This is a genomic window from Paraburkholderia sp. GAS199 (assembly GCF_050436585.1).
Classification (GTDB): domain Bacteria; phylum Pseudomonadota; class Gammaproteobacteria; order Burkholderiales; family Burkholderiaceae; genus Paraburkholderia.
In genome coordinates, this window is sequence record NZ_JBNDMM010000006.1 from 402,757 (window position 1) to 459,609 (window position 56,853).

General features: G+C 63.8%; 53 protein-coding genes (1 of these 53 only partly in view). 26 read left to right on the top strand and 27 right to left on the bottom strand.

Going from position 1 to position 56,853, the window contains the following annotated elements:
- From hpnI to P3T18_RS23800, 5 genes are all read left to right on the top strand, one after another.
- Positions 1–609: the end of a bacteriohopanetetrol glucosamine biosynthesis glycosyltransferase HpnI gene (hpnI, locus tag P3T18_RS23780; RefSeq protein WP_429302409.1), read on the top strand. It extends 633 nt beyond the left edge of the window; the window shows 609 of its 1,242 coding nt (coding positions 634–1,242); its start codon lies beyond the left edge, outside the window; its stop codon occupies positions 607–609.
- Positions 599–1,462: a hopanoid biosynthesis-associated protein HpnK gene (hpnK, locus tag P3T18_RS23785; protein WP_429302410.1), complete on the top strand. Its 864-nt coding sequence runs from the start codon at positions 599–601 to the stop codon at positions 1,460–1,462. Before hpnI ends, hpnK begins: the two co-directional genes overlap by 11 nt.
- Before the next feature lie 136 nt (positions 1,463–1,598).
- Positions 1,599–2,048, top strand: a complete 450-nt coding sequence (locus tag P3T18_RS23790) for a Fur family transcriptional regulator (protein ID WP_429302411.1) — start codon at positions 1,599–1,601, stop codon at positions 2,046–2,048.
- 162 nt (positions 2,049–2,210) lie between these two features.
- Positions 2,211–3,002, top strand: coding sequence for a COG4705 family protein (locus tag P3T18_RS23795; protein WP_429302412.1), 792 nt, complete (start codon positions 2,211–2,213; stop codon positions 3,000–3,002).
- A 70-nt stretch (positions 3,003–3,072) separates the two neighbouring features.
- Complete coding sequence (locus P3T18_RS23800; protein ID WP_429302413.1) at positions 3,073–3,495, top strand: histidine kinase; 423 nt, start codon at positions 3,073–3,075, stop codon at positions 3,493–3,495.
- Positions 3,496–3,576: 81 nt separating this feature from the next.
- Here P3T18_RS23800 and P3T18_RS23805 read toward each other — a convergent pair whose 3' ends face one another.
- A complete protein-coding gene (locus P3T18_RS23805) occupies positions 3,577–4,089 on the bottom strand; it encodes a DUF6622 family protein (protein ID WP_429302414.1) in 513 nt (170 codons plus the stop codon).
- A 260-nt stretch (positions 4,090–4,349) separates the two neighbouring features.
- Here P3T18_RS23805 and P3T18_RS23810 point away from each other — a divergent pair, with 260 nt between their 5' ends.
- Positions 4,350–4,676 carry a hypothetical protein gene (locus P3T18_RS23810; protein ID WP_429302415.1) on the top strand — a complete coding sequence of 109 codons (327 nt, stop codon included), beginning with the start codon at positions 4,350–4,352 and terminating at the stop codon, positions 4,674–4,676.
- A gap of 316 nt (positions 4,677–4,992) precedes the next feature.
- Here the strand turns inward: P3T18_RS23810 and P3T18_RS23815 are convergent, their stop codons facing one another.
- The 4 genes from P3T18_RS23815 to P3T18_RS23830 all read right to left on the bottom strand — a co-directional run bounded on the left by P3T18_RS23815 (position 4,993) and on the right by P3T18_RS23830 (position 9,461).
- Positions 4,993–6,033, bottom strand: a complete 1,041-nt coding sequence (locus P3T18_RS23815; protein ID WP_429302416.1) for a porin — start codon at positions 6,031–6,033, stop codon at positions 4,993–4,995.
- Between the two features lie 164 nt (positions 6,034–6,197).
- On the bottom strand, positions 6,198–7,541 hold the full coding sequence (gene dctA, locus P3T18_RS23820; protein ID WP_429302417.1) for a C4-dicarboxylate transporter DctA: 1,344 nt from the start codon (positions 7,539–7,541) through the stop codon (positions 6,198–6,200).
- Positions 7,542–7,616: 75 nt separating this feature from the next.
- Entirely contained in the window at positions 7,617–8,528 is a 912-nt protein-coding gene (locus P3T18_RS23825) for a hypothetical protein (RefSeq protein WP_429302418.1), read from the bottom strand.
- An 81-nt stretch (positions 8,529–8,609) separates the two neighbouring features.
- A complete protein-coding gene (locus P3T18_RS23830) occupies positions 8,610–9,461 on the bottom strand; it encodes an amidohydrolase family protein (protein WP_429302419.1) in 852 nt (283 codons plus the stop codon).
- 144 nt (positions 9,462–9,605) lie between these two features.
- Here P3T18_RS23830 and P3T18_RS23835 point away from each other — a divergent pair, with 144 nt between their 5' ends.
- The gene (locus P3T18_RS23835; protein WP_429302420.1) at positions 9,606–10,841 is read left to right on the top strand and encodes a LysR substrate-binding domain-containing protein; all 1,236 of its coding nucleotides are present in this window, start codon (positions 9,606–9,608) and stop codon (positions 10,839–10,841) included.
- Positions 10,842–10,874: 33 nt separating this feature from the next.
- On the opposite strand, the gene P3T18_RS23840 is transcribed toward P3T18_RS23835, so the two are convergent.
- The 12 genes from P3T18_RS23840 to P3T18_RS23895 all read right to left on the bottom strand — a co-directional run bounded on the left by P3T18_RS23840 (position 10,875) and on the right by P3T18_RS23895 (position 23,266).
- Positions 10,875–11,423: a DUF2889 domain-containing protein gene (locus P3T18_RS23840; protein ID WP_429302421.1), complete on the bottom strand. Its 549-nt coding sequence runs from the start codon at positions 11,421–11,423 to the stop codon at positions 10,875–10,877.
- A gap of 29 nt (positions 11,424–11,452) precedes the next feature.
- A complete protein-coding gene (locus P3T18_RS23845; protein WP_429302422.1) occupies positions 11,453–12,262 on the bottom strand; it encodes an HpcH/HpaI aldolase/citrate lyase family protein in 810 nt (269 codons plus the stop codon).
- A 25-nt stretch (positions 12,263–12,287) separates the two neighbouring features.
- Complete coding sequence (locus P3T18_RS23850; RefSeq protein ID WP_429302423.1) at positions 12,288–13,037, bottom strand: GntR family transcriptional regulator; 750 nt, start codon at positions 13,035–13,037, stop codon at positions 12,288–12,290.
- A gap of 71 nt (positions 13,038–13,108) precedes the next feature.
- Complete coding sequence (locus tag P3T18_RS23855; RefSeq protein WP_429302424.1) at positions 13,109–14,299, bottom strand: CaiB/BaiF CoA transferase family protein; 1,191 nt, start codon at positions 14,297–14,299, stop codon at positions 13,109–13,111.
- Positions 14,296–15,480 (bottom strand): acyl-CoA dehydrogenase family protein, encoded by a 1,185-nt coding sequence (locus P3T18_RS23860; protein ID WP_429302425.1) that lies wholly within the window; start codon positions 15,478–15,480, stop codon positions 14,296–14,298. Before P3T18_RS23860 ends, P3T18_RS23855 begins: the two co-directional genes overlap by 4 nt.
- 37 nt (positions 15,481–15,517) lie before the next feature.
- Positions 15,518–16,927, bottom strand: coding sequence for an MmgE/PrpD family protein (locus P3T18_RS23865; RefSeq protein ID WP_429302426.1), 1,410 nt, complete (start codon positions 16,925–16,927; stop codon positions 15,518–15,520).
- Positions 16,924–18,270 (bottom strand): MFS transporter, encoded by a 1,347-nt coding sequence (locus P3T18_RS23870; RefSeq protein ID WP_429302551.1) that lies wholly within the window; start codon positions 18,268–18,270, stop codon positions 16,924–16,926. The genes P3T18_RS23865 and P3T18_RS23870 overlap by 4 nt, the downstream gene beginning before the upstream one ends.
- A gap of 149 nt (positions 18,271–18,419) precedes the next feature.
- Positions 18,420–18,923 carry a MaoC family dehydratase gene (locus P3T18_RS23875; RefSeq protein ID WP_429302427.1) on the bottom strand — a complete coding sequence of 168 codons (504 nt, stop codon included), beginning with the start codon at positions 18,921–18,923 and terminating at the stop codon, positions 18,420–18,422.
- Positions 18,924–19,064: 141 nt separating this feature from the next.
- The gene (locus P3T18_RS23880) at positions 19,065–21,005 is read right to left on the bottom strand and encodes a response regulator (protein ID WP_429302428.1); all 1,941 of its coding nucleotides are present in this window, start codon (positions 21,003–21,005) and stop codon (positions 19,065–19,067) included.
- Between the two features lie 81 nt (positions 21,006–21,086).
- Positions 21,087–21,383: a DUF4148 domain-containing protein gene (locus tag P3T18_RS23885; protein ID WP_429302429.1), complete on the bottom strand. Its 297-nt coding sequence runs from the start codon at positions 21,381–21,383 to the stop codon at positions 21,087–21,089.
- Positions 21,384–21,737: 354 nt separating this feature from the next.
- On the bottom strand, positions 21,738–22,199 hold the full coding sequence (locus tag P3T18_RS23890) for a PilZ domain-containing protein (protein WP_429302430.1): 462 nt from the start codon (positions 22,197–22,199) through the stop codon (positions 21,738–21,740).
- A gap of 176 nt (positions 22,200–22,375) precedes the next feature.
- A complete protein-coding gene (locus P3T18_RS23895; RefSeq protein WP_429302431.1) occupies positions 22,376–23,266 on the bottom strand; it encodes a LysR family transcriptional regulator in 891 nt (296 codons plus the stop codon).
- A gap of 282 nt (positions 23,267–23,548) precedes the next feature.
- Here P3T18_RS23895 and P3T18_RS23900 point away from each other — a divergent pair, with 282 nt between their 5' ends.
- The 4 genes from P3T18_RS23900 to P3T18_RS23915 all read left to right on the top strand — a co-directional run bounded on the left by P3T18_RS23900 (position 23,549) and on the right by P3T18_RS23915 (position 26,999).
- Positions 23,549–23,857, top strand: coding sequence for a non-heme iron oxygenase ferredoxin subunit (locus P3T18_RS23900; RefSeq protein WP_429302432.1), 309 nt, complete (start codon positions 23,549–23,551; stop codon positions 23,855–23,857).
- Between the two features lie 69 nt (positions 23,858–23,926).
- Positions 23,927–25,144: an NAD(P)/FAD-dependent oxidoreductase gene (locus P3T18_RS23905; protein WP_429302433.1), complete on the top strand. Its 1,218-nt coding sequence runs from the start codon at positions 23,927–23,929 to the stop codon at positions 25,142–25,144.
- 71 nt (positions 25,145–25,215) lie between these two features.
- Positions 25,216–26,502 (top strand): aromatic ring-hydroxylating dioxygenase subunit alpha, encoded by a 1,287-nt coding sequence (locus tag P3T18_RS23910; protein ID WP_429302434.1) that lies wholly within the window; start codon positions 25,216–25,218, stop codon positions 26,500–26,502.
- Positions 26,499–26,999 carry an aromatic-ring-hydroxylating dioxygenase subunit beta gene (locus P3T18_RS23915; protein ID WP_429302435.1) on the top strand — a complete coding sequence of 167 codons (501 nt, stop codon included), beginning with the start codon at positions 26,499–26,501 and terminating at the stop codon, positions 26,997–26,999. Before P3T18_RS23910 ends, P3T18_RS23915 begins: the two co-directional genes overlap by 4 nt.
- A 53-nt stretch (positions 27,000–27,052) precedes the next feature.
- Here the strand turns inward: P3T18_RS23915 and P3T18_RS23920 are convergent, their stop codons facing one another.
- From P3T18_RS23920 to P3T18_RS23940, 5 genes are all read right to left on the bottom strand, one after another.
- On the bottom strand, positions 27,053–28,144 hold the full coding sequence (locus P3T18_RS23920) for a porin (protein WP_429302436.1): 1,092 nt from the start codon (positions 28,142–28,144) through the stop codon (positions 27,053–27,055).
- 143 nt (positions 28,145–28,287) lie between these two features.
- Positions 28,288–29,331: a porin gene (locus P3T18_RS23925; protein WP_429302437.1), complete on the bottom strand. Its 1,044-nt coding sequence runs from the start codon at positions 29,329–29,331 to the stop codon at positions 28,288–28,290.
- A 224-nt stretch (positions 29,332–29,555) separates the two neighbouring features.
- Complete coding sequence (locus P3T18_RS23930; RefSeq protein ID WP_429302438.1) at positions 29,556–30,953, bottom strand: uracil-xanthine permease family protein; 1,398 nt, start codon at positions 30,951–30,953, stop codon at positions 29,556–29,558.
- A 145-nt stretch (positions 30,954–31,098) separates the two neighbouring features.
- Positions 31,099–32,397, bottom strand: coding sequence for an MFS transporter (locus P3T18_RS23935; RefSeq protein ID WP_429302439.1), 1,299 nt, complete (start codon positions 32,395–32,397; stop codon positions 31,099–31,101).
- A 329-nt stretch (positions 32,398–32,726) separates the two neighbouring features.
- Positions 32,727–33,416, bottom strand: coding sequence for a GntR family transcriptional regulator (locus P3T18_RS23940; protein ID WP_429302440.1), 690 nt, complete (start codon positions 33,414–33,416; stop codon positions 32,727–32,729).
- Positions 33,417–33,552: 136 nt separating this feature from the next.
- Here P3T18_RS23940 and P3T18_RS23945 point away from each other — a divergent pair, with 136 nt between their 5' ends.
- From P3T18_RS23945 to P3T18_RS24005, 13 genes are all read left to right on the top strand, one after another.
- On the top strand, positions 33,553–33,954 hold the full coding sequence (locus P3T18_RS23945) for a carboxymuconolactone decarboxylase family protein (protein WP_429302441.1): 402 nt from the start codon (positions 33,553–33,555) through the stop codon (positions 33,952–33,954).
- 188 nt (positions 33,955–34,142) lie between these two features.
- Positions 34,143–34,937, top strand: coding sequence for an alpha/beta fold hydrolase (locus tag P3T18_RS23950; RefSeq protein ID WP_429302442.1), 795 nt, complete (start codon positions 34,143–34,145; stop codon positions 34,935–34,937).
- A gap of 113 nt (positions 34,938–35,050) precedes the next feature.
- Positions 35,051–35,827, top strand: a complete 777-nt coding sequence (locus P3T18_RS23955) for an SRPBCC family protein (RefSeq protein ID WP_429302443.1) — start codon at positions 35,051–35,053, stop codon at positions 35,825–35,827.
- Positions 35,828–35,854: 27 nt separating this feature from the next.
- Positions 35,855–36,736: an FAD binding domain-containing protein gene (locus P3T18_RS23960; RefSeq protein WP_429302444.1), complete on the top strand. Its 882-nt coding sequence runs from the start codon at positions 35,855–35,857 to the stop codon at positions 36,734–36,736.
- Between the two features lie 19 nt (positions 36,737–36,755).
- Positions 36,756–37,268 (top strand): (2Fe-2S)-binding protein, encoded by a 513-nt coding sequence (locus P3T18_RS23965; RefSeq protein WP_429302445.1) that lies wholly within the window; start codon positions 36,756–36,758, stop codon positions 37,266–37,268.
- A 4-nt stretch (positions 37,269–37,272) separates the two neighbouring features.
- Positions 37,273–39,639, top strand: a complete 2,367-nt coding sequence (locus P3T18_RS23970) for a xanthine dehydrogenase family protein molybdopterin-binding subunit (RefSeq protein WP_429302446.1) — start codon at positions 37,273–37,275, stop codon at positions 39,637–39,639.
- A gap of 63 nt (positions 39,640–39,702) precedes the next feature.
- Positions 39,703–40,431: an enoyl-CoA hydratase/isomerase family protein gene (locus tag P3T18_RS23975; protein WP_429302447.1), complete on the top strand. Its 729-nt coding sequence runs from the start codon at positions 39,703–39,705 to the stop codon at positions 40,429–40,431.
- 131 nt (positions 40,432–40,562) lie between these two features.
- Positions 40,563–42,239 (top strand): UbiD family decarboxylase, encoded by a 1,677-nt coding sequence (locus P3T18_RS23980; RefSeq protein WP_429302448.1) that lies wholly within the window; start codon positions 40,563–40,565, stop codon positions 42,237–42,239.
- Positions 42,226–42,819: a UbiX family flavin prenyltransferase gene (locus P3T18_RS23985; protein ID WP_429302449.1), complete on the top strand. Its 594-nt coding sequence runs from the start codon at positions 42,226–42,228 to the stop codon at positions 42,817–42,819. Before P3T18_RS23980 ends, P3T18_RS23985 begins: the two co-directional genes overlap by 14 nt.
- Positions 42,820–42,908: 89 nt before the next feature.
- Positions 42,909–44,381, top strand: a complete 1,473-nt coding sequence (locus P3T18_RS23990) for an NAD-dependent succinate-semialdehyde dehydrogenase (protein WP_429302450.1) — start codon at positions 42,909–42,911, stop codon at positions 44,379–44,381.
- A 269-nt stretch (positions 44,382–44,650) separates the two neighbouring features.
- The gene (locus P3T18_RS23995) at positions 44,651–46,312 is read left to right on the top strand and encodes a UbiD family decarboxylase (RefSeq protein ID WP_429302451.1); all 1,662 of its coding nucleotides are present in this window, start codon (positions 44,651–44,653) and stop codon (positions 46,310–46,312) included.
- A gap of 124 nt (positions 46,313–46,436) precedes the next feature.
- A complete protein-coding gene (locus P3T18_RS24000; protein WP_429302452.1) occupies positions 46,437–47,795 on the top strand; it encodes an MFS transporter in 1,359 nt (452 codons plus the stop codon).
- Positions 47,796–47,821: 26 nt separating this feature from the next.
- Positions 47,822–48,871, top strand: coding sequence for an XdhC family protein (locus P3T18_RS24005; RefSeq protein WP_429302453.1), 1,050 nt, complete (start codon positions 47,822–47,824; stop codon positions 48,869–48,871).
- 30 nt (positions 48,872–48,901) lie between these two features.
- Here the strand turns inward: P3T18_RS24005 and P3T18_RS24010 are convergent, their stop codons facing one another.
- From P3T18_RS24010 to P3T18_RS24025, 4 genes are all read right to left on the bottom strand, one after another.
- Positions 48,902–50,053, bottom strand: a complete 1,152-nt coding sequence (locus tag P3T18_RS24010; RefSeq protein WP_429302454.1) for a porin — start codon at positions 50,051–50,053, stop codon at positions 48,902–48,904.
- 124 nt (positions 50,054–50,177) lie between these two features.
- Entirely contained in the window at positions 50,178–50,990 is an 813-nt protein-coding gene (locus P3T18_RS24015) for an ABC transporter ATP-binding protein (protein ID WP_429302455.1), read from the bottom strand.
- On the bottom strand, positions 50,987–52,057 hold the full coding sequence (locus P3T18_RS24020) for a FecCD family ABC transporter permease (RefSeq protein WP_429302456.1): 1,071 nt from the start codon (positions 52,055–52,057) through the stop codon (positions 50,987–50,989). Before P3T18_RS24020 ends, P3T18_RS24015 begins: the two co-directional genes overlap by 4 nt.
- Positions 52,058–52,069: 12 nt before the next feature.
- A complete protein-coding gene (locus tag P3T18_RS24025) occupies positions 52,070–53,302 on the bottom strand; it encodes an ABC transporter substrate-binding protein (RefSeq protein WP_429302457.1) in 1,233 nt (410 codons plus the stop codon).
- Positions 53,303–53,521: 219 nt separating this feature from the next.
- On the opposite strand from P3T18_RS24025, the gene P3T18_RS24030 reads away from it, so the two are divergent.
- Both P3T18_RS24030 and P3T18_RS24035 read left to right on the top strand, forming a co-directional pair.
- Positions 53,522–54,235 carry a response regulator gene (locus tag P3T18_RS24030; protein ID WP_429302458.1) on the top strand — a complete coding sequence of 238 codons (714 nt, stop codon included), beginning with the start codon at positions 53,522–53,524 and terminating at the stop codon, positions 54,233–54,235.
- Positions 54,225–55,664, top strand: a complete 1,440-nt coding sequence (locus tag P3T18_RS24035) for an ATP-binding protein (protein WP_429302459.1) — start codon at positions 54,225–54,227, stop codon at positions 55,662–55,664. Before P3T18_RS24030 ends, P3T18_RS24035 begins: the two co-directional genes overlap by 11 nt.
- A gap of 84 nt (positions 55,665–55,748) precedes the next feature.
- Here P3T18_RS24035 and P3T18_RS24040 read toward each other — a convergent pair whose 3' ends face one another.
- Positions 55,749–56,669 (bottom strand): LysR family transcriptional regulator, encoded by a 921-nt coding sequence (locus P3T18_RS24040; RefSeq protein WP_429302460.1) that lies wholly within the window; start codon positions 56,667–56,669, stop codon positions 55,749–55,751.
- Positions 56,670–56,853: the final 184 nt, after the last annotated feature.

Below are 56,853 nucleotides of genomic sequence, written 5' to 3' on the forward strand. Positions count from 1 at the left end.
GGTTTCGGCGCGACGCTGGCCTTGCGCCGCGCCACGCTCGCGAGTATCGGCGGTTTCGATGCGCTCAAAAATTGCCTCGCCGACGACTACTGGCTCGCCGAGCACGTGCGCGCGCTCGGACTGCGTACCGTGCTGTCGAACGTGATGGTCGCCACCGACGTCATCGAGCCCACGTTTGCCGCGCTATGGCAGCGCGAAACGCGCTGGCTGCGCACCATCCGTTCGGTGAATCCGCTCGGCTTCGCCTTTCTCTTCGTGACCTTTCCGACGCCGTGGGTGTTGATCGGTGCATGGCTGACGGGCGATCTTCTCGCACGCTCGGAAGATGCAGCGCATCTGTGCGCCGCGCTGGTCAGCGGCGCGAGCGTGGCGGCCGGCAGCGCGGCGCGTTTGCTGCTGCATCTGCGCGCCGCGCGTCACGAACATACGTTCTGGCGCGATCTGACGCTCGTGCCGTGCCGAGACGCGTTGCTCGCGCTGCAATGGCTCGCGGCTGCGTTCGGCTCGCACGTGATGTGGCGGGGCGCTCGGGTCCCGGTGGAGGCGGGCGTCGCGCCGGCCGCGCGGGATGCGTCGCTGAATGCGATGGAGCCGACCGATGGTGCCTAGCGCGCGTCTGCTGATCGTGACGGCCGACGATTTCGGCCTGCACGAACGCGTGAATATGGCGGTCGAACATGCGCACCGGCATGGCGTGCTCACGACCGCGAGTCTGATGATCGGCGCGCCCGCCGCGCAGGACGCCGTGGCGCGGGCACGCAAACTACCACATTTGCGGGTCGGCCTGCATCTGGTGCTGGCGGACGGCGACGCGGTCGCGCCGCGCGCTGAAATCAAGGCGCTGCTCGACGAGCGCGGCCGCTTCGGCAGCGACATGGCGCACGACGGCGTCCGTTTCTTTTTCCTGCCGCACGTTCGCAAGCAACTGGCGCGCGAGATTCGCGCGCAATTCGAAGCGTTTGCCCGCACCGGCCTCTCGCTCGATCACGTCAATACGCACAAGCATTTCCATCTGCATCCCACGGTGCTCGATCTCATCCTCGAAATCGGGCGAGATTATGGGCTGCGCGCGATGCGTCTGCCGTACGAGGTCGGCGCGCCGGTCTGGCTCAAACCCTGGCTGTGGATCGTGCGCAGAAAGTTGACGCGCGCCAATATCGCGCACAACGATTTCGTCGTGGGAATTGCACGCAGTGGTCAGATGGATGAAGCCGCATGGCTGGCGGCTTTGCAGAACCTGCCGCATGGCGTGGTCGAGATTTATTGTCATCCGGCTTTGGCGGGCGATTTTCCGTTGACGGCGTCGATGCAGTTCTATCGTCATGCTGACGAATTGCAGGCGCTGACCTCGGCGCGCGTGGCTGCCGCGATCCGCGCGTCGTCGCTTCGGCTCGGCGGCTTCGTCGACGTGCCCGTCGCACCGGACCACGCCGCGCGCACGACCCGAAGCACCCGCACTTAAGGTTCTCTTAAGGAGCGCGATTTCATACTTCGCGGACTTCCGGGTTGCTCCATCGAGCGCACGTTCGTGCTGTCCAATCGGCACGGGATACGACGCGCCGCGCGACCCGCGTCCCGATTCCACAACGATCGAGTCCATGCATACTCACAAAATACTGGAGCGGGTCGGACTGCGTCCCACGTCTCCGCGTGCCACGGTTCTGGAGTTCTTCAGCGCGCACGCGCACGAACACTACAGCGCGGAGCAGGTCTACAAACTTCTCAACGGCGACAGCCGCAGCATCAGCATGGCGACGGTTTATCGCGTGCTGGGACAACTCGTCGACGCGCATCTCGTCTCCGCCGTGACCTTCGGCGACGGCCGCACGGTCTATGAACTGGACGACGGCGTGCCGCACGACCATATCGTTTGCACGGCGTGCGGCGAGATCGACGAGTTCTTCGACGCGCAGATCGAAGCTCGCCAGAAAGCGATTGTCGACGCCCGCGACTTCACCGTGTCGGGACGGCAACTCGTGCTGTTCGGTATCTGCTCCGCCTGCAAAAAAGCCGGTGTGCTGTCCCGAACGGTCTACCGCGGCGACTGACATAACCAGGTTTCTCTGCGGGAAAACCACGGTTCGGCATTCTGCTGTTTCGATTTACTTTCCGTAAGGATTCCATAAGGCTCGCCGTTGCATAGTCGATGCAAAGAGGCACACGCGAAACCGCGCGGTGCCGCACTCGATGCAATCGACAGGAGAGCCGCCGTGACAGTCACTTCGAATTATCGCGTTGCCCATGTGCCGGTAACGAACAAGGTACCGGAGGCGACCCTCGTCTTCTGGGCTATCAAGATCATGGCGACCACGGTCGGCGAAACCGGCGCCGATTATCTGGCGGTGCATGTCGGTCTCGGCACGGCCATTACGGGCAGCATCATGACGGCGCTGCTGATTGCCGCGCTGACCGCGCAATTGCGCATGCGCCGTTACGTACCGTGGATCTACTGGCTGACCGTCGTGCTGGTGAGCGTGGTGGGCACACAGATTACCGACGCGCTGACCGACAAACTCAATGTCCCGCTGGAATTCAGCACGATAGCGTTTGCTCTCGCGCTGGCGGCGACGTTCGCATTCTGGTATCGCAGCGAGCGAACGCTATCGATCCACACCATCTTTACCCGACGCCGGGAGCTTTTCTACTGGGCGGCAATTCTGTTTACCTTCGCGCTCGGCACCGCGGCGGGCGACCTCGCCACGGAAGCGCTCGGACTCGGCTTCATGATCGGCACCATAATCTTCGCCGCCGCGATCGCGCTGGTGGCTGCTTCATATTATGCGGGCGCCAATGCCGTGCTCACGTTCTGGATTGCCTACATCCTCACGCGGCCGCTCGGCGCGTCGTTCGGCGATCTGCTGTCTCAGGCGCGCGGCTACGGCGGACTCGGACTCGGCACGATCAACACCAGCCTGATTTTTCTCAGCGCGATCGTCGTGATGGTGATGTTCTCGAGTGTCGCGAGAACACGGTCCGCGCGCGCCGCCACGTCGGGCGAATAGCGAACGGTTTGCAGGCGCAGCACGCTTTTTTTAACACGCTTTGTTCATCATCGACCTGACGGAAAACATCATGAATCAACGCATTCTTCGTAACGCCGTGACCGCTTCGTTTATTGCCGTGTGTGCGATCAGCCTGGGGCAGCCGGAATCGGGCGGCATCGGCATGGCATCCGCGCAAGCCGCGGAGCAGGGCAAGGCATCGAGACTCGGCGACCTCTCGCCATTCCGCAAGATTGCCGCCGATACGGCTGCTCTCGTCGATCAGGGCAATCTTGCGGGCGGCAAGACACGCATCAAGGATCTCGAAGTGGCATGGGACGACGCCGAAGCCTCGCTCAAGCCTCGCGCCGCAGCGGATTGGCACACCGTCGATAAGGCCATCGATCGCGCACTCAGCGCGTTGCGTGCCGGCAGTCCGAATGCGGCCGACTGCAAGCAGTCGCTCGCGGATCTGATCGCCACGATGGACAAAATGAGCGGCAAGATCATGTGAGTTGAAGTCGTGGCGCACGGCGCGCCACGACTTCGACAGAACTGTTTTTCGCTCGAATCAGTTTTTGCGCGATGCGTCGGGTCAGTGCAAATGCAGCGCCGGATGCTCGCTCGGCGCGCGCCAGTAGGTGAGAAAGCGCCCGGCAAACAGACCCGCGACGGCGCCGGACACGACCGCATCGATCAGGATGAAGGTGCCGAGCAGCGATGCATCGGTGACGGTCGCCATTTCGAAACCGAGCCAGAAGCGGCTGGCAAACGTGCCGACGATCAGCAGCAGGGGCAACACCGAGCCCGGCAACATGACGGTTCTCGCAACGGGATCGACGATGAATCGCGACTGGCTCGCGATAATGACGCCAGCCGCAACGCCGACGAACGCGCCGGTCATCCAGGCGAGCGCGGCGGTCCATCCCGCCAGCGGTTCGGAGATCAGATGCGCGATGCCCCAGGCCGCAAAAATCAGCGGCACGATGGCGAGTTTCGACAGCGGAACGGTCGCGCTTTTCAGCGCCTTGAATCCGCGCGATAGCAGAACTGCCAGTAGCACCCAGACCCACGCTGGCGTGCCGTGAACGATTGCGGTCAGTGACATGATGTTCTCCTTCAGATGCGTCCGGTTCGATGAGGCCATCATGAGGGGGAAAAATTAGCGGCGAATTAGCGCGGCTTTATCGACGTGCTGCCTGCTCGTGAACGCAGAATTACGGGAAGGGTGCGGACCTAATTGATTCATGCGATCCGGCATTTTCCCGTGCCAATGAGATAGCGCGGCACAGTGATTGCTCAATTCATTGTCAAGCAGATGCGAGTCGTCTGCGTCCACAATCCAGTTCGATCAAGGAGGAACGGATCATGAACAAGGCAATGAGCACATTGGTTGCGGCCGTCGCCGCTCTTGCGTTGTCAGGTGGCGCCTATGCCCAGACTGCAGGTGGCGCGAATGGGGGCGGGACGTCGGGCAGCACGGCAGGCCCGGCTAATCAGGCCAACCAGCCCAACGGTGCGATGAGCGGCTACGGCACGCCGGGCACCACTAATTCCGACAGCGGTATGTCCATGCGTGCACCGAATTCGGGTCTGCCGAACGGAACGAATAGCGACGCAACGACCAGCGCGCCGAAGAGCAACAATACGTTGGCGCGTCCGAGCGTGGTGTCGCCGGCGGCGGGTCAGCAGTAAGGCTCAGCAGTAAGGTTTTAGCAGGTTCGCCCGCTCTGAGCGGGTGAATGACGCGGGGCGCGAGTGATATTGCGCCTCGCCTTTTTTGTTTGCGGCGGTGGTGTGTAGGTTGATTGGGTCGATTAATGTGATTCGACAGTCCGCTTTTTTCAAACGCTTGTAAGTGTTTCGCGGAGTGCAATCATTACCATTTGGTAAATGTTCCCGATGCCTCGACTTTGGCGCTACAGCCGCGTCGATATACATCGACGCGACAACCGATACAAAGCCCCGCACATTCAACGCACCCACAGGCCTTCAAACCGCCGCCAACGCCCTAAAACAGCACGTCGATACCCACGGTCACCGCAGTCTGGCTGGAGGCGCCTGCCGGGTTCAGCGTGCTGACCACGGCATGCTTGTACGACGTGTAATCCACTTCGCTGTAGAGCGTGGTGCGCTTGGAAAGCAGGTAAGCAAGCGAAACGATCGAAAGGCCGCGGCGGCTGGCTTTGTCGTTGGATACGGTGGTCTGGTAGTAGCCGCCTGTAAAGATCAGCGCCGGCGTGATGGTCCATGCAAGGCCGCCGAATGCATTGTTGGTGGTCTGGTGCGGTGTGGCCGGATTTTGCAGGTCTTCCGACATGAAGCCGCCCGACACGCGCACCGGACCGATCGCGTAGCCCACGCCCGCCATGTAGTAGCTGTCGCCGACATAGGTCGTGCCGGTCAGGATATTGCGGTGTCCGTAGACGCCGCCGACATCGACCGGACCCGCGTGGTAGCTGAGGCCCACCGAACGCGTCGCGCCGCTGCTGATGTTGCCCGGCACGCCGCCGAACGAATTGTCCACCTCGAACAGCACGGGCCCGAAGTCGTTTTTATATTTGACGGCGTTGTTGTTGCGCGTGCCGTCCGACGCCGTGGTGAGCGGCAGGATCGGCGTGTAGTGAAAGCCGAACGGATCGTAGATGCTGATGATGTCGTGCGAAATCGTGTACTGGCGACCGAGATCGAGTGCGCCGTACTTCGTGTTGCCGATCCCCACGTAAGACTGCCGGTTAAAGAGCGTGCCGGTGGTGTTGTCGAACGCGCCGTTGCCGAGATTGAAGCCGTTTTCGAGGCGGAAGTGCGCATTCCAGCCGTCGCCCAGATCTTCCTTGCCGAGAAAGCCGAGCTTGTTGGAACTGTAGTAGCCATTCGAATTCATGGTCACCACGGTGCCGCCGCCCTTGGCCGCGTTGGTCTGATAACGCACGCCGCCGTCGGCGGTGCCGTAAATCTGCACGCTGGATTGCGCCTGCGCGGATACTGTGCCGAATGCGCCGGCCGCGACCGAAACGCCTACGCCGAGGGTTCTCCAAACCTTTTTGTTCATGCTGTGTCTCCGGTTTAATGTATTTCTGTTTTTATTGAAGCTGTACTGCGGCAGCGCGATTTCATACTATTCGTATGACTAACTAAATCGGTTGCTTTAAATTTTTTTATCGTGAGGGCGGCGGCATTCGAATCTGCGCGCGCCCTCGTAAAACAGGTTTGTGCCTAACTGCTCGTCTGATTGAGGCGCGCCTGCGGTGCTTCGATAGGTCGAAAGCCGGTCTTGAGTTCATTGCGAAGCGCCACGCGGTCCAGCGCTTTTTCCCAGTTCGCCACGACGATCGTCGCGACGCTGTTACCCACGATATTCGTGAACACGAAGCCGCTCGACATGGCTTTGTGAATGCCGAGAATCAGCGCAATCGATTCCACGGGGATCGTGTTCGACGCGGCCAATGTCGCGGCCAGCACGGCAATGGCTGCGCCCGAGACGCCCGCCGCTCCCTTGGATGTGAGCAGCAGCACGGCCAGCAGAACCAACTGGTCGTGCCAGTTCATCGGCGTGTTGGTGGCTTGCGCGAGGAACACGGCGGCAGCGGCGAAGTACAGGCAGGTGCCGTCGTGATTGAAGGTGTACGCCGTAGGCAGCACGAGGCCAACCACCGACTTCTCGCAGCCGAGCCGTTCGAGCTTGTCGATCAGTTGAGGAAACACGGTTTCGGACGAACTCGTGCCGATCACGAGCAGCAGTTCGGCGCCGATATAACGCATCAGACGCAGCAGACTGAAGCCGTTCAGTTTCGCGATCGGCCAGAGAATCAGCAAGATGAAAAGTGCGCAGGTCAGATAGAACTCCAGCACCAGCTTGCCCAGCGATATCAGCGTGCCGAAGCCGAACTTGCTGACCGTGAACGCAATTGCACCGAATGCGGCGAGCGGCGCGATCTTCATGGTCAGGCCGATGATCCAGAAGAGCGATCCCGACACGGCGTCGATCAGGTTCAGCGCCGGCCTGGCGCGTTCGCCGATCGCGGCAAGGCCGAAGGCGAACAGCACGGAGAAAAACAGCACTTGCAGCACGTCGCCACCGGCGAATGCGCTGATCGCCGTGTGGGGAATCACGTTGAGCAGAAACTCGCTGGTGGTGACCACGTGATGAGCCTGAGCCACGTAGGTATCGACGGCAGCGGAATGCACGCTGTGCATGTCCACGTTCATGCCGACGCCGGGTTTAAGCACGTTGATGACGACGAGGCCCAGCACCAGTGCAAGCGACGTCACCACTTCGAAATAGACGAGCGCCTTGATCGCCACGCGGCCCACTTTCTTGAAGTCGTTGACACCCGCAATGCCGCTGCACACGGTGCAGAAAATGATCGGCCCGATCAGCATCTGAATGATGCGGATAAACGCGTCGCCGACCGGTTGCAGGTTGATGCCGAACTTCGGAAAGAAATAGCCGGTGAGAATACCCAACGCCATGCCGGCGAGCACCTGAAACGAGAGGTCGCGATAGAACGGCTGACGTTCCCTGGGTTTAGATGCGGCTGACTGACGGGGCAAGCTCATGGTGTCTCCGTAACAAACTGCGGCGAACTCGGGTTCGCTCAGAAATCGTGAAGCGGGTGGAACGCGCTGACGTGCCTAGAAACCGGCCTCGCCGAGAATGCCGGCGCTGTCGGCGAAGATTTCGTCGACGCTCAGCTTGCGTGGCAACAGGCGCTGCTGCTCGCAGAACGCGAGGGTTTCTTCGAGCGGCTTGCGCAACGCGTCGTAGCCGAACAGCAGCTTGTCGGGCTTGCCCGCGTTCTGCGCGGCAACCGACGCCTTGCCGCGTTTGAGCAGATCGTAGACCGCGCGCACGGCTTGCGGTTGCGAGTCGGCCACTTCCTGACTGACCACGACGACGTGATTGATCGGCACGTACTGATGTTGGGCGTACCACGCCTTGTCCGCCGCGGCCGCGTTGTCGATCAACGGTTTGAATTCCGGGCCGTCCGGAAGGTCGTTGCCGAGAATCGCCGCGTCGAGTTCGCCGTCGCGCAGCATGGCCAGCAACTGCTTGCCCGGACCCACGCGCCGAACGAAAGGCGGATCGGTGTATTCATCCAGATGCGCGCCCTCGATCGTGACCCAGTCCACCTGATCGAGCGGCACATCATAGGTCCCGCCGAGAATCGCACGCACCCACATGCCGGTGGTTTGCGTGTAGGCGCGCACGCCGATTCTCTTGCCCGCGAGATCGGCAAGTTCGGGCTTGCCCTGTGCGGCATTATAAATAATGCAGCCTTGCTGGAAGCGCGCGGCCACGACGGCCGGCAGAAGCACGAGCGGCTTGCCGTAGGCCTTGGCCTGCAGATACGTGACGATCGCGAGTTCGCTGACGTCGTAGGCCTGCTGCCGCGCCATCGGCGCGAACGCGCGATGAATCGGTTCGATCTCTTCGAACACCAGCTCGACGGCGGGATCGGTCAGCTCACCGCTTTTCAGCGGCTGCGTATGCGGGTAAGTCTTCAGCGCGGTATTCAGGCGCGGCGGTGGGAGAGGCGTGCTCACGAGCGTTCTTCCTGTGTTTCGGTGTTGGGTTGTCCAGTGGCTTGCTACCGGATCGCGTGGACCCGACCGGACACTGCCGTCTTAACCAGCCAGCGACGGATAAACCGCACATGCAGTACGTCCGAAAATTGCTTCCTGCGCGTCGGCGGGCAGCATGGCGAGACTCTTGCGCGCGTCGTCGAGCAGTTGCGGCAGGGCGCCTTCGGCGGCCGGGAAATTCGAGCCCCAGGCGATGCGATGCGCGCCGAAAGCGTCGAGCACGCGCGGGAAAAATGCTTCGGGTGTCGAGGCGCCGCGGGCCGCCTCGGCAATCGTGCGGTTGGTCAGCTTCAGGAACACGCCCTCGTGCGACGCGAGACTGAAAAGCGGAGCGGCAGCTTCATACGGAGGACCGCCGGCGAGTTCGGGACGCGCGAGGTGATCGAGCAGCACGCGAATATCCGGGAAGCGCGCCAGCATGTTCAGCAGTGCGGGAATACCTTGCGCCGTCATCTGCAGGCAGATCGACACTTTGTTGCGCTGTGCGTAGTCCCACACCGGAAACGAGCGCTCGTCGTCGAGCCAGCCGGCCTGGCCGGGCATCGTGCTGCCGGTGGTGAACAGGCGCAGACCGGCGAGGCCCGCGTCGAGCCAGCGCTGCATCTGGGTCACGGCGTCGTCTGCCAGCACGTCGATCGAGAACACGCCCGCAAAGCGATCGCCATGCGCGCGAACCGCGTCGACCACATAACTATTGTCGTTACCGTACACCGTCGAAGCCTGCACGACCACGGCGCGGTCGATGCCGGCTTCGTCCATCGAGCGAAGCAGGCCCTCGAAACTGACCGGGCGTTTCGCCGACCATTCCGATTGATGGCCACCGACAGGTGCGAGCGGATAGCGCTGCGTATCCGCGGAAATGGCGTGAGTGTGGGTGTCGATCACGACGGACATGAAGTGGCTCCTGACGGAAAACTTTTTGAATGGAATGGACGTCACTGTAAGCGCGTTCGCCGCGAAGCCCTCAATATGAAGTACGGCCCAGCCCATAAATTTGCGTTAAGCTAAGGGTTTTCACATAGTCTTTTTGAGGATGTTATGGCGACTGCGGAGCGCACATCGGCAGACGACGATCAGGCGCGTCTGCGGCGTCTTTTCCTGTTCGACGCAGTGTGCGAAGCCGGCGGAATCGGGCAAGCCGCACTGCGCGCAGGGCGTACGCAGCCCGCGGTGAGCGTCGCCATCAGCAAGCTCGAAGCGAGTTTTGGCGGCCCATTGTTCGAGCGCGGTTTTGGCGGCAGCGAACTGACGAGCGAAGGCGTGATGCTTCAGCGGCGCGTGCGCCGCATGCTCGACCAGATGGAGCGCGCCGTGATGAACCTGACCGGCCAGTCCACGGCGGGCGCGGCGAAGATCTGCCGCCATCTGACCGATGCGCAGGTGCGCTGCCACCTCGCGATCGTCAACACGGGTTCCGCCGCGCAGGCCGCGCTGTCGCTCGGCATTTCGCAGCCGGCGGTGCATCGGGCCGCGCGTCAGATCGAAGAGAGTGTGGGCGTGTCGCTATACCGGCGGCGAGTGCATAGCGTGTCGGCGAATCCGGCGGGAATCGAGTTTGCGCGCTGTCTGAGTCTCGCGCTGTACGAGATCGCGCAGGCCAGTGAGGAACTCGCCTATGCACGCGGCCGGCTCACCGGCCGGATCGCGATCGGCGCGTTGCCGCTCATGCCGCCGCGGCTCGTCGCGCGTGCCGTGCAACGCTTGCGCGAGCAGTATCCCGCGGCACGCGTGACCGTGGAGGAGGGCTCGCACGCGCATCTGTTGCGGGAGCTGGGCAGTGCGTCGATCGACATCATCGTGGGCGGCTTGCGGGAACCTCGCCTCACGGGCGCGGTGCTGGAAGTCGAGTTGTTTCCCGACCCCTACGTGGTGGCCGTGCGCAAAGGCCACAAGCTGGCGCGCCGGAAATCCATCGACGTGCTCGACCTCGCGGATTACGACTGGGTCATGCCGCAACACAACGTGCCGCGGCGCGCGGTGATCGACTCGATTTTCGGACGTCTGCCGGTCAAGCCGCCGCTGGTACTGGAGACCACCTCGCTCGCCATGATGATCGCCATGCTCATGGAAAGCGATTGCATCACGCTGCTTTCCCGCGCGCAGATTCGCGACGCCTATCCGGGCAGCGAACTGGTCGCGCTGGAACTGGCCATGCCGGAAGCACACCGCGCGGTGGGTTATACGGTGCGGCTCGACTGGCTGGGCACCGCCGTGCAGCAGGCCTTCGTCGACCGGTTGCGCGAAGAATGCGAGGCGGAGCAGGCGTTCAGCTGAAGCCGCCTTGCGGCGTTCGTGCGGCAAGCGGGTTCACGCGTCATCCGTCGGTCGATACCACTTCGGATGAAATTCCCTGACGAGCGGACCATCCGTCTTGAGCGCGTGGCAGCCGTCGAGCTGGAACGGTTTCGTGGTGTTGCTCGCGTTGATCTCTTCGCTCATGGTCTGGAACGCCGCGGTGGCCACTGCACCGATCAGCTCGGTCAGGTGTGTGCAACCTTGAACGCCGCCAAAGAGCGCCTTGACCTGACGGGTGAAGCCGGGGGCGAGCTTCATGCCTTTGAGCTGTTCATAGGTGTGGGTGATGCTGTCGCAATGACCGGCGTAGGGCACCACGACGGATTCGGCGCGTGCGTCGCGAATGACCATGTCGCGCCCCACCGTCAGCCGCAGAATCATTTCGTGGACCGGTTCGCCCGCCTTCACGAACACGCCGTTCGAGGCGCGGTCGTAGGACTTCGTGTCGCGCAGATGACCTTCGATGTCGTAAAGTCCATCGGCGCGGCGATAGCCCTGCAGGGTGATCTGCCGCGTATGCAGCGGAACGCGGTCCGTTGGCGTCGTGCTGGCTGGTTTCACTGGTTTTCCGTTGCTCGCAGAAGAAAGCGTCACGCCGCCAGAATCCGTCTGGCCCGTTCGACAACCGGTTTGTCGACGAGCTTGCCGTCCACCGCGATGGCGCCGCGCGGATTCTCCGCCAGCGCGGCCAGCACACGTGTGGCCCAGGCGCGCTCGGCATCGCCCGGCGCAAAGCCGCGATTCACCGCGTCGACTTGCCGTGGATGAATGCACAGCTTGCCACCGAAACCGAAACGCCGCGCGTCGAGCACGTCGGCGCCGAGCGTGTCGGCGTCGTCGGTGGACAGCGTCACGCCGTCGAGCGGCGGCGGCAAATCCGCATAGCGCGACTCGATCACGAATTGCGAGCGCACGAAATCCAGTTCGCGCGTCATGCCTTCGATACCGGCGTCGACGGTGAAATCGAAAGAGCCGAAAGCGAGGCGCGCCACGTTTTCCGCTTGCGCCACCTCGCGCATCCGCACCACACCGGCCACGCTTTCGATCAACGCGATCAGCGCCACGTGGTCGACGCAGCGCGCGGCGATCTCGTCCAGTTGCGCGGCGTCCTCGGCTTTGGGCACCATCACGCGGCTCACGCCGGCCTCGCGCAGCATGGCGATATCGTCGCTATGCCAGGGCGTGCCGGACGCGTTCACGCGCACGACCAGGCGGCTGCGATCGGCTTCGGTCTGGCCGGCCCGCAACCACGCGGCAATGCCCGCGCGAGCGTCGGCTTTGGCCTCCGGGGCCACCGCGTCTTCGAGATCGATGACCACCTGATGCGCTGCCGTGGCGAATGCTTTCTGAAAACGCTCCGGGCGATCGCCCGGCACGAAAAGATAACTGCGTTCAATCATGAGCGACATCCTTGGCGGAAAATCTTCACGAGCCTGTCCAGCCCCGCTGGAAGGTTTCCGAGTAGCTGAAGCGTTCGGCGGGATGAATGCTGATCGCCACCTCGACAATCTCGCCGCGCCGGTTCAGATAGCGGCGGCAGAGCCACAGTGCGGGCGATTTCGCTTTGGCGTTGACGATGCCGGCAATCGAAGCGGGCAGGGCGACCGCGCGGATTTCCTGTTGCACCTGCGCGATCTGTTCGCCGAACTGCCGCTCGATCATGGTGTAGATCGGCGTGTGCGGTTCGTCGGCTACACCGGTGAGCGAGCGGAACGCGGGCTGGATGTAGACCTCGGTATGGCAGATCGGATCGGCGCTCTCGGGCGAACGGCGCACGCCTTCGAGCCGCAACCAGGTTTCGCCGGGCTTCGCCTGCAACATGGCGCAGAGCGCCGGATCGGCGAGTTCGACGGTTTCCTGCTTCAGCAACTGCAGCACCGTGTCCGCCGTGTAGCGGTGCAAGTCGCTCAATTGCTGCATGACCTGCCGGTAGCCGCCTTCCGCGCTGGATGCCTTCACGGTCGTGCCGACACCGGCCTGGCGCACCACCATACCCAGTTGCACGAGCTGCTTGACCGCTTCGCGCACGGTCGAGCGGCTCGCGCCGAACTGCTCGCACAGTTCGAATTCGGTGGGAATGGTGGAGCCGACCGGAAACCGGCCGCTCTGTATTTCGTTGATAAGCGTCTGCGCCAGCTGCATGTAGCGCGGTTGCTGACCGAGCACGTTGACCATATTTTTAACGCACGATGATGGATTGACGATAGGGCTCGCCGGTATCGTTTCATCGTATGTCGCCAATACGGTCATTGCACGACACCGCTCTCACGCAAGCCGGCGATTCGATCAGCATCGTAACCGAGTTCGGCCAGCAGTCTGGCGTTGTCTTGCCCCAGTTCCGGCGCGGCGCGCATCGGCAGCGGTTCGTCGACGCGCACCGGCGCCGCCACGCCGCGTATCTTGCCGAAGCGCGGGTGTTCGGCATTCACGACGTTTTGCCGTTCGGCGACGAACGGATTGTCGAGCGCTTCCTTGATGTCGTAGACCGGCGCGGCCGGCACGCGGCCACCCAGACGGGCAAGCCACTCGGCGGTGGTCGCCGTGGACAGCGCGGCGTCGAGTTCGCGCTCCACGAGGTCGCGATTGGCGAGCCGCGCCTTGAAATTGCAGAAGCGTTCGTCGTTGATCCACGAGGGTTTATCGAGAATTTCAGCCAGTACGCTCCAGAACTTTTCCTTGTTGCACATCAGGAAGATCCAGCCGTCCTTCGTTTTGTACAACTGGCTCGGCGTAAGCGATGGGTGGGCCGAGCGGCGATCGCGGCCGGTAACGACGTCGCCGTTCAGATACCACGTCGCCACGTAGGCGAGGTTGTGCAGCGCGACGTCGAAAAGGCTCGTGTCGATATCGCGACCGATGCCCGTTGCGCGTGCCTGCACGATGCCGGCGAGCAGGGCCATCGCCGCGGTGGTGCCGGTCATCAGGTCGATGATCGAGAGGCCGAAACGGGCCGGCGGCGAATCCGGCTCGCCGGTCACGGACAGATAACCGGCTTCGGCCTGCATCAGATAATCGTAGCCGGGCCACGACGCACGGCTGCCCGTGCGGCCATAGGCCGACAGATGCGCGCAGACGATGGCCGGATTCGCGTCCTTCATCTGCTCGTAGGTCAGGCCGAGCTTGACCGGCAGATCGCCGCGCAGATTGTTGAATACGGCGTCGGCGGTTTTCACGAGGTCCAGCAGCACCTCACGCGCTTCGGGCCGTTTCAGATCGAGCGTCAGGCTGCACTTGTTGCGATTGAAGGCTTCGAAGAAATGGCTGTCGCCCTCGCCGAAAAAATGCGGGCCCACGTTGCGGCCCACGTCGCCGCCTTCGCGGAAATTCTCGATCTTGATGATCTCCGCGCCGAGATCGGCGAGATGCTGCGTGGCGAACGGCCCCGCACCGTATTGTTCGATGGCGACGATACGCACGCCGGAAAGTGGCAAGCTCATGCGGGATTCCTCGCAATCAGCATCTTCGCGATGATGAGACGCTGCATTTCGTTGGTGCCTTCGCCGATGGTCAGCAGCGGCGCGTCGCGATACAGCCGCTCGACGTTGTATTCCTTCGAGTAACCGTACGCGCCGTGAATGCGCATCGCTTCCATGCTGTTTTCCACGGCGGCCTCGGTGGCGAAGTACTTCGCCATGCCGGCTTCCATATCGCAGCGTTGGCCCTTGTCGTAGGCACGCGCGGCCGAATCGGTCAGTAGACGCGCCGCTTCGACGCGGGTCGCCATTTCGCCGAGCTTCAGCGCAATGGCCTGATGCTCGCAGATGGGTTTGCCGAAGGTCTTGCGTTGCTGGGAATAAGCCACCGCTTCGTCGAGTGCGGCCTGCGCGACACCCACGCCACGCGCGGCCACGTTGATACGGCCCAGTTCGAGCCCGCTCAGAATCTGCTTGAGGCCGAGCCCTTCGACCCCGCCGATCACGCGCGACACCGGCACGCGAAAATCCGTGAACGTGAGTTCGCAGGTATCGATGCCCTTATAGCCGAGTTTTTCCAGCTGACGGCTCACCTCGAAGCCGGGGCCTTTTTCCACGATCAGCAGACTCATGCCTTTATGGCGAGGCTGCGCGTCCGGATCGGTTTTCACCAGCAGCGCGAGGATGTTGCCGTACTTGCTATTGGTGATCCACGTCTTGTTGCCGTTCACCACGTACACGTCGCCCTCGCGGCGCGCCACCGTGCGAATCGCCTGCAGGTCGGTGCCGCAATCCGGCTCCGTCAGCCCGATACCGCCGCGTAATTCACCGCTCGCCATACGCGGCAGAAACTCGCGCTTCTGTTCTTCGGTGCCGTTGCGCTGGATCGTCATCGCCATGATGAGATGCGAGTTGATGATGCCGCTCACCGACATCCACACCGCCGAAATGCGATCGACGATTTTGGCGTAGGTGGCTGTCGACAGGCCGAGTCCGCCGTATTCGGTTGCGATCAGGCAGCCGAACAGCCCCATGTCCTTCATTTTCTCGACGATCTCATGCGGGTATTCGTCCTTCGCGTCCAGATCGTGCACGTACGGCTTCACTTCGGTTTTGAGGAAGCGGTCCAGCATGTCGAGAATCAGCGTTTCGTTCTCGGCATAGTCGCTGGCGTCCGTTTGATGATCGATGTCGATCGTAGCCATCACTTCTCCTGGTATCACGTGTTCGGTGTGGGTCGAATCAGCGCGCGGCGCTCAAGGTGGCGGCGAGTGCCCGCGCGGGTTGACGGTCGAGCGAGAGCACGGCCTCGCAAATCCGCTCGGCCTGGTCGCGCGACACGCCGCGCTGCGCGTTGTCGAAAAACTTCGCGACGATGTCGTCGTTGCTGAGCGGTTTGTCGGCCGAGCCGCGATTGATCGCCTCGCGGTGCGCGAGACGCCGGCCGTCGCGCGTATGAACGATCACTTCGCCGCTGTAGTGGCGCGGATAAGTCGATTCGGGATCGGCCACGTGGACGACACGGGCCGCCAGCGCGCGAATCTGTTCGTCGGCGAGCGCGGCGGGTTCGAGGTCGTCGAGCACGAAACGTCCGCGCAGCAGACCCGTGGCGACGATGTACGGAATGCTGAATTGCGCGTCGTAGCTATTCGACGGCTTCTGCTTGTTTTCAACCGGCTCGCAGATAATCGGAATCGTCGCGCCCGGCACCAGCACTTCGACGCGTTCGATCTCGTCGGCGCGCAAGCCGTGCTGGCGATGCAAGGCAATCGCGGCGTCGGACGACGCGTGCGTGAAATGGCACGCGGGAATCGGCTTGAGCGCGACGCCGTCGATCTCCCACGTTTCGCCCAGTCCGCTGGTGGCGAGCGCGAGATTGGCCGCGTCGATCGGCGTTTTCAGATAGAGCGCGTAGAGGCCGAAGCGTCCCTCGTAAGGCGCGCCCGGACCGACGTAGCCGTGTTTGGCGAGCGTCGCCGCCGTGGTGCCGGCCACCGCCGCCCAGCCGGGATGCAGGCGTTTGGTCCACGCGCCGTCCTGCAGGAATTCGAGGCTGCCCGACGCCATTGACAATGCAATGCCTTGCGCGTGTTGCGCGGCCTGTTCGTCGAGGCCGAGCAGGCGCGCGGCCGCCAGCGAGCAGCCGAACGCGGCGGCGAGGCCGGTCGGATGAAAACCCGCGTTGTGAAAGCCACTGGCCGCCGCCGCGCCGACGCGCGTCGATACTTCCATGGCGCACAGGTAGGCGGTGAGCAGGTCCGCGCCGCTGGCGTTTTCCCGTTCGGCGAGGTTGAACGCGCAGGGCAGTGCGCTGGCCGTGGAGTGAATCACGCCGCGTGCGTGGGTGTCGTCGAAATCGAGGCTATGAATCAGGAGGCCGTTGAGCAGCATGGCGTCGCGCAAGGCGAGTGTCTGCCGGTGGCCGAACACCGTCGCTTCGCCGCTGCCGAGTTCCTGCATCGCGGCGAGAGTCGACGTGGCATAGGGCAGATCGAGCGTGGCGCAGGCGAGGCCGATGCTGTCGAGCATCAGGTGTTTGGCCCGCTCGCGTACGGACTGCGGCACGTCGTCGAGTTCGAGTGAGGTCGTGAACGCGGCGAGTTGCTGCGAGATCGTCCGGGTGTGCTGCTGGATATCGGTGCGGGCATTCATCGTGCGATTCCCTGTTGATTGAGCGACAAGTCGTTGGTCGCGACTTCTTCATCAGGCGAAATGTCTTCGAGTGAAAACTGGTTCGCGTCGACCCCGAGGCGCAACACCGCGACGATCAGCAGAAGCAGCACGCCCGACACCATCGCGAGCACGCCGAACAGGCCGAAATGCGCGAACAGCACCACGGCGGCATACGACGTCAGCATCGACGCGATACGTCCGCATACGCCCGCCACGCCGGTGCCGCGCAAACGCAGCGCCGTGGGGAAGAGTTCCGGCACATAGCCGAACAGACCGAGCGTGACGATGCCGAAAATGCAGCTGACGAGCGTGAAGCCGACCACCGCGATAGCCGCGTTGGCGGTCATCTGCGGATAGATGAAGCCGAGCAGGATGGCGAGTGCGCTGTACATCACGAGGCCCTTGGCGCGTCCCAGACGGTCGGCCGTCAGATAGCCGAGCACGGCGCCGAACGGCGCACCGAGCGACATCAGGGTCGTGAAGCCGAGCGAGGTCACGACGTCGCGGCCTTCGTGCACGAAGAAGGTGGGCAGCCATGCGACAAATCCGTACACCGAAACATTCACTGCGATGGCCGTGAGCGCGGCAGTCAGGGTGCGGCCCAGCATGCCGGGACGGAACAGAGCGCTGATCGGCACGCGCGGCACTTCGAGGTCTTGCGTGCGGGCGCATTCCGGCAACGGTCCTTTTTCGCGCGCCACTTCGGCCTCGATCGCGCTGACGGTTTCTTCGGCTTCCTGTGACCGGCCGACCGATTCCAGCCAGCGCGGCGATTCCGGCATACGGTGACGCAGAATCCACACGAGCAGGGCGCCGATGCCCGCGATGCCGAACATCCAGCGCCAGCCGAGATGCGGGATGACCACGTAGCCCACGCTCGTCGCAATCACGAGCCCCGAATTGACGATGAGACCCAGCAGCGACACCCAGCGTCCGCGATAACCGGGCGGAATGAATTCGCACAAGGTGCCGGCCGCGACCACGAGTTCCGCGCCGAGTCCGATGCCCATCAGAAAGCGTGCGCCGATCAGCCACTGGATCGTCGGCGCGAATGCGGCGACGAACGACATCACGCCGAACAGCGCGAGATTGAACTGATACGACGAGCGGCGTCCGAAGCGGTCGCCGAGATAGCCGGACAGTCCCGCGCCGATCACCATGCCGAAGAAACCCGACGAGACGAACAGGGCGTTGAGTTGCAGCGTCGAAAAGCCGGTTTTCAGCATGGCTGCCGCGACGCCGCCGGCGAGATAGATATCGAAGGCGTCGAGGCAGGCGCCGGCACTGATGAGTCCGAGGATCTTCCAGTGAAAACGCGACATCGGCAGCCGGTCGAGGCGAGCGCCTGAGCTTACGTAGTTACGCACAGTTGTCTCCGGTACTGTGGCAGTGGACGGATCGCCTGCCGCTCTGTCCGGCGGTTGTAGCGGCGATCCAGCATGAGACCGGCGCGCGGCCGGCCCGGTGGAACTCAGTCTTCGGCGGTGCCGTGTCCGCGTTTGGCGATCAGCGCCGAGCGGATGAAGTCCAGCACTGGCGTGCCGTCCTGCTTGAACGCGCGGGTGTGCACCGTGACGATGCCTTGCGTCGGGCGCGATTTCGATTCGCGCACTTCGAGCACTTCCGATTCCGCGTAGAGCGTGTCGCCCACGAAAACCGGACCCGTCAGGCGGATTTCCTTCCAGCCCAGATTGGCGATGGCTTTGCCGCTCACGTCGTTGACCGACATGCCGAGCACGATCGCGACCGTCAGCCCGCTGTTCACCAGCAACTGGCCGAACTCGCTCTTCGACGCGTGGTGCGCGTCGCAATGCATCGGATGGAAGTTCATCGTCAGCAGGGAGAACTGGATGTTGTCGGCTTCCGTGATGGTGCGGCCGGGGCGATGCTCGTAGATGTCGCCCAACGTGAAGTCTTCCAGATAGCGCCCGTAGCTGGCGCGGTAACGCTGCTTGCCCACTCTGTCCGAATGCATCGCAATCCCTCTGTCTTAAAGGTTTGTTTGTACGGACAAAGTATCGATCTGGGCTGGGGACGAGTCAAGCGTGAGGGGATCGGGTAAAACCCTTGGGGCGGGCATTGCGGGACCGGCAGCTGTCGGTCCCGCAACGTTGGCTTATTGCGGACGGAGCAGGGCGCGGGCGCGCGCCAGCAGGGACTCGATCGAAAACGGTTTGGTGAGCATGTGCATGCCCGGATCGAGGAAACCGTCCGACGCCGCTTCTTCGGCGTAGCCGGTCACGAACAGCACCGGCAGAGTGGGCCGGCCGACGCGTGCTGCTTCCGCCATCTGCCGGCCGTTGAGGCCCGGCAGTCGCACATCGGTAACGAGCAGATCGACGCGGGCGTCGGACTTCAGGATGGCCAGCCCGGCAGCCCCGTCTTGCGCGACGATTGCTTCGTATCCCGAACTTTCGAAAAGTTCTGTGAGGAGCTGGCGAATGGTTTCGTCGTCGTCGACCACCAGAACGGTTTCTCCACGCCCTTCGGCCAGCTCGCCGATCTGCGGATTCGCGTGACGCTGGGCGCGGTTCGCAATGGCCGTCTCCGGCAGGAACAGCGAGACCGTCGTGCCTTTGCCGACCGAGCTTTCTATCGTCACGAAGCCGCCGGACTGCCGCACGAAACCGTGAACCATCGACAGGCCGAGCCCGGTGCCGCGACCGAGCGGCTTGGTCGTGAAGAACGGTTCGAATACCTGGCTCGCAATCTCCGGCGCCATGCCGAAACCGCTGTCCGACACCGCGATCCTGACGTAGCGGCCGGCCTGTGCGCCGTCGTAAGACAGCGCCTCTTTTTCGCCAATCGATATCAGCGACGCCGCGACGGCGAGGGTGCCGCCGTCCGGCATGGCGTCGCAGGCGTTGATCGAAAGATTGAGCAACGCGCTCTCGAGCTGGTTCGTATCGCAGCGAACCATGCAGGCTTGCGTGTCGACGGAAAACGAAACCTGGACGTTCTTGCTGGCGGTCTGGCGGATCAGGTCTTCGATAGACGGCACGAGTTCGCGCACATCGACGGAGCGGGGCGCAAGCGGCTGCTTTCTGGAGAAGGCGAGCAGGCGGTGCGTGAGCGCCGCGGCACGACGCGCGGACGACACCGCCATGCCGATGAAGCGATCGACTTCGCCGGCCCGGCCGCGGGCCATGAGGTGCGGGATCAATTCCAGCGGGCCGATCACGCCTTGCAGCATGTTGTTGAAATCGTGCGCAATGCCGCCGGTCAGATGGCCGACCGCTTCCATCTTCTGGCTTTGCCGCAGTTGCTGCTCGAGTTCGCGCTGCGACGTCATGTCGATACCGACACCCGTTCGCCGCACCGGCACACCGTTTTCGTTGAAGTAGGTGTGGCCACGCGACAGCACGAAGCGCACCGAGCCGTCCGGATGGCAGATGCGATATTCGAGTTCAAGATCGCCGCTGTGCAGCAGACCGCCGGACATCGTGTTGCGCAGCGAGTCGCGGTCGTCCGGATGAACGTTCGCGAGGAACTGGTCGCGCCGGATGCCGTTGGCGGCCTGCGCGGCGTCGATCGCGTAAAGCTCCGAGATGGCTGCGTCGCAGAAGAACGAGTCGCTCGATACTTCGTAGGTCCATACGCCGACGCCGCTGACGGCGGACAACGCAAGGCGGGCGAAGTCGCGCGAGTCGTCGAGCGCCAGTTGACGCTGGCGTTCGTCGGTGATGTCGCGGGCCGCGCCGAACAGCTGTCCGCGCACGTGAGTCATCGACCAGCTCAGCAGGCGGTAGCTACCGTCGGATGCCAGAAAGGCAGCTTCGAAGTCGGCGCTTGCGCCAGCTTCGGTCAGCGTGGCCAGTGCCGCCTCGATCGACGCCGCGCCGGCCGCGTCGGCGAAAGCGGCCAGATGGGCGCCGATCGAGCGCGTGGCGTCGAAGCCGAGTGTGCGCGTCCAGGTCGGATTGACGTCCGTGACCACGCCTTGCCGGTCGACGATGGCGAGCAGGTCGCGACTGACGTACCACGCGACGCCGCGATCGGGATGGTCCGGGCGCGACTCAGGCGCGGCGCCGGCGGCGGATTGGCTTTGATCTGTCATCTGGAAGGCAAAAAACGGTAGCGGGGTGTTGATCCGGGCCGACGGCCGAGGCAGAAAGTTTCCGGATTTTAGACGCTTCGACTAATGGCAGTCGCTCTGGAACCAGAGATCGACCTGGCGCTGCGCCGCCTGCAGGTCCTCGGGATAGTGCGGGTCGAACCATCTCGACGGGTCGTAGCCCGCCTTGCGCAAGGCCGCGAGTTCGCTGCCGTTTCGTTGCGGCGTCGGCGGTGCGTTGTTTCTGAGCGCGGCCAGGTCCTGACATTGCGTCGGGCTCAGATGCGCCGCGCCCGGCGGCGAATCTGCTACGGCGCACGCGGCGAGCGTCAGCGCGACGGAGATCGAAAGCGCGGACCATTTCATCATGGAAGTCTTCATGCGATGCCTCGACGGAGTGATCCCGACTGAACCGGCCGATGTCCGCCCAAGACGCCGCTGACAGGCTGCGGCACGGCGTTCGCGAGAATTGCGCCGCCGACGAAGAAAGACACCAGTTGCAGCCGAGCCATTGTCGAAGCCTCCTTTATTGGGTGACGTCCATCATGATGCAGGAATGTGGGCGTGTGGTGATGGCGAGCGTTGCGGCGGATTGTGGCTACACATGGGATGCGGGCCGGTTTGGGCGTGCTGGAGCGGACTTTACAGCTTGGCCCAGTATAAACAAATTGGTGATAATTTATATTATGTCAAATGAGATATGCGGCTGCTTAAGCCATGAACGTCGCCATCCCACTACGGCGCCGCCTTCTCGATCAACCGTTGCAGTCCGCTCAACGAGCGTTCATCCAGCGGATGCATTTCACACCCCACGCGTGTCCATCCGCGCTGCCGGTCTTCGTCGATCCAGCGAACGTTGAACGTGACCGCCACCACCGTTTCGTCTTCGTCGATCAGCGCCGACTGCAGCCATCCGGCCACCGTCTCGCCGTGCGAGAAAACGCCGTTCCTCGCGTACAGCAACGCACCATGCGGACTCAGGTCGGCAACCCGGGCGAGCCCCTTGCCGTCCTTGTTCAGAAGCAACGGCGGGAACAACATCGGTGTTCGCACCTCCCGCCGCAAATCCATTCCGCTTGCCATGGTTGTTATCCCGTTTGCGATCGTTACTGTACGGATGTGCGCCCGCAGGCACCTCGCCGGTCGATGCGAAACCGCCGCGACGCTTGAAGCTGAGGATCGGAGCCGATCGTACATGAAGTGTTTAAATCGTAGCGCGAGTGTATCTGGCCCGCTGCTCGTTGACCACTCTCGGACGGCGTCCCGAAGGGTCGATTTGGGCGGGTCTGTGCGCTATGCAGCACGTTTTGGCAGTTTGTTCAGTCGGGGCTTAAATGCGCCCGGCACGAGCGACACGAGCGATACGAGCGTCGCTACCGCGCGGCGAGCGTCAGCGCGTCGAAAAGCTTGTAAGCGGGCGCGGCCAGGGTTTCCGGCGGACGCGAGACGAGTTTCAGCTCACGGCTGGACCATTGTTCGTCGAGTTCGACGACGGAAAACGGCAAGGTGGTGCGCAACCGGCGAGTGGTCGATTCGGGCACGATCGAAACGCCGACACCCGCGGCCACCATATGACAGACCGCTTCGAAGCTCTCGACCTGAGTGCGCAACTGGATGCTCTGGCCGAGCAGCAGCGCGGTTTTCGATACGTATTGCTGGTGCGACGAGCGCTCGTTCAGGCCGATGTAATTCCACTCCAGCACCTGATGGAAACGGATCGCGCGCTCACGCGAAAGCGGATGTTCGTCCGGAACGATCACGACGAAGCGGTCGTCGCGAAACGGTATTACCGCGAGTTTGCGTGTGTTCACGAGCCCCACGATGATGCCGAGATCGGCACTGCCCTCGTCCACCGCGCGCACGGTTTCCGGACTGGTGTGCTCCTGCACGTCGACGTTGATCCTCGGGTTGTCCGCGAGAAATCGCGCGAGCAACGCGGGCAGAAATTCGTGGATGGCATTCGTGTTGGCATAGAGCCGGATGTTGCCGCGCATGCCCTCGCCGAACTGCGAGAGGTCGTGACGCAGCTTCGTCGTTTCGCGCAGCATCGAGATCGTGTGCTGTAGAAACACCTCGCCGGCCGGTGTCAATTCGACGCCCCGGCTATGGCGCGACAATAGCGTGGCGCCGACGGATTCCTCCAGCGCGCGAATCCGCGCGCTCGCCGCTGCAACCGCGATCGGCACGCTCTCCGCCGCTTTGGTGATGTTCCCGTAAGCGGCGACCGCCGCAAAAAGCCTCAAATCGATCAGATCGAACCGCATCGTGTCTCCATCGTCATGCCGGCGGGTCTTCTTTTGCTTCTCTGGCTAGTGCTCGCGCAAGCCCGCATCGCGGCGACGTTAACACACGGCGCATGAGCGCATGATCGAAACGGGCACGCGCACCGACACGCAGGCGCCGCTGCTTCCAGCGTTCGCGAACGGCGAATGCTCACTCAACCAAATAGCGACGCGGCCCCCGATCATCGCGCGCAGAATAGCCTTCATCGTTTGAAGCAAAGTCCGTATCACGGGTTTCGAATCGACAATGAGGAGACTGATCTGATGGCATGGAAAACCATGGCACGTGTTGCCGATATGCCGACCGGCACCGTCAAGGCGTGCCGCATCGAAAATATTCCGGTTGCGCTGTACAACCTGGACGGCGAGTTCTTCGCCACTCACGATATCTGCACGCATGCTCATGCGTGTCTGTCCGACGGCTACTTCGAAGACGGCAAGATCGAATGTCCGCTGCATCAGGGCGTATTCGACGTGCGCACCGGCAAGGCCGTGTCGGGCCCCGTGGACGTCGATCTGCAGACGTTCGCCGTGCGCGTCGAAGGCGATGAGGTGCTCGTCGATGTCGAATGAGGCGAAGCGCGCCCTCCCCAGCCGGATTTCATGCTGTTGCAATCATGAGGTGACGACCGGGGTGACGATATGAGCCAACGAATCGTCATCGTCGGCGCCGGTCAGGCCGGCGCGCGAACGGCGGCCGCATTGCGTCGCCTGGACGACACCGCCGAGATCACCCTGCTCGGTGAGGAACAGGATCTGCCGTACGAGCGGCCGCCGTTGTCGAAAGACATACTCAATGGCGCCGCGCCGTCGAAGGCGACTATTTTTCCCCATGCATGGTACGAAGAACATCGGATCGCGCTGCGCTCCGGCGTGCGTGTCGCCGCCTTCGACTCGCGGACAAAGCGGCTCTCGCTCGGCGACGGCGAGTCCCTCCCCTATGACGACCTCGTGCTCGCCACAGGCGTGCGACCGCGTTTGCTCGACGTGCCGGGCGCGACGCTCGACGGCGTGCTGACGTTGCGCACGATCGGCGACAGCACGGCGCTCTCGGCGCGGCTGACGGCCGGCGCCAGAGTCGTCGTGATCGGTGGAGGTTTTCTCGGACTGGAAATCGCGGCGACCGCCGTCGCCAGACAGTGCGCCGTGACCGTGATCGAAAGCGGCAGTGAACTGTTGCCGCGTATTTTCGGCGGCTTCCTCGGCCGGTATCTGTCTGACCTGCATCGTGAAAACCGGGTCGATGTACGCACTGGTGCGACCGTTGCCGCGCTCGAAGGACACACCGCCGTCGAAGCTGTCCGGCTCGCCGACGGCAGCCTGCTCGCGGCCGACGTCGTCGTGGTAGCGATCGGTGCGGTCGCGAACGACGAACTGGCGCGCGCGGCGGGCGCCGAATGCGCGGACGGCGTGCTGGTCGATGCGCAGGCCCGCACGTCGCTGCCGTCGGTCTACGCGATCGGCGACGTTGCGCGTCAACGCGTGCATCGTCTGGGCGAATCGGTGCGCGTCGAGTCGTGGGAAAACGCGGAGCTGCAGGCTCAGATCGTCGCGAACACGATGACGGGTACCGCACCGGCCGCCGATGCCGCGCCGTGGTTCTGGACCGACCAGTACGACCGCAACATCCAGATGCTGGGCGGCCGTGAGGCCGACGACCTCATCGTGATGCGAGGCGAAGCCGGCGCGCCTTCATGGTGTGCGTTTTTCGTCGCCGACGGCGCGATTCGCGGCGCGGTGCTGGTGAACGCGGGCCGCGAGCGTCGCCATGTCAAACGGCTGATCGACACCCGGCAGCGCATCGACTGCGCGGAAATCGGCAACGCGCAACGGCCGCTTGCCAGTCTGACGGCTCACTGACACCACGACTGCATTCGCACGGCACGTACGGATGCGGTTCGTCCTACATTTCTGATAACTGGAGACGAAGCATGGAGACCGAAATCAAATGGGCCCGACGCGATGCGCCCACCGCCGACGCGAGCGATCGCACCAAACCCGATTATGTCTGGCCCGACGGCGGCTGCTCGCGCATTCCGTTCTGGGTCTACACGGACGACGAAATCTATCGACGCGAACAGGAGCGCATTTTTCGCGGGCCGAACTGGGCCTATGTCGCGCTCGAATGCGAGATTCCGAATCCGGGCGACTTCAAGCGCAGCTTCGTCGGCGATCTGCCGATCGTCGTAGTTCGCGACACCGACGGCAGCGTCAATGCCTTCAGCAATAGTTGCGCGCATCGCGGCGTGGCGTTCTGCCAGAGCGAGCACGGCAACACGAAATCGTTCACCTGCCCGTATCACCACTGGAGCTACGACCTGAAGGGCAACGTCACCGGCCTGCCCTTTCGCCGCGGCTACAAAGGCAAGGGCGGCATGCCGGCGGACTTCGATATCAGCCAGCATCGCGCGCAACCGCTCGCGGTCACGGTGCGTAACGGGGCGATTTTCGCTTCGTTCGATCAGAGCGTCGAACCGTTCGAAGCGTATCTCGGCCCGCGCATGCTCTCCTACTTCGACCGCGTGTTCGACGGACGCAAGCTCGAACTGCTCGGCTACATGCGGCAGCGGATCGACGGCAACTGGAAGTTCATGTTCGAAAACCTGAAGGACCCGTATCACGCCAGCCTTCTGCACGTCTTTTTCGTGACGTTCGGCCTCTTCCGGATGGATGCGGAGTCGGCGATCGAGATGGACGAAACCGGACGCCACGGCGCCATGATCAACCGGCGCGGCGGCAAACTCGACGAAGTGGCCGCGCACGAAATGCGGCAAACCTTGCGCAGCGATATGCAACTGAAGGACACGCGCGTGCTCGATCTGATCCGCGAATATCCCGGCGACGTCACCGCGGTGATGTGCACCTTCTGGCCTAATCTCATCATCCAGCAGCAATCGAACACGCTGGCAATGCGACACCTGGTTCCGCGCGGGCCTGGCAGCCACGATCTGCACTGGACGTTTTTCGGTTATTCGGACGACACCCCCGAGATGCGCGCCCATCGCATCCGCCAGGCCAATCTGATGGGTCCCGCGGGCTTCGTATCGGTCGACGACAGCGAGGTCATGGTGATGTCGCAGGAAGGCGTGACGCCCTACAACGACCGCGCGGGCGTGGCCGAGATGGCCGGACGCACGGTCGAAGATCACGACCATACGATTACCGAGGTGGCCGTGCGCGGCCTGTATCAACACTATCGCAAGGTGATGGGATTATGAGTACCTTGACGCAACAACGCGTGCCGGCCGTTTCAGCGGACGTACGCTTCGGCATCATGGACCTGTACGCCGAGAACAGCGCGGCGCTCGACGAGGGCCGCTACGAAGACTGGGCCAGTTGTTTTACCGCGCAAGCCGAGTATCGCCTCACGACTAGAGAGAACTACGATCGCGGATTGCCGATCGCCATCATTTACTGCGACGGCCGGGGCATGATCGACGATCGCGCATTCACGACGGCGCAAACGACGATCTCGCAGCCGCGCGCGCTGCGCCACATCGTCAGCGGCATGTCGGTGAAAGCGGATGGCGACAGCTATCGCGTAGGCGCGGATTTTTTGATCCTGCAAACCCTGTCCGACAGAATGACGGAAGTGGTGATGTCGGGGCGGTATATCGACCGTGTAGTGATCGAGGGCGAGCGGTTCATGTTCGCAAGCCGCATCTGCGTAACGGATACGCTGCTCTATCCGACTTCGGTCGTAGCACCCGTCTGATCGTGCAAAGGGGCGCATCGAGCGCCCCTTTTCTATCGCTGATGTAACGTGATTTAGAAGAAGTGGTTCATACCGAACGAAACACCTGTCTGCTTCTCATGCAATGACGGATTCAACGTTGCATTGGTCACGTAGCCGCCGGTGAAATGCGTGTAGTCGACGTCGGCATAAAGCTCGGTACTCTTCGAGAGCGAATAACTGATGCCGAGAATGGCGACATCTTTTCTGCCGTCCACACCGCTCGTCGAGTTCTTGTTGTCGTAATACGCGCCCGTCACGTTGAAGACCGAGGTCGCGTGGTAGCGAAAACCACCCCACATGTACTGATTGCGCGTCTCGCCGTGTACCGTCGACGGCACGGATTGTGTCGCCAGCGAATAGCCGCCCATGACTTCGACCGGACCAAGCGTGACTTCGCCGCCCGCCGTGTACTGGTTATTGGCGAAATACGTGTTCGAGGTAGCCGAAAAAGGATTCGAGCGGCGCGTATAGCCCGCGCCGAATTTGAAGAGTTTGGTGTGGTAGTTGAAGCCGCCCGCATACATGGTGCCGCTTTCGAGACTGCCGGCCACGCCGCCTGGTGCGTAGACCGCGCGCGCCGTCCACGGGCCGAAGTCGCCGTGATAGTGGATGGCGTTGTCGTCCCGGCCACTCGTGCCACCCGAGATCGCCGCCGCTTCGGTAATGCCCAGATAGTGCAGGTCGAACGGCTCGAAGTCCTTGATCAACCTGTGTTGCAAGGTGAACTGGTGGCCGACGTTGACCTGCCCGAACGGACCGCCCAGGCCGATGGTCGACGTACGCTGGAACAACTGGTTAGTGGTACTGCTGTTTGCGCCGGTCGAGAGAATGTAGCCTGCTTCCAGATTGAAGCGCACGTAGTAACCGCCGCCCAGATCCTCGACGCCGAGAAAGCCCCAGCGATTCGATTTATAGACGCCGTTGGACGCCATCGTCAAAGCTGCTCCACCCGCCTTCGTACCGTTCACGACATTGCGCAGACCGCCGTCCAGCGAGCCGTACAAGGTGACGCTGCTTTGCGCATGCGCTGCGCCGCTCGACAGCCCCACGACGGTCACCGCGGCCAACGAGCGCTTGAGACCGAACCTGCGCGTACCGCGACCTGCCTCTCCAAACTTGAACATATCTCCTCCATTGAAATAATTGAATGTGTTGCGCGCGGGATGCGCGTATGCCGCGCATCCCGCTGTCTGAGTTCGCGCGCTCGCCTCTGTCTGCCGCGGAGGTGATTCAGCAGGTCGCGCGCGCCGGCTGGCTCGACCGCCGGTCAGAATTGCGTGCGCAGGCCGCCGCCGATCGTGGTGCCGCTCGACATCCTGGTGGCGCGATCGGACAGCACCGCCGCGTAGACATCGGTGCGTTTGGACAGCGGGTAGTCATACGAGAGTGCCCACGTGTTGCGATAAACCGAGCTATGGCCGGAACTCTTCGAATACGCGTCCGAGCCGAGAATCCTGCCGACGCCGACCGGAATCGTGAAACCGATCTGGCCAGTGTCGACGCCCACGTCGCCGGTCGAGATCGAATCCCAGATGTGCTGGTACTGCCCGAAAAGCTTCACGTAGTTCAGGTCGTACGACACACCGAGGTTCGCCACCGACTGCGTGGTCAGGTTCGGCAGCACGGTGCCGAGGTCGCCGGCGTTCAGGCTGTACTTGATCTGCTGGTACACGAACGAGGTGGCAAAGCCGCCGTTGTTGTACGAAACCTGGCCGGTCCACTTGTTCTGGCCCAGATGGCCGGGATCGCCGCCGAACGAATACATGGCGCGCCCGACAAGGCCGTTGTACGACGGCGAGGCGTAGTACACCGAGTTCCACCACTCGCCCGCATTGCCGAATACACCCTGCCCGTTCACGCCCACGTAGCTGTGCAGCACGATCGGCGAAAACACGAACGAATTGAAGAACGGGTTGAACGTGATGGTCGAAAACCACAGCAAAGGCGGAATCAGACCGGCCGTTGCCGTGCCGTACGGGCCCGTCAAGCCCACGTAAGCGTTACGCGAGAACAGGCCGTCGTGCGGAAAACCGGTGCGTCCCATCGCGCCGGTCTGGATATTGAAGTAGCCCTCGAGGTCGAAAACGACCTTCGTGCCGCCGCCCAGGTCTTCCGTCCCACGCATGCCGAAATACGGCGCCGTCATACCGCCGTTGCCGGCAATGACCGTCGACTGGCCGTTCAACGGCTTCTTGTACGCGACGAATGCGTCGAGCAATCCGTAAAGCTGCACGCTGGACTGCGCGTGCGCCGCTTGTGCGAACAGCGCCGCGCCGATGGCGAGGGCTTTCAACCCCAATCTGATTTTCATCTTTGTCTCCTGCTTTTCCAGACCCGTGACGTGTGGCTGCGAAGCGGGTTATCGACGCAGATGCCAGCCTGTGCCGAATCATGCTCCGAGAGCTTTCTCTATTTATTGATACGGATAACGAAATAAATAGTCGGGAGAAAGTCGCTTTTTCGACGACCTTCCCGGATATTCAGATCAATTTCAAACAAGCGTGAGCGGGCAGCCCCCCGCTTCTTCGTTTGCGGCTACGCCCGTTTTTGCGCGTGCGACGGCGCGGCCGACGAGGTACTCGTCGGTGTCTGTTTCGAGCACAACAGCGAATGCAGTATCACCAGCGTGAGGCCGCCCGAAATCACCGGCTGCTGGAGTACGAGTTGGAGCATCAGCGGCATGGCATGAATCACTTCGGGCGTAATGAACAGTCCGCCGAGCCCGACAAGAAACGCGAGCCCCGACGCGATCAGACGGCGGTCGTCCCACTCCACCTGCGCGAGAATATGCACACCATGCATGAAGACGATCCCGAACAGCAGCGTCGCGGCCGCCGAAATCACGGGAATCGGCACCACGACGAGCAGCATGTCGAACTTCACGCAGCCGCCCAGCACGATCAGCAGAATGCCCGCCGCCAGCGTGACATAGCGTGAGCCGACGCGGGTTGCACGCAGAATGCCGATGTTGTCCGGATAAGCGATCGTGCTGAAACCACCCCACATGGCCGCGACCACCGAACCGAGCGCGACGCCGAACAGGCCCTCGGACATACGGCCCGGACTCAGCGACTCGTTACCCCATTCGGCGACCGTCTGATACAGAGCCATCGAACCCATGCCGGCCGGAATCAGGACCAGCAGAAACACGGCGACGAGATCGGGCCGCACGCCGAAGCCGAACGGAAAGACGTGGGGTTCGACGACGAGTGGCGCCGCGGCCACCGCCGCGAACGAAACCGGCTGGAACAGCGTGTAGGCGAGCGTGCCGAGCGCCAGGCCAACCAGGATCGCCACGCGGCGCAAGCGCCGGCCGCCCCACAACATCGCAAACACGATGCCGGCCACAGCGACCGCGCCCGAAAGCAGGTTCACGACCGGAAAACCGGGGCTTTTCGTGCCGCCGATCCAGGTCGGCAGCGCGACGCTCGCAATCTGCACGACGATCAGCATCACCATCATTCCGGAAATGATCGGCATGCGCAGATGCCGCGCGAACATGCCGGCTACGCTGCGTCCGCGAATCGGCACCGTGAGCAGACACCAGATCAGCGAAGCGGCAAAGAAGGAACCGAAGGCGGTGCCCAGCCCGCCCGCCTGCAGATGCCCGACCGTCAGCAACGCGCCGAAGCTGCCCGCGTACGGCCCTTGCACGACCGGCAGACGCAACAGGAGCACCGATTGCAGGATCGTGATGATCCCGCAAGCCATGAACGTCATTCCATACAGATAGGCGATTTGCGGATCGGACAGATGGAACGCGCGACCCAGGATGCCCGGGAACACGAACATGCCCGTCATGCCGAAAACGTTTTGCAGCGCCAGCACGGCGAGTTGCGCAAGCGGCAACCGTTCGTTGATTCCGACATCGAACACACGTGCCGGCGGATTGGCTCCGACGGCTTCGCGGTTTGAAGCGCCAGTTTTCGGCATGTCTGTGCTCAAGGTGTGATCCATTTGACCAGGTCGAAACGCTATCCGGTGACGCGAACCGTGCGCGTCACCCCTGCCTGCTTCATGCCCTGCCGCATGTAGTACGCTGCACGTCGCAGGAAATCCGCCGTTTGTTCAGTGATCCTCAGTTGTCGAGTGGAATGCCCTTTGTTTCCGGACCGAACCAGATCGACACCATCCCGACGATGAACAGCAGCGACACGGCCGCCGACGCAGCGGGAAACGAGCCGAACTTCGCGACGACCGCGTTGCCGGCGATCGGCCCGATACTGGTGAGCGCGCGAGCCATGTTCCAGCAGAAGCCCTGCCCTGTCGCACGAACGCGGGTGGGAAAGAGTTCGGGCAGATACGCGGCGAAGGTGCCGAATGCGCCGATGACGAAGTAGCCGTACACCGGCATCAGCCACAGGACGCCGCCGATGTCGTGCACCGTCATGAACAGCACGAGCGACACCACCAGCGAGCCCGCCGAGAAGATGAAGTAAGACATGCGCCGGCCGAGTGCGTCGAGCATCCAGATCAGCGTCAGATAGCCGAGCGTCGCGCCGATCATCATCAGAATGAAGGCGTAGCTGACCGTTTTGCCGACGTCGCGATGACTGTCTGCCACTGCCGACAGTTGATGGATCCAGCTCGGCAGAAACGTGAGGCCGCCCCAGCATCCGAGCATGGCCGCCGACGAGACGATCACGCCGATGATGGTCTTGCGGCGTAATCCCGGCGCGAAGATGGCGGTGAAAGTTTGCATGGCCGTTTCGGCGAGAACGCTGTCGCGCACCTGCACCCAGCGCTGCGGTTCGGGCACGAAACGGCGCACTACGATCGTCACGAGCGCGGGCGCGGCGCCCACGCCGAGTACGACGCGCCAGCCGAAGCTGCCGAGCAGCAGATTGTCGAGCGCGGCGGCCAGAAAGCCGAACGCGAACGCCATCTGCATGATCTGCATGGCGCGGGCACGTTGCCGCCCGGGCCACGATTCGGCGACGAGCGCGGCGCCCGCCGCCCATTCGCCGCCGATCCCGAAGCCCGCCATGGCCTGCGCGGCGGCAAGCTGGGGCCACGTTTTGGCGAATGCGCTCAGCAGCGTGAAAGCCGCGTAGATGAGGATGGTCCAGCCCATGACGCGCGAGCGGCCGAACCGGTCGGCTGCGACGCCGAACAGCACGCCGCCGATGCCCCAGGTGAGCAGCTTGCCCGCAATGATGTAGCTGCCGATCTTGCTGATTTCGGCTGCGTCCGTGCTGTGCAGCAACTGGCTGACGCTCGGCACCAGCACGAGCGTGAAGAGATTCAGGTCCATCGAATCGAACATCCAGCCGAGGAACGCTGAAATCAGCGCCAGCCACTGGTATCGCGACAACCTGAATGCCTGAGGTTCGGCCGAACTCACCGACGCCGCCTTGGCGCCCTGCGATGTGCCCATTGTTCCCGTCTCCTGTTTTCACCGCGTAAGCGAGCGACTTTGTGCGATACGGGTCATGTCGCCCGCTTTCGTCATTTGGCGCAGTATAGCGTAATGCAATTAGATTGCAATACAGATTATTGTATTACGGTCTGATGCGTAGCGGGAGATGACGACGCGCAGCGCCGAGGGAAAAGATCGGGTGAAGAAGCATAAGCGCCAGGCAGCGCTCACGCCGGAACGCTGGAACGCGCGCCTTGCGCGCCAATCGGCGCAGTGAAATGGGACACGCACCGTCGGCCTCGACGTCTTTATACAGATGACGGCGGCAGACGGCGCGTGCGCGGCGATCAGCTCAGTTGAGGTTCGCCCGCGAGTACTTCGACCGCCAGTTTCTCGGCCTGCTCGACATGCCGCTTGCATGCCGCGGCGGCAGCTTCGGCGTCGTTGCGCATGACGGCGTCGACGATCGTCGCGATTTCGTCGTAGCTCTGCACGAGCCGGCCTTTCTGCGACAGCGTCGTGGCGCGCAGCATCATCACGCGCGTGTGGACGAGGCGCAGCATCTCGGTCAGCACTGGATTGCCCGCGCCTTCGAGCATCACGTCGTAAAACTGGGCCTTCTGTTTCAGGAACAGCATCGTGCCCTCCTGACCTTCCGAGTCGCGCAGCAGGGCAAGCTGGTTCAGCGCCTGTTTCAGCGCAAGCCGCTGTTCCTGCGTCGCGCGCTCGGTGAACTGGCGGCCCGCCAAAGCTTCCAGCACCGCGCGCACTTCATAGAGACCGCGCGCTTCGTCGCCCGTCATGACGGAAACAATCGGACCTTTGTGCGGAATGATCTGCACGAGCCCTTCAGCCACCAGTTGGCTGAGCGCCTCGCGGACGAGCGTGCGGCTCACGCCGAGCATTTCGCACAGTTCGCGTTCGATCAGCCGGTCGCCCGGTTTGAAGGTGAGATCGCTGATACACGCACGCAATCCGTCGATCACCTGCTGGCGCAGCGTCGCCACAGGTCGCACTACCAGTCTGTTGGTATTCATTCCATCCCTTTGCCGTAAGAATTAAGGAGCCACGCCAAAACTTCGTAATACAATCATATTGACATTGTGTGGCGAAGCTCCGATACTGCCTCTCATTATACAATCCTACAACAGCTGGTTGAACCAAAGGATAGACATGGAAGACATCACGCTATCGGAACGCCGTGCCATCGGCGCAAAGATCCGCAAAGAGGTGCTCGGCGCGAGCCATACGCAGAGCAATGCCAGTCCCCACCTGTTCGATACCGTGTTCCTCGAGTACACGGAAGACGTCTGCTGGGGCAACGTCTGGAACCGCGAGGGCCTGACCCGCGCCACCCGCAGCATGCTGAATCTCGCCATGCTGGCCTCGCTCGGCCGCTGGCACGAGTTCGAGGTGCATACGCGCGGCGCAGTCAACAATGGTGTGACGGAAGAGGAAATCGCAGAAGTGGTGTTGCAGGCTGGGGTTTACGCGGGTATTCCGGTCGCCGCCGAAGGGCTGCGCCGTGCCAAAGCGGTCGTACTGGAACTGAAAGCAAAAGCCGCCGCGGCCTGACAGGGCTCGCGATTCGTCATCCTGATCCGGGCAAATATGCCTGGTGGTCCTGAGGGTCGCGGACGCTGCGCACTGCGGATCGTCAACCCGGCAACCGGTCCGTTCGCGGCCCGGCTGCCGGATGAACCGTCGATCCGTGCACATCGGTGCAAGGCGTCCGCCGGCCCCCGCGCAATACTGAATACGTCATGGCTCATTCAACTTTTTGTGAAATTCCGGCCGGCCGTATCGCCTACTCCCGACGCGGGATGGGGCAGCCGCTGGTCCTGCTGCATCCGATCGGCGTCGACCGGAGCTGGTGGGACGACTACGTGCAGCACTGGGCGGCATCGTTCGACGTCGTCGCGATCGATCTGCGCGGTCACGGCGACTCCAGCCTCGTCACCTCGCCGCTCACGCTCGCCGACCATGCGGGCGACGTCGCCGCCGTGTTGCGCAAGGAGAAGCTGGCCGGCGCCACGATGATCGGCGTGTCGATGGGCGGCATGATCGCGCAGCGCGTCGCGATCCAGTTTCCCGAGCTGGCCGGCGCGTTGATTCTTTGCGCCACGGCGGGTGGATTTCCCGACGAAATCCGCCCGCGCATCCTGGCGCGCGGCGACCTGAGCCGCCAGGGTTCGATGTCCGAAGTGATCGACGACACGATTGCACGCTGGTTCGCTGCCGACACGCCGCGCCCCGACCTCGTCCAGACGTGTCGCAAGCGTCTCGCCGCCGACGACTGGTTCAGCTGGAGCGCGAACTGGCAGGCAATCTCGCAGCTCGACAACCTCGGCGAACTGGCGCGCGTCAGCGTGCCGTCGCTGGTCGTCGCGGGCGACGCCGACGCCAGCATTCCGCCGGCGTTGTCGCAGAAAATCGCGGATGCGCTGCCCCACGGCCAGTTCGTCGTGGTGCCGGGCGCGGCGCACTTCGGCGCGTTCGATCGGCGCGAGGCATTCACGAAAGTATTCGACGATTTCCTCACGGCTCTCGCCCGTTGACGTGGCACGCAAGCCCGTGCTCGCGTGAAGACGGTTTCACGCGCCGCGCGGCTCGGGAGTAATCAGATAAGTGGAGCGACGCCCGCATGGGCCGATCGCCCCAAGGAGGCAGTATGGCAATCACAATCCGCTCGTCTTTCACCGTCGACGCTCCGTCGTCGGATGTCTGGACGACCATGATCGACATCGAACGGTCCGCACCGTGTTTTCCGGGCGCGGAACTCAAGGAACAGCAGCCCGACGGCAGCTATAAAGGCGGTTTCACCGTCAAACTCGGCCCGCTCACGCTGAAGTTCGCGGGCAAGTTCAAGATCGCCGAACAGAACGACGCCGACCGCACGGTCGTCGTGTCCGCCAGCGGCACCGACACGAAAGGCCGCGGCGGCGCCGACGCGCAGATCAACGCGGCCGTCACCGATGCCGGCGGCGGCAAGACGAAAGTCGACGTGGTCTCGGACGTGAATCTGTCGGGCACGGTGGCACAGTACGGACGCGGTGCCGGCATGATCGAGGCGCTCTCGCAACAGTTGCTCAATCAGTTCGCCAAAAATCTGACCGCGCTGATCGAGTCGGATACGGCGCACGCCGCCGAGCCTGCCGAAGTGACGGAAAGCGCCGCCACGGGAAACGCGGCAAGCAGCGCTGAAATCAACGCCGCCGGTTCGGCCACGCCGTCTGCCCAGGCGAGCGCGCCGAACGTCAGCCACGAATCGGCCACGCCGACCCCGCAAACTGAAACGGCGGCCGCACCGCGCCCCGCCACCCAGCCGCGCCGTCCGCCGCCCCCTCCGGTCGCGCCGCTCGATGCGGGCGCACTCATGCGCAAGGCCATGTGGCAGTCGATCCGCAATTACTTCGCGCGGCTCTTCGGACTCAAGCAGCACCACTGACCAGGCCGCCGCACTATCGGAGTACGCATGAAACCCAGTGAATTCCAGTATCACGCGCCGACCACCATCGACGAAGCCGCGCAACTGCTCGGCACGCTCGACGACGCGCGCGTGCTCGCGGGCGGCCAGTCGCTGATGCCGATGATGAACTTCCGGTATCTGATGACCAGTCATCTGATCGATCTGAACGGCGTCGAGGCGCTCACCCGTATCGAGGAACGCGACGGCCGTCTGCATATCGGCGCGATGGCACGCCAGCGCGATATCGAACTGTCGCCGCTCGTGACGAAGCGCGCGCCGCTGATCCGCGAGGCGTATCAGCTCGTCAGCCACAAACAGATCCGCAATCGCGGCACGCTCGGCGGCAGCCTGTGCCAGCTCGATCCGTCGTCGGAGCAGCCCTGCTTCACGGCCGCGCTCGACGGTGTGCTGTCGATCGCGCGTTACGAAGACGGCGCTGTGACCACCCGCGAGTTGCCGATGTCCGACTGGGCGATGATGTACATGACGCCCGCGCTCGAAGAAGGCGAGCTGCTCGCCGGCATCTCGCTCGACATCTGGCCCGAAGGCCACGGTTATGCATTCGAAGAGTTCGCACGGCGTCATGGCGATTACGCCATCGTCGGCGTCGCGGCGCTCTGCACGGCCGATCCGCAAGGACATCTCGATCGCGTGTCGCTGACTATCTGCGGTGTCGCGCCCGGCCCCGTGCGCATGCACGAAGTCGAGACCGCGTTGCGCGGCCGTCCGATGGACGACGCCGCGCTGCGGATCGCGAGCGACGCTGCCCGCGCACTCGACGTGATGACCGACGCGCACGTCAGCACCGACTATCGCCAGCATCTCGCCGGCGTTCTGACCGAAAGAGCGCTGAAGACCGCGTTCTCGCGCGTCGCAAGACCCTCATAAAGTGAGCAAGGAGAGAGACATGGAGACTCGTACTGTCAGAGTCGTCGTCAACGGCACCGCCTACGAGCGCGACGTGGAACCGCGCCGCATGCTGGGCGACTTCCTGCGTCACGACCTCGAACTCACCGGCACGCACTACGGCTGCGAGCACGGCGTATGCGGCGCCTGCACCGTGCTGATCGAAGGCCGCACGGCACGCGCCTGCCTGACGCTCGCGGCTCAGGTGAACGGCCGCTCGCTGACCACCGTCGAAGGACTCGCGCACGAGGACGGCACGCTCAACGAACTGCAGAAAGCCTTCAGCGAAACGCACGCCTTGCAGTGCGGGTTCTGTACGCCCGGCATGCTGATGACGCTGACCGAACTGCTGAACGAAACCGATTCGCCCAGCGAGGCCGAGATTCGCGAAGCGATCACCGGCAATCTGTGCCGCTGTACGGGCTACCAGCCGATCGTCGCCGCCGCCCTGCTCGCCGCGCAACGTATCCGCGACCAGCGCGCCACCGCACCGACGGCGCACGCGACGGAGTAACACGATGGAAATTTCCGACCTGAAAGGTGCCCCGACCGACCAGCGCTTCATCGGCAAGCGCATTGCTCGCACCGAAGACAAAAAGCTGCTGAAGGGCCAGGGCTCCTACGTGGACGACGTGCATCTGCCGAACATGCTGCAGGCTGCCGTACTGCGCAGTCCGCACGCGCACGCAAAAATCGTTTCGATCGACTGCAGCGCCGCACGCGAACTCAAGGGCGTGCACGCCGTCTACACGCACGCCGATCTGAACGGCCGCGCCCGTGGCCGCGCGCCTTCCATGCTGCCAAATCCGGCGATCCGCTTCGAGCGCACCCAGGAATTGCTCGCCTCGACGGAAGTGACCTTCGCGGGCGAAGCGGTGGCCTTCGTGGTCGCCGACAACCGCTACATCGCGGAAGACGCGTGCGGTCTGATCGAGATCGAATACGACACGCTGCCCGCCGTCGCCGACTGCCGCGCAGGTCTGCTTCCGGAGTCGCCGCTGTGCCACACCGAAGCGAAAGACAACGTCGTCGCGCACATCGACATGGGTTTCGGCGACATCGACGCCGCCTTCGCGAACGCGCCGCATGTCGTCGAGGCCACGTACTGGCAGAACCGCGGCTCCGCGCATCCGATGGAAACGCGCGGTTATCTTGCCGAATATCACGCCACCAACGACGAGTTGACGGTGTGGTCGTCAGGTCAGGCGCCGCACCACGAGAAAAAGAATCTCGTCGAACTGCTCGAATGGGACCCCGAGAAACTGCGCGTGCTGATGAACGACGTCGGCGGCGGTTTCGGTCCGAAGCTGCCGTTCTATCCGGAAGAAGCACTCGTCGCCATCGCGGCGGTGGCGCTCAAGCGTCCCGTCAAATGGATCGAAGACCGCCGCGAGCATTTTCTGGCGGTCACGCAGGAGCGCGACCAGTGGTGGACCGTGCGCATGGCGCTGGAGAACAACGGCAAGATTCGCGGCGTGAAGCTGGAGATGGTGCACGACAACGGCGCGTTCCTGCCGTGGGGCATCATCACTCCGTACATCTCCATCACGACCACGCCGGGACCGTACGTGATCCCCGCGATGCACGCCAAACTCGATGTCGTGTACACGAACAAATGCGCGACCTCGCCGGTGCGCGGCGCGGGCCGCCCGCAAGCCGTGTTCGCCATGGAGCGCATTCTCGACAAAGCGGCTCACACGCTCGGCATGGACCGCGCCGAACTGCGCTGGCGCAATCTGATCCAGCCGGAGCAGATGCCGTACGACGCAGGCTTCATCTATCGCGACGGTAGCCCGCTGCGCTACGACAGCGGCGACTATCCGGCGTGCCAGAAAGCCGCGCTCGATCGCGCGAACTACGAGGGCTTCGCCGAACGCAAAGCCGAGGCGCGCCGTCAGGGCCGCTTCATCGGCATCGGCATGGCAAGCTTCGTTGAAGGTACCGGCATGGGTCCGTTCGAAGGCGCGACGGTGCGCGTGCAGGCGAGCGGCCGCGTCGTGGTGATCACCGGCGCGTCGCCGCAGGGCCAGGGCCACAAAACGACGTTTGCGCAGATCTGCGCGGAGCAGCTGAACGTAGCGCTCGAAACTATCGACGTGATTACCGGCGACACCGGCGGCATTTCGATGGGCGTCGGCACGTTCGCGAGCCGCGCAACCGTCAATGCCGGCAACTCGGTCTACATCGCCGCGCAGGCCGTCGGCGAAAAAATGCTCACGCTCACGGCGCATCTGTGGAAATGCGAGACCAGTGAACTCGTGCTGATCGAAGGTCATGTGGCGCGGCGTTCCGGCATCGAACAACGCATCAGCTACGGCGAGCTCGCGAAAATTTCGCAAGGCATGCCGGGCTTCACGATGCCCAAGGGTCTCACCGCCGGACTCGAAGAAACCAAATACTTCTCGCCCGCGCAGTCCACGTATTGCAACGGCACGGCCGTGGTGGAACTCGAAGTGGATCGCGAGACCGGCCACATCAACATCCTCAATTACGTGATGGCGCACGACTCGGGCAAGCTCATCAATCCGATGATCGTCGACGGTCAGGTGATCGGCTCGGTCGCGCACGGCATCGGCAACGCGACGCTCGAATGGATGCAGTACGACGAGAACGCGCAACCCACCACGACCAACTTCGGCGAATACCTGCTGCCGATGGCGACCGACGTGCCGAACGTCGACATCGTGCACCTCGAAACGCCCTCGCCGCTCAATCCGCTCGGCGTCAAGGGCGCGGGCGAAGGCGGCACGATTCCGGCCGCCGCGGCGATCGTTTCGGCCATCGAAAACGCGCTCTCGGAGTACGGCGTCGAATTCACCGAAGCGCCGCTCGTGCCGCAGCGCGTGTTCCAGAAACTCAAGGAGGCCGGCGCCTACGCGCGCTGACCTGCGCAGGCGCCCGCGCGATGCGGGTGCCACTCCCTGTTTTCATTGTTTGGACCTTTCTCCATGACGACCGAATTCACCGCAGCGCTCCACGAATCCGAATACCGGATCACCCTGTCCCAGCCGGAACTGGGCAACACGCTCACGCTCGATGCGATGCGCGCACTCGCCGCCGAGATTCGCAAGGCCGGGCGCGACAGCCATGTGAAGATCATCCGCATCCGTGCGTCCGGCCCCGCCTTCTGCCGCGGCCGCGCGGCCAGCGCACCGCCCGCCACGCCGCAGAGTTCCGAGCAGTTCCGCCGCAACGTGGCCGATCCGATTCTCGACGTCTACCGCGCGATGCACGAAAGCGAAGTGCCGCTACTCGCCGAAGTGCAAGGCGACGCCGAAGGTTTCGGCTGTGCGCTCGTCACCGCGTGCGACATGGCCGTCGCTGCGGACAGCGCGCGCTTCAATCTGCCCGAGCTGCAGAAAAACCTGCCGCCGACGCTGGTGCTGTCCGTGCTGCGCTACAAGGTGCCGCCGAAGGCGTCGGCGCACATGGTCTATCTCACCGAGACCATCGACGCCGCGAATGCGCGCGACTGGGGTATCGTCGCCGAAGTCGTGCCGGCAGCGAAGTTGAGCGAACGCGCCGACGCGATGGTCGCGTCGATCTGCACGCGCGACCGGATCGCCATCGCGACGCTCAAGACGTATTTCCGCGAGATCACGATCCCCAACTTCTCGCTGGCAAGCGAAGTGGCGGGCGCCTCGCTCGCGAACGCCATGACGTCGATGCGCCGCTAGGCTCGCGCCGAATACCGCCGCTCGCGCGGCATCGGCGCCACGGATCGAACTCGCACTACCCTGCCCGCGCCGGGCAGCATTTCAAGCAATAAGGGCGCCGCGCAACGCGGCGTTACACGGGACTTCTAGCCATGGCTGAACAAGACACCACTTCCACGACTGCCGCGAACGCCGCGAACGCCGGTTACGCGGATCTGCACGAGCACATTGCCCGTCTCGACGCCGCCGGATTGCTGTACCGCATCGACGAGCCCGTCAATAAAGACACCGAAATGCATCCGCTCGTGCGCTGGCAGTTTCGCGGCGGCATTCCGGAAGCCGATCGCAAGGCCTTCCTCTTCACGAATATCGTCGACAGCAAGGGCCGCAAATACGACATTCCGGTTATCGTCGGCGGGATTGCCGCGAATCCGGAGATCTACCGGATCGGCATGAACGTGCCGACGCTCGACGACATCGGCGACGCGTGGAATCGCGCGATCGACCATCCGGTGCCGCCCGTGGTGGTCGAGAGCGGTCCGGTGCACGACATCGTGATCGAAGGCCGCGATCTCGAAGGGCCCGGCAACGGACTCGAGTCGCTGCCACTGCCGATCTCGACGCCCGGCTTCGACGCCGCGCCGTATATGACCATGACCGGCGTGATCTCGCGCGATCCGGAAACCGGCGTGCAGAACATGGGCACCTATCGCGGCCATCTGAAATCGGCCACCCGTCTGGGCATGATGATGCTCGTGAATCTGCGTGCGGGCGGTCTCGATCACTGGCGCAAATACTCGGCCAGAGGCGAGAAAATGCCGGTCGCCATCGTGCTCGGCGCTCCGCCGCTGGTGGCTTTCCAGGGGCCGCAGAAGTTGCGCCCCAACGTCGACGAACTGAGCGTGGCCGGCGGCCTTGCCGGCGCGCCGATCCGCGTCGTCAAGGGTCGCACCGTCGATCTGATGGTGCCGGCGGAAGCGGAAGTGGTGGTCGAAGGTTACGTCGACCCGACGTATCTGGAGCCGGAAGGTCCGTTCGGCGAAAGCCACGGCTACGTCGCGCTGGAAGACTACAACCTCTCGATCGAAGTCACGGCCATCACGCGCCGCAAGGATGCGGTGCTGACCTCGATCATCTCGCAGGTCACGCCGTCCGAATCGAGCGTCATCAAACGTCTTGCCTACGAGCCGATGTTCCTGCGTCACCTGCGCGATCACCTCGGCATTCGCGGCATCAAGAAAGTGTCGTTGCACGAGCCGCTCACGAATTTGCGCCGCTTCGTGTTCCTGCAGTTCGAACGCGGCGCGAAGCGTACCGAAGTCTGGCGCGCGCTGTACGGCACGATGTCGCTGCAGGCCGCAATCGGCAAGTTCGTGATCGCCGTCGACGACGATATCGATCCGGACAACGCCGACGCCGTGTTCTGGGCAATGGGTTACCGCTGCAATCCGGTCGAGGACGTGAAGCTGATTCCGTTCCGCGAGCCGGGCCACGGTCCGCGCTCGGATCACGACACCGGGCTCGATTCGGCCATGCTGGTCGACGCGACCATGAAGGCGCCGATGCCGCCGCTCGCGTTGCCCAAGAAGGAATACATGGAAAACGCCAAAGTGTTGTGGGAGCGTCTCGGCCTGCCGAAGCTCAAGCCGGAATCGCCGTGGTACGGCTATTCGCTCGGCGACTGGACCGAGGAATGGGACCGCAATGCCGAGCAGGCCACGCGCGGCGAATGGATGCAACGCGACGCGTCCTATCAGGCGCGCCGCAGGAGCGGCGTCGAGCCGAATTCGCCGGTGCGCGGCATCGAGGGCAATCATGGCGACGAATAACAGCACGCCTGAGCGGATCATCGTCGGCATCACCGGCGCATCCGGTGTGATCTACGGCATCCGTGCGCTCGAACTGCTCGCCGAGGCGGGTGTCGAGACGCATCTCGTGATCAGCAAGGCCGCCGAACTGACGATGACCTACGAAACCGAGTTCCGCGCGGCCGATCTGCGCGCGCTGGCGTCGAAGTGGTATGCGCCGGCCGATATCGGCGCGGCCATTTCGTCGGGCTCGTTCAAGACCAAAGGCATGCTGATCGTGCCGTGCTCGGTGCGCTCGATGAGCGAAATCGCTACCGGCATCACCAGTTCGCTGATCAGCCGCGCGGCCGACGTCGTGCTGAAAGAGCGCCGGCGTCTCGTGCTCGGCGTGCGCGAAACGCCGCTGCATGGCGGACATCTGCGCACGCTCGTGCAGCTCTCCGACATGGGCGCGATCATCGCGCCGATCGTTCCGGCCTTCTATTCGAAGCCGCAAACGATCGCCGATATCGTCGATCACACGGTCGGCCGCATGCTCGATCTGTTCGACATCGAAACCGGCGTGGTCAAGCGCTGGAAAGACCAGCCGCAGGAGTCGTAAGCCACGCACTCTGCGGGCCGTCCCGCTGTCACTCCCTACCTCACAGGCTCGCCGCACAGCGCGGCGGCGAGCCGCCTCTCGCGATGACCATGACCGAATCCAATCCGCTTTCCCGGCTCGCCGATCCGAGCCTGTTGCGCACGCTCGCCTACATCGACGGCGTATGGTGCGGCGCCGACGATGCCCGCACCTTTGCGGTCGACGATCCCGCCACCGGCGAGAAACTCGCCGACGTCCCGCTCATGACCGACGTCGAGACGCGCCGCGCGATCGAAGCCGGCGAGCGTGCACAGCGCGGCTGGCGTGCGCTGACCGCGGCACAGCGCGCCGCCGTTCTGAAGCGCTGGCACGCGCTGATGGTGGCCAATACCGACGACCTCGCCATCATCATGTCGGCCGAGCAAGGCAAGCCGCTCGCCGAAGCGAAGGGCGAGATCGGCTATGCGGCGTCGTTCATCGAATGGTTCGCCGAACAGGCCAAACGGATCGACGGCGACGTGCTCGCCTCGCCCGCCGCCGACAAACGCATGCTGGTGACGAAAGAGCCGATCGGCGTCTGTGCCGCGATCACGCCGTGGAATTTCCCGGCCGCGATGATCACGCGCAAGGTCGCGCCCGCGCTCGCCGCCGGTTGCGCGATGATCGTCAAACCCGCCGAAGCCACGCCCTTGTCGGCGCTCGCGCTCGCCGAACTCGCGCATCGTGCGGGTGTGCCGGCCGGCGTGTTCAGCGTGGTCGTGGGCAACCCGCGTGCGATCGGCGCGGAGATGACCGGCAATCCCATCGTGCGCAAACTCTCGTTCACCGGTTCGACGCCGGTGGGACGATTGCTGATGAGCCAGTGCGCGCCGACGGTCAAGAAACTCTCGCTCGAACTGGGCGGCAACGCGCCTTTCATCGTATTCGACGACGCCGATCTCGACGCGGCCGTCGAGGGCGCGCTTGCTTCGAAGTACCGCAATGCCGGGCAAACCTGCGTCTGCACGAATCGCTTCTACGTGCAGGACGGCGTGTACGACGCCTTCGCCGAAAAATTCGCGGCGGCAGTCGCCCGCATCAAGGTCGGCAATGGTTTCGAAGGGGGCGTCACGCAAGGCCCGCTCATCAACGAGGCCGCGGTGGAAAAGGTCGAGTCGCATATCGCCGACGCCGTGGCGCACGGTGCGCGCGTGCTGACCGGCGGCAAGCGTCACGCGGCGGGCAAGCTGTTCTTCGAACCGACCGTGGTGGACGGCGTCACTGCTTCGATGCGCTTCGCGACCGAGGAAACTTTCGGCCCGGTCGCGCCGCTGTTCCGCTTTCACGAGGAAGCGCAAGCCATTGCCGCGGCGAACGCCACCGAGTTCGGCCTCGCCGCCTACTTCTATAGCCGCGACATCGGCCGCATCTGGCGCGTTGCGGAAGCGCTCGAATACGGCATGGTCGGCATCAACACCGGCCTGATCTCGAACGAAGTCGCACCATTCGGTGGCGTGAAGCAGTCCGGCCTCGGCCGCGAAGGCTCGAAGTACGGCATCGAGGAGTATCTGGAAATCAAATATCTGTGCATGGGCGGCCTTTGAGCGGCGCCGGCTGACGGCGGGGCCTGGCAGGTAGTTCGGCGGCCGGTCGCGTCGACTTTCTACCCGAAATTGCCCCCTGGCCTTCATCAAAAGCCGGCGTCCGGCAGTGTCTGCACGGCATGGCGCGCCGCGTGTCGGGCGCGCTTCCGTGCGCGGTTTTGTCCCGTTCAAACGGGCGACATCGCCGCGTTGACAGCCGTCGTATTGACATGCAATCATACAATCACACTGAATCACCCACATGCTGGGTCTCATATCCAGGAGACAGAATGTCATCATCGGCTCACGAAGTTTCGCGCACCGACGCCACCACCGGCGCACCGCACGATCTGCAGGAACATATCGCCCGGCTGGAGGCCAAGGGCCTGCTGACGCGCATCGACCGGCCGATCAACAAGGACACGGAACTGCACCCGCTCGCGCGCTGGCAATTCCAGGGCGGCCTGCACGAGGATCAGCGGCGCGCTTTCCTGTTCACCAACGTGGTCGACGGCGAAGGCAACACGTATGACATTCCGGTGCTGATCGGCGGCCTCGCCGCTTCGCCGGAAATCTACGCCACGGGCCTCGGCTTGCCGGTCGAGCAGATCGGGAAAGCCTGGACCGAGGCGATTGCCGAGCCGGTGCCGCCCGTCATGGTGACGCACGCGCCGTGTCAGGAAGTGGTGATCAGCGGCGACGCGCTGAAGACGCGCGGTCTCTCGCGCCTGCCGGTGCCGGTATCCACGCCGGGCTTCGACGCGGCGCCGTATCTCACCGCCACGCTTTGCGTGACCAAAGATCCTGAAAGCGGCGTGCAGAACATGGGCACGTACCGCGCCGCGCTGAAATCGGAAGACCGTCTGGGCGTGCGGATGGCGAGCCGCTTGTCCGGCGCGGGCGGTTATCTGCATTGGGAAAAATATCGGGCCGAAGGCAAGCAGATGCCGTGCGCCATCGTGCTGGGTTGCGCGCCCGCGGTGCTGTTCACCGGCCCGCAAAAACTGCAGATCGATCAGGACGAGATGGCCGTGGCAGGTGGTTTGATGCGCGCGCCGGTCGAGGTGGTACGTTGCAAGACCATCGACCTCGTCGTGCCAGCCGACGCCGAAATCGTGATCGAAGGCCTGATCGACACCGACGCGCTGGAGCCCGAAGGTCCGTTCGGCGAGAGCCACGGACACATCGCGCTGGAGGACTACAACATGTCCATGCACGTCACTGCGATCACGATGAAGAAGAAGCCGGTTTTCGTGTCGATCATCAGCCAGGTGACGCCCAGCGAAAGCTCCGTGCTCAAGAAAGTCGCCTACGAACCTCTGTATCTCGAACATCTGCGCAAGGTGATGGGCGTGCGCGGCATCGAGCGCGTGGTGATGCACGAGCCGCTCACCAATCTGCGCAAGGTGATTTTCCTGCAATTCGCGCGCGGCACGCAGCAGGCGGAAGTCTGGCGCGGCCTGCAAGGCGCCGCGACACTGCAGGCGCAGTGCGGCAAGCTGGTGATCGCCGTGTCCGAAGACATCAATCCGGAAAATGCGGACGCGATTTTCTGGTCGCTCGCCTACCGGGCCGACTTCACCCACGACCTGCACGTGACACCTTATCGCGCCAGCGGCCACGGTCCGAAGTCCGGCCGGGCGCCGCTCGAAAGCACGCTGCTGATCGACGCGACGCTCAAGCATCCGATGCCGCCGCTGGCGCTGCCGACCGAGCCCTTCATGAGCGCCGCACGCAAGATCTGGGAAGAACTCGACCTGCCGCGACTCACGCCGCAGTCGCCATGGCACGGCTATCACCTGGGCGATTGGGACAAGCGCTGGGACGACTATGCCGACGCGGCCACCAAGGGTGGATGGCGCGAAACGGGCGAACGGACCTGGGCCAACCGGCGCGGCGGCGTGAAGCCGGAGACGCCGGTGCGCGAGGCGTCGGGCGGACACGGCGAGTGAACTCGACGAATCAGCGTGACGAACGAGCGCAACCCATGAGCGCGGCAGACAAGGACACACGAGGCCCACGCCACGCGCCCGCCGAACGTCGGCAACCCAGGAGCAGAGGCATCCGGAGACAGCCATGACTCAACACACTACCGTCGATATCGCCCAGGTCGTCGAGACGCAGGAACGCAGCTGGTTCACCGTGAGCCTCTTCATTCTGTGCGCCCTCGTGATGCTGGCGGACGGTTTCGACAACCAGGCCCTGAACTACGCCGCGCCCGGCATCATCAGGGAATGGGGCATCAACCGGGCGCTGATGACGCCCGTGTTCAACATCAGCATCGTCGGCTGGATGGCGGGTTCGGTCGTCTTCGCCATGCTGGCCGACCGCATCGGCCGGCGGCGCGCCATTCTGCTGGCGACCGCGCTGTTCGGCGGCTTCACTTTCGCCGTGCCGTTCGCGCACAACCTGGTGGAACTGTCGATTCTGCGCTTCTGCGCCGCGCTCGGCATCGGCGGCGGCATGCCGATGGCGGTCTCGCTCATCACCGACTACGCCCGCTCGGGCAAGCGCGGGCTGATCATCACCCTGCTCTATCTCGGCTACACCGCGGGCTCGTCCGGCGGCGGCCTGCTCGCGGCGGAAATCATCCCGGCGTACGGCTGGCGCTCGGTCTTCTATCTCGGCGGTGCCGGCGCCGTGGTGGCGGTCGTCATCCTGTTCATCGGACTGCCGGAATCGATCCGCTATCTGAGCCTGCGCAATCCTTCCAGTGAACGCATCCTCGCCTATGCCCGCAAACTGAAGCCGAGCGCGCGCTTCGCGGACGACACGCGCTTCACCTTCCAGGAGCAGGCGCGCACGGGTGTGCCGGTGCGCCATCTGTTCACCGAAGGCCGTTCCGCGATGACCGCTTTTCTCTGGCTTGCGCTCGGCTTCTCCTTCGTCACGCACTTCTTCCTGTCGCAGTGGATGACGACGCTGCTCACCGACGAAATCGGCTATGCGAATGCGGCCCGCAGCCAGGCGTTGTTCCAGCTTGGTGCCGGCTTCAGCTGGTTCTTCGGCTGGCTGATCGACCGCAAAGGCGTGCGCGTGATGACGCTGACGATGATCCTCGGCGCGATTCCGGTGGCGGCGCTCGGCGTGGCCGTCGGCACGGGCGCCAGCCTGACCATGGTCATGGCGCTGGCCTCGGGGCTGCTGGTGCTGGGCGGCAATATCGGCCTCAATGCCATTTCGAGCATGATCTATCCGACCTTCATCCGTTCGACGGCGACCGGCGCCTCCTTCGCGGTGGCGCGCATCGGCGCCATCGTCGGGCCGCTGCTGGCCGGTGTGCTGATTGCGCTCGGCACGCCGATCGGCACGATCTTCCTGCTCGGCGCGTTGCCGCTGCTCGCAGCCGGCGTGGCCTGCTTCATGCTGAACCGGACCATCACGCCCGAAGCCGCGCGGGAAATGTCCTTGCGCTCGGCGCTGTCGCGGCACTGACGGGCGAGTGCGCCGAGAGTCTCACTATGGATAGCGTCAATCTCGAAGTGCTGAAGACGAGCGTTCGCTGGATCGAAAGCGGCCGGCGTGTGCTGCTCGTCACCGTGGTCAGGACGTGGGGTTCGTCGCCGCGGCCCGAAGGCGCGATGCTCGCCATCTGCGACGACGGCGCGGCGGTCGGCTCCGTCTCCGGCGGTTGCATCGAGGACGATCTGATCGACCGCGTGCGGCGGCATGGCATCGAAGAAACGCGCCCCCAGGCGTTGAAGTACGGCATTTCGGCCGACGAGGCGCATCGTTTCGGCCTGCCGTGCGGCGGCACGATCGAACTGGTGCTCGAACCGCTGACGCGCGCAAGCGGCATCGACGATCTATGCCGCCGCGTGGCGGCCGGGCAACTCGTCGCGCGCTCGCTCGACATGAAAACTGGCGCGGCGCGGCTCGTGCCGGCCTGCGCCACCGACGGCGTCGATTTCGACGGACGGCGACTGCTGACCATTCACGGTCCGCGCTACCGGATGCTCGTGATCGGCGCCGGCCAGCTTTCGCGCTATCTTTGCCAGATCGCCCTCGGGCTGGATTATCAGGTGACGGTGTGCGACCCGCGCGAGGAATACACGGACACGTGGCACGTGCCCGGCACCACGCTCGTGCGCACGATGCCCGACGACGCCGTGCTCGACATGAAACTCGACGAGCGCTGCGCGGTGATCGCCCTCACGCACGATCCGAAGCTCGACGACCTCGCGCTGCTGGAAGCGCTGCGAACGCCGGCATTCTATGTCGGCGCGCTCGGATCGCGACGCAACAACGCCGCGCGGCGCGAGCGGCTCGAAACGTATTTCGATCTCGGCAAGGACGAACTCGACCGCTTGCGCGGCCCCGTCGGCATTTATATCGGCAGTCGCACGCCGCCTGAAATCGCCGTCTCGGTGCTGGCCGAAGTGACGGCGATCAAGAACGGTGTCGCGCTGCCGGACGAAATGCGCGTGGAAGCCGCGAAGGCCGTGCTCGACATCGCAGTCGACCGGCAATCCAGTTGCGCTGTGAATCTTGCCGTAAGCGAGCACCGCTGATAAAAAATCAGCCGGCGCTCGCTCCGTTCATCAGAACCGGTGACGCAGACCCGCGCCCACCACCACCTGCTGGTTCGACGACGACGCGCTCTGCCCGCTCACGTCCGCGGTCAAACCCGAACCGTCCGCGCTGATGTGCTGGTAACTCGTCTGCACGTACACGTCCGTTCGTTTGGACAGCGAATAATCCGCCTGCACCGAGACCTCGTGCCACTTCGGATGATGCGCGCCGCTCGCGTTCGAGATCGCTCCGTCGGTATAGGTGTATTCGCCGTTCAGGCTCAAGGCCGGCGTCAGCGCATAGCTCGCGTTGAGTTCGTAATTGCTGAAACTTGCGCCCTGCCCGTTCACCGCGATGCCGAGGCTGTTCGCGCCGTTGATCGTGGTCAGTCCGCCGAGTTGCGTACGCGTCCAGACGAAGCCGAACTTCGCCGCGCCGAGCACGTAGTTCAGGCCTGCGCCGTAGGTGCGCTGACGCGCCGCGATGAAGGTGCGATCCGTGAGCGTGAGTGCGCCGCCCGTGTTGCTGCCGCCGCCGTTGTCGGCCTGCAGGTAACCCGCCGCGAGACTCAGCGGGCCGGCATCGTACGATGCGCCGAAGCTGTACAGACGGTTGTCGTCGAAACCGCCGGCTTCGTTCGAGAAGCCGTACAGCGCGCCGAAACGCAGACCCGAATAATCGGTGCTGGTGAATTTCAGCGAGTTGTTCACGCGAAACGAGTTGTTCAGATTGTCGTTGTCGTACGGATGCGCGGACAGATTATTGCCGCCGGGATGATGTCCCGTGAAGCTGAGCGGCGCCAGATAATCCACCACCGAATCGTACTGACGGCCGAGCGTCACCGTGCCGTACTGGTGATTCGTGAGCCCCGTGTACGCCTGATAGCCGAACTCGCGGCCGCCCTGGCGCAGCGTGCCGTTCATCACGCTGAAGCCGCTTTCGAGCTGGAAGATCGCGAACGTGCCGCCGCCGAGATCTTCCGCGCCGCGAAAGCCCCAATGGCTGCCCGTCACGTTGCCGCTGCCCGCCTGGACGTTGCTGTGACCACCCTGACTGTTCGTGTACGACAAGCCCGCGTCGATGATGCCGTATAGCGACACGCTCGACTGCGCTTGCGCCGTCGAGACGAAACCCACGGTGGACCCCGCCGCGCAAGCGGCGATCACGAGAACCTTCTTCATTTTTTTCCTGGAGTGTTGAGAGATCGAAACACCGCGCGCACGCGTGCCGCCGCGACGCCCCGGCAAGTGCGCCGGCGCGGGACACGTGAAGGCGGTTTTAAAGCAGGCTGGCTGGGCCGTTCGACTATCGGCTGGCGATGCCCGTGGTGTGACCGGCGAGACCGTCGATCAGCACTTGATGGTGGCCGCGCGAGCATGGCTCGATTCGCGCGAGCACACCGAAAACTTCGGCAAGACTGGCGGGCGTGACGACCGCTTGCGGCGCGCCGAAATGCACGATGCGCCCGCCATGCAGCAACATCGCGCGATCGCAGGTACGCATGGCGGTATTGATGTCGTGCAACACCACCACGGTCACGATGCGGCGCTCGCGGGTCACCTCGCGCAACACCTGCATCACGTGAAACTGGTGATTCAGATCGAGCGCCGACAGCGGCTCGTCGAGCAGCAGCACTTGCGGGTCGCGTACCAGCGCCTGCGCGATGCCGACGAGTTGCCGCTGGCCGCCCGAGAGTTCGTCGAGCGGGCGCGCGGCGAGCGCATCGAGACCGAGACGCTGCAGCACCGCATGCGCGTGGCCGACATCGTCCGCGTGACTCGTGTAATGGGCCATGCCGCGTGTGGCGCGGCAGGCCACCAGCACGGATTCGAGCACCTGCAGTCGCACGCCGGCCGGCAAGGCTTGCGGCAGATACACCACGCTATGCGAACGCGCGCTGATCGCGGAGAGCGCGAGCGTTTCGCCGTCGAGCGTCAGCGTGGCGCGCTTCGCGCGGGTGAGTCCCGCGAGCGTGCGCAGCAAGGTCGATTTGCCGCTGCCGTTCGGTCCGAGCAGCGCGGTGATTTCGCCGCGCGGCAGCGGTCCGGCTTCGAGCGAATCGAGCACGTCGCGCTTCGCGTAGCCGACGCTGAGATCGTGTATGTGCAGACCGCTCATCCGAGTTCACCTTGCGAGCGCACCACGATGCCGAGAAACAGCGGAATGCCGACCAGCGCGGTGACGATGCCGACCGGAATCAGCACGCCAGGAATCAGCAGCTTCGAGGCGATCGACGCGAGCGACAGCATCAGCGCGCCGAGCAACGCACTGCCCGGCAGATAGAAACGGTGATCTTCGCCGAACAGCGTGCGCGCGATATGCGGCGCGATCAGCCCGACGAATCCGATCGTGCCGACGAATGATACCGCCAACGCCGAGAGCACCGACACGCGCAGCAGCGTGCCAAGCCGCAGGCGTCGGACGTCGATGCCGAAACTCGCGGCACGGTCTTCGCCCAAACGCAGCGCGGTCAGCGTCCACGCGTTGCGCATCGAGAGCGGCACGGCGACGGCCAGCGCTGCACTCAGCACGCCGATCTTCGTCCAGTCGGCGCGCGCGAGCGAACCGAGCGTCCAGAACACGAGACCTTGCAGCGCGTCGGCCGAGGCGATGAACTGCATCAGCGAGACCAGCGCGTGAAACGCGAACACCAGCGCAATGCCCATCAGCACCACACCCGCCGTGCTCATGCCGCGCCAGCGCGCGACGCCGTCGAGGACCAGCGCGGACAGCAGCGCGAACACGAAGGCATTGGCCGACACGATCCACGTCTGCGCGACGCCGGGAATCGCGAGGTCGAGCACGATGGCGAGCGAGGCGCCGAACGCCGCCGCTGCCGACACGCCGAGCGTGTACGGACTGGCGAGCGGATTGTTGAGGATGGTCTGCATCTCGGCGCCGGACAGTCCGAGCGACGCGCCGACCACCAGCGCCATCACCGCATAGGGCAAACGGATTTGCCACACGATCACGCTGGTTGCCGGATCGGCGGACGCGCGATCGAATACGGTGCGCAGCAGCGTGCCGAGCGGCAGGCCCGAGGGCCCCGAGCGCAGGTCGAACAGCAGCGACGCGGCGATCAGGAGCGCGAGCACCGCGAGCCACGACACGCGTCGCTGCGTCAGACGACGGTAGTGATGAACGCTGTCGCCGGCCAGCGCCGCGGGATTCTGGAGCGTGGACATCGAAGGCAACGCTCAGCGCGCGGCGACGGGCGTCGCGGGACTCGGGCTATCCACCCAGTACGCGCCGTCCGGCGGCACGGCGAGAAAGCGCCGGTACAGTTCCGCCTGCGTCGCATGCACGTCCAGGTCCTTGAACTGTTGCGGATAGAACCACTTGGCGAACGCCTCGATGGCGACGATGTTGTACGGCGAATCGTAGTAGTTGTGCGAGATGCCGTGCACGCGGCCGTCGTGGATCGCCTGAATGGTGTCGAAGCCCGGTCGCGCGGCGAGTGCCGCGAGACTCGAGCGCGCGTCGGCGTCGCTCGTCAGGGCGCCCACGCGCAGCGACGCGAGGCCCGGCTTGGTGCGGCTGCCGGTTGCGATGTACACGTCGGGACGCGCCGCGATCACCTGCTCCATGCTGATGTCGCCGAGCACGCCCGGCACGAGGCCGGCCGCGATGTTGCGTCCGCCGGCCGCCGTCACGAATTCGCCGAAGTTGCCGTTGCCCGCGGTGTGGCAGCAGCCCGCGTCCCACACACCCGCGAGCAGGTCGACGAATACTTTCGGGCGCTGCGCCGCCGGCACCTGGTTCACCACGCTCTGCACGCGGGCCAGATGCTGCTGGTAGAACTGCGCGTAAGCGTCGGCCTCTTTCTCGCGATGCATCACCGCGCCGAGCAGCTTGATGCTCGGCAAGGTGTTCTGCATGGGATGAAGCCGGAAATCGACGAACACCACGGTCGTGCCGGTCGCTTCGAGTTGCTTGACCAGCGCGTTATAGCGGCTCGGGCCGTGGCCCGCCACGCTGAAAATCGCGAGGTCGGGTTTCAGGCTCAAGGCTTTTTCGTCGCTGATGCTGTCTTCGGTCGCCTTGCCGATCAGCGGCACCTGACGGATGCCGGGGAATCGTTCGGCGTAGGCGTCGTAGGTTTGCGGGTCCATGGTCGGCAGATCGCCCTGCCACCCGACGATGCGTGCGAGCGGGTTCTTGCCTTCCAGCAACGCCACGGCCATCAGCAGACGGCTTTCGCCGAGCAGGATGCGATGCGGTTCGGCGGGAATCTTCACCGTGCGGCCGGCCAGATCGGTGATGGTCTGCGTGGCCTGCGGGCCCGGTGCAGCCTGAACCGGCGCCGTGGCCGCGTTCGCGTCGGTCTGCGCGCCGAGCAAGGCGCCGCATGTCACGAGGAGGGAAACCGCGAGCGCGCGCATGGAAAACGCGCTTTTGCGTCCGCTGGAACGGGTCCGGAAAGTCGACATGATATAGTTAGTAAATGAGAACGATTGCCATTTGGCGACACTTTAGCGACGCAATGTAATGGCGATGTGTTGAAAAGCGGCTGTTTTGTAATGGAATGTGTTGGCGCGACGGAATCCGTCGAAGACGGCCGCGCGATGCGCGCATCGCGGCCAGGATCGGCGCCGGAAGACGTACTGAAGCGCGGCGCTGAAGCACGCCACAATAAGAAGAGTTGAACGATGGACCACATACTGATCGTCGACGACGATCCCAACATCCGCTCGCTGCTACGCGACTATCTGTGCGACATGGGCTACGAGACGAGCACCGCCGAAAACGGCGCGCAGATGGACCGGATCATCAAGACTTCGCAGGTGGATCTCATCGTGCTGGACCTGATGCTCGACGGCGAGGACGGTCTCGACATCACGCGCGAACTGCGCCGCGACGATAGTGTGCCGATCATCATTCTGAGCGCGCGCGGCGGCCTGCTCGACCGCATTCTCGGCCTCGAAATGGGCGCCGACGACTACCTTCCCAAGCCCTTCGATCCGCGCGAGCTGGTCGCCAAGATCAAAGTGGTGCTCAGGCGCGCGCGCGCGCTGCCGGACACGCGGCGCGCCGAACCTGCTGCGTTCGTGAGCTTCGCGGGCTGGCGACTCGACACGCGCATGAAGCAGATGCTGTCGCCCGACGGCGTGATCGTGTCGCTCGGCGGCTCGGATTTCCGGACGTTGCGCGCCCTGCTCGATCATCCGAACCGGCCGCTCTCCCGCGAGTTTCTGCTCGACCAGGTATTCGGCAAGGAACGCACGCCGCTGGATCGCTCGATCGACGTGTGCATCAGCCGCCTGCGTCAGCATCTGAAAGATGCGGCACGGCGCGCGGCGCTGATCCGCACGGTGCGCAACGAAGGTTACATGCTGGTCGCCGATGTCGCCTATGAATCCTGAGGCGCGTGAGGCGTGCGACACCCAGCCGTGGCGGCCGTGGCCGCGCTCGCTCTATGGGCGGCTCGTGTTGATTCTCGTGGTCGGCATGTTCGCCGGGCAACTGTTCACCAGCACGATCTGGTTCGAAACCCACGACCACCGCACGCTCGAAATTCCCGCGCGCCTGTTTGCGAGCCGTCTGGCCGACACCGTTCGGCTACTGCAACGCGCACCCGACCAGAACGCGCGCGACGCGATCGTCGCGGCACTCGGCGACGACCGCTATCGTCTGCGCTGGATCGCCGCGCCCGACGCGGTGCCGGCTGCGTCGGTGGCGCAGAAAAGTGTCGGCGATCTGGTGTCCGGCGTGATCGCGAGACGGCTCGGCGCACCCGTCGACGTGCATCTGCTCGCCGCGCACCTGCGCGACGACGAAGGCCGTCACGGCATTCTCAGCCTCTTCAATTCGCGCATGCCGACCGGCGACTTTCACGCGCAGCTGAACATCGCACCCGACGCGTGGCTCGACGTGCAGGCCAACGAAGGTCAGGCCGGCATGCAGACCGAACCGCGCGCGCTCGTGCTCGATTATCTGGTGCGAATCTATCTGGTGCGCTTCACGGCCGTGCTGCTGCTCGCGCTGATCGCCGTGCGTTTTGCCGTGCGGCCGTTGAAGCAACTCGCGAAGGCTGCCGAAGCGCTCGGGCGCAACATCTACCGGCCGCCGCTCGACGTGCGCGGTCCGCTCGAAGTACGCAGCGCGGCGCAGTCGTTCAATACGATGCAGAAGCAGTTGACCGACAGCATGGCCGCGCGCACGCGCCTGCTCACGGCCGTTTCGCACGATTTGCGTTCACCGCTCACGCGTCTGCGCTTGCGCGCCGAAATGCTGCCCGACCCGACTTGGCGCGAGCGCCTGCGCGGCGATCTCGACGATATGGAAGCGATGGTGCGCACCACGCTCGACGCACTGCAAGGCGTGGAAGTCACAGAAACGCGTCACGACATCGACCTCGATTCGATGCTCGACAGTCTCGCCGACGACGCGCGCGAAGCGGGACACCACGTGAGCGTGAGCGGTCGCGCGACGCGTCCGCTGTCGGGTTATCCGCGCAATCTGAAGCGCTGCCTGCAGAACCTGCTGGACAACGCCAACCGCCACGGCGATGAAGTCACGATTCACGTCGACGAGGTGCAGAACGGTATGCACAGCGGCGTACAGATCGTGATTGCCGACAACGGTCCCGGCCTCGCCGACGAAGCGATGCTGGAGCGTGTTTTCGAGCCGTATTTCCGTGTTGAAACCGCGAAACATTCCGCGGCGCAAGGCACCGGACTCGGCCTCACGATCGCACGAAGCATTGCCGCCGTGCACGGCGGCACACTGACATTACGAAACGGCCCGCAAGGCGGACTGCAGGCCGTGCTGATGCTGCCGCGTGATGCGTGAAAAGCCCGGTGAGGCTCGCTGTCAGCGCGGGCGTCTTTACGTCGTGCTCAACGACGTGCTTAACGTCGTCATTAACGTCGTGATTTACGACGTGATGCGCGTAAAGAGGCGTTCGATCATATCGGGTTTGTTCAATTGCCCGATCCACCAGTCCAGCGCTTTTCCGATCTTGTCGCGACGCCAGGCGATGTAGCAATTCGAGTACTCGCGCACGCCGACCACCTGGCGTTTCACGAGTATGCCCTTGCGCAAATACGATTCGGCCAGGGGCGCCGGCAGCATGCCGACGGCAATGCCTTCGCGAAGCGCGTCGAGCTTCGACTCGCGGTTCGAGACGAACAGCAGCGGCTGTCCTTCGTGAATCGCCACGGATTCCGGGTCCAATTCGCGTGACGTGTCGCTCATCACCACACCGAGATGAGCGGCGATCGATTCGCTGTCCAGCGGTTCGGGCAGACGCGCCAGCGGATGATGCGGCGCCATGACGAACACGTGATGCAGCGTGCCGATCGGATGCGCGACGATATTGGAGTCGAGCGGCGGTTCACCCACCGTGCCGATCGCCAGGTCGACGCGACGTGAAATCAGCGCGTCCCAGACGCCGCCAAGTACTTCGGTCGAGATGCGCAGTTGCGTGGGATTCTCTAGTTCATAGAAGTTCTTTACATACGGCCACATGGAGCCGATCTGCAGAATCTCGTCGAAACACAAACGCAGCTCGGACTCCCAGCCGTCGCGAATACCCTGCGCCTTGATTTCGAGTTGCCGCACGGCACGCAGAAGCCGGCGGCCTTCATCGACGATCGCGCGGCCTGCCTGCGTGAAAGTCGCACGCCTGCCGCGACGATCGAAGAGTTCGATGTCCGCGTCGCGCTCTACCTTGTGAACGAGGTAAGTGATCGAAGACGGCACCCGATGCAACGATTTGGCCGCTTCGGTGAAAGTGCCCGTTCGATCGATGGCCTCCAATACTTCCAGCACCTCGAATGAGAGTTTGATCGGCACGTGGCATCCTTTGGCGCTTCTGCTTATGGCTTGTTCTGAGTCCGGGACCGAATCAGAGCGATGCTGCCGCTCTGCCCTCGCTTCGTCCCGGCTGGCTGATAAAAATAATTGCGCCTTTGCGGCTTTGGTCTGACTAATATCGAAGCCCGACGCCTGTTAAAACCAGGCGCTCGCGGGCTCGATC

What these genes read in the sequence shown, in the direction of transcription:
- hpnK (WP_429302410.1), top strand. Translation starts at nt 599, where the DNA reads ATGGTGCCTAGCGCGCGTCTGCTGATCGTGACGGCCGACGATTTCGGC.
- P3T18_RS23790 (WP_429302411.1), top strand. Translation starts at nt 1,599, where the DNA reads ATGCATACTCACAAAATACTGGAGCGGGTCGGACTGCGTCCCACGTCT.
- P3T18_RS23800 (WP_429302413.1), top strand. Translation starts at nt 3,073, where the DNA reads ATGAATCAACGCATTCTTCGTAACGCCGTGACCGCTTCGTTTATTGCC.
- P3T18_RS23805 (WP_429302414.1), bottom strand. Translation starts at nt 4,089, where the DNA reads ATGTCACTGACCGCAATCGTTCACGGCACGCCAGCGTGGGTCTGGGTG.
- P3T18_RS23810 (WP_429302415.1), top strand. Translation starts at nt 4,350, where the DNA reads ATGAACAAGGCAATGAGCACATTGGTTGCGGCCGTCGCCGCTCTTGCG.
- P3T18_RS23815 (WP_429302416.1), bottom strand. Translation starts at nt 6,033, where the DNA reads ATGAACAAAAAGGTTTGGAGAACCCTCGGCGTAGGCGTTTCGGTCGCG.
- dctA (WP_429302417.1), bottom strand. Translation starts at nt 7,541, where the DNA reads ATGAGCTTGCCCCGTCAGTCAGCCGCATCTAAACCCAGGGAACGTCAG.
- P3T18_RS23830 (WP_429302419.1), bottom strand. Translation starts at nt 9,461, where the DNA reads ATGTCCGTCGTGATCGACACCCACACTCACGCCATTTCCGCGGATACG.
- P3T18_RS23835 (WP_429302420.1), top strand. Translation starts at nt 9,606, where the DNA reads ATGGCGACTGCGGAGCGCACATCGGCAGACGACGATCAGGCGCGTCTG.
- P3T18_RS23845 (WP_429302422.1), bottom strand. Translation starts at nt 12,262, where the DNA reads ATGATTGAACGCAGTTATCTTTTCGTGCCGGGCGATCGCCCGGAGCGT.
- P3T18_RS23850 (WP_429302423.1), bottom strand. Translation starts at nt 13,037, where the DNA reads ATGGTCAACGTGCTCGGTCAGCAACCGCGCTACATGCAGCTGGCGCAG.
- P3T18_RS23855 (WP_429302424.1), bottom strand. Translation starts at nt 14,299, where the DNA reads ATGAGCTTGCCACTTTCCGGCGTGCGTATCGTCGCCATCGAACAATAC.
- P3T18_RS23860 (WP_429302425.1), bottom strand. Translation starts at nt 15,480, where the DNA reads ATGGCTACGATCGACATCGATCATCAAACGGACGCCAGCGACTATGCC.
- P3T18_RS23865 (WP_429302426.1), bottom strand. Translation starts at nt 16,927, where the DNA reads ATGAATGCCCGCACCGATATCCAGCAGCACACCCGGACGATCTCGCAG.
- P3T18_RS23870 (WP_429302551.1), bottom strand. Translation starts at nt 18,270, where the DNA reads ATGTCGCGTTTTCACTGGAAGATCCTCGGACTCATCAGTGCCGGCGCC.
- P3T18_RS23875 (WP_429302427.1), bottom strand. Translation starts at nt 18,923, where the DNA reads ATGCATTCGGACAGAGTGGGCAAGCAGCGTTACCGCGCCAGCTACGGG.
- P3T18_RS23880 (WP_429302428.1), bottom strand. Translation starts at nt 21,005, where the DNA reads ATGACAGATCAAAGCCAATCCGCCGCCGGCGCCGCGCCTGAGTCGCGC.
- P3T18_RS23885 (WP_429302429.1), bottom strand. Translation starts at nt 21,383, where the DNA reads ATGAAGACTTCCATGATGAAATGGTCCGCGCTTTCGATCTCCGTCGCG.
- P3T18_RS23890 (WP_429302430.1), bottom strand. Translation starts at nt 22,199, where the DNA reads ATGTACGATCGGCTCCGATCCTCAGCTTCAAGCGTCGCGGCGGTTTCG.
- P3T18_RS23895 (WP_429302431.1), bottom strand. Translation starts at nt 23,266, where the DNA reads ATGCGGTTCGATCTGATCGATTTGAGGCTTTTTGCGGCGGTCGCCGCT.
- P3T18_RS23900 (WP_429302432.1), top strand. Translation starts at nt 23,549, where the DNA reads ATGGCATGGAAAACCATGGCACGTGTTGCCGATATGCCGACCGGCACC.
- P3T18_RS23905 (WP_429302433.1), top strand. Translation starts at nt 23,927, where the DNA reads ATGAGCCAACGAATCGTCATCGTCGGCGCCGGTCAGGCCGGCGCGCGA.
- P3T18_RS23910 (WP_429302434.1), top strand. Translation starts at nt 25,216, where the DNA reads ATGGAGACCGAAATCAAATGGGCCCGACGCGATGCGCCCACCGCCGAC.
- P3T18_RS23915 (WP_429302435.1), top strand. Translation starts at nt 26,499, where the DNA reads ATGAGTACCTTGACGCAACAACGCGTGCCGGCCGTTTCAGCGGACGTA.
- P3T18_RS23920 (WP_429302436.1), bottom strand. Translation starts at nt 28,144, where the DNA reads ATGTTCAAGTTTGGAGAGGCAGGTCGCGGTACGCGCAGGTTCGGTCTC.
- P3T18_RS23925 (WP_429302437.1), bottom strand. Translation starts at nt 29,331, where the DNA reads ATGAAAATCAGATTGGGGTTGAAAGCCCTCGCCATCGGCGCGGCGCTG.
- P3T18_RS23930 (WP_429302438.1), bottom strand. Translation starts at nt 30,953, where the DNA reads ATGCCGAAAACTGGCGCTTCAAACCGCGAAGCCGTCGGAGCCAATCCG.
- P3T18_RS23935 (WP_429302439.1), bottom strand. Translation starts at nt 32,397, where the DNA reads ATGGGCACATCGCAGGGCGCCAAGGCGGCGTCGGTGAGTTCGGCCGAA.
- P3T18_RS23940 (WP_429302440.1), bottom strand. Translation starts at nt 33,416, where the DNA reads ATGAATACCAACAGACTGGTAGTGCGACCTGTGGCGACGCTGCGCCAG.
- P3T18_RS23945 (WP_429302441.1), top strand. Translation starts at nt 33,553, where the DNA reads ATGGAAGACATCACGCTATCGGAACGCCGTGCCATCGGCGCAAAGATC.
- P3T18_RS23950 (WP_429302442.1), top strand. Translation starts at nt 34,143, where the DNA reads ATGGCTCATTCAACTTTTTGTGAAATTCCGGCCGGCCGTATCGCCTAC.
- P3T18_RS23955 (WP_429302443.1), top strand. Translation starts at nt 35,051, where the DNA reads ATGGCAATCACAATCCGCTCGTCTTTCACCGTCGACGCTCCGTCGTCG.
- P3T18_RS23960 (WP_429302444.1), top strand. Translation starts at nt 35,855, where the DNA reads ATGAAACCCAGTGAATTCCAGTATCACGCGCCGACCACCATCGACGAA.
- P3T18_RS23965 (WP_429302445.1), top strand. Translation starts at nt 36,756, where the DNA reads ATGGAGACTCGTACTGTCAGAGTCGTCGTCAACGGCACCGCCTACGAG.
- P3T18_RS23970 (WP_429302446.1), top strand. Translation starts at nt 37,273, where the DNA reads ATGGAAATTTCCGACCTGAAAGGTGCCCCGACCGACCAGCGCTTCATC.
- P3T18_RS23975 (WP_429302447.1), top strand. Translation starts at nt 39,703, where the DNA reads ATGACGACCGAATTCACCGCAGCGCTCCACGAATCCGAATACCGGATC.
- P3T18_RS23980 (WP_429302448.1), top strand. Translation starts at nt 40,563, where the DNA reads ATGGCTGAACAAGACACCACTTCCACGACTGCCGCGAACGCCGCGAAC.
- P3T18_RS23985 (WP_429302449.1), top strand. Translation starts at nt 42,226, where the DNA reads ATGGCGACGAATAACAGCACGCCTGAGCGGATCATCGTCGGCATCACC.
- P3T18_RS23990 (WP_429302450.1), top strand. Translation starts at nt 42,909, where the DNA reads ATGACCGAATCCAATCCGCTTTCCCGGCTCGCCGATCCGAGCCTGTTG.
- P3T18_RS23995 (WP_429302451.1), top strand. Translation starts at nt 44,651, where the DNA reads ATGTCATCATCGGCTCACGAAGTTTCGCGCACCGACGCCACCACCGGC.
- P3T18_RS24000 (WP_429302452.1), top strand. Translation starts at nt 46,437, where the DNA reads ATGACTCAACACACTACCGTCGATATCGCCCAGGTCGTCGAGACGCAG.
- P3T18_RS24005 (WP_429302453.1), top strand. Translation starts at nt 47,822, where the DNA reads ATGGATAGCGTCAATCTCGAAGTGCTGAAGACGAGCGTTCGCTGGATC.
- P3T18_RS24010 (WP_429302454.1), bottom strand. Translation starts at nt 50,053, where the DNA reads ATGAAGAAGGTTCTCGTGATCGCCGCTTGCGCGGCGGGGTCCACCGTG.
- P3T18_RS24015 (WP_429302455.1), bottom strand. Translation starts at nt 50,990, where the DNA reads ATGAGCGGTCTGCACATACACGATCTCAGCGTCGGCTACGCGAAGCGC.
- P3T18_RS24020 (WP_429302456.1), bottom strand. Translation starts at nt 52,057, where the DNA reads ATGTCCACGCTCCAGAATCCCGCGGCGCTGGCCGGCGACAGCGTTCAT.
- P3T18_RS24025 (WP_429302457.1), bottom strand. Translation starts at nt 53,302, where the DNA reads ATGTCGACTTTCCGGACCCGTTCCAGCGGACGCAAAAGCGCGTTTTCC.
- P3T18_RS24030 (WP_429302458.1), top strand. Translation starts at nt 53,522, where the DNA reads ATGGACCACATACTGATCGTCGACGACGATCCCAACATCCGCTCGCTG.
- P3T18_RS24035 (WP_429302459.1), top strand. Translation starts at nt 54,225, where the DNA reads ATGAATCCTGAGGCGCGTGAGGCGTGCGACACCCAGCCGTGGCGGCCG.